Annotated in this window: 51 protein-coding genes and 1 rRNA gene; 25 read left to right on the top strand and 27 right to left on the bottom strand. The window is 35.3% G+C overall.

From position 1 onward, the window contains the following. From N2Z58_09030 to asnS, 4 genes are all read right to left on the bottom strand, one after another. Nucleotides 1-266 (bottom strand): 16S ribosomal RNA (locus N2Z58_09030); the annotation flags it as partial. 417 nt (nt 267-683) lie between these two features. After that, complete coding sequence (locus N2Z58_09025; protein ID MCX7654799.1) at nt 684-1,262, bottom strand: lysine exporter LysO family protein; 579 nt, start codon at nt 1,260-1,262, stop codon at nt 684-686. A gap of 6 nt (nt 1,263-1,268) precedes the next feature. Further along, a complete protein-coding gene (locus N2Z58_09020; GenBank protein MCX7654798.1) occupies nt 1,269-1,547 on the bottom strand; it encodes a LysO family transporter in 279 nt (92 codons plus the stop codon). Nucleotides 1,548-1,570: 23 nt separating this feature from the next. Beyond that, nucleotides 1,571-2,869: an asparagine--tRNA ligase gene (asnS, locus tag N2Z58_09015; GenBank protein MCX7654797.1), complete on the bottom strand. Its 1,299-nt coding sequence runs from the start codon at nt 2,867-2,869 to the stop codon at nt 1,571-1,573. A 169-nt stretch (nt 2,870-3,038) separates the two neighbouring features. Between asnS and N2Z58_09010 the strand changes: the two genes are divergently transcribed. The 5 genes from N2Z58_09010 to N2Z58_08990 all read left to right on the top strand — a co-directional run bounded on the left by N2Z58_09010 (nt 3,039) and on the right by N2Z58_08990 (nt 7,913). Then, complete coding sequence (locus tag N2Z58_09010; GenBank protein ID MCX7654796.1) at nt 3,039-3,599, top strand: NlpC/P60 family protein; 561 nt, start codon at nt 3,039-3,041, stop codon at nt 3,597-3,599. Nucleotides 3,600-3,611: 12 nt separating this feature from the next. Further along, on the top strand, nt 3,612-4,178 hold the full coding sequence (locus tag N2Z58_09005; GenBank protein ID MCX7654795.1) for a hypothetical protein: 567 nt from the start codon (nt 3,612-3,614) through the stop codon (nt 4,176-4,178). 407 nt (nt 4,179-4,585) lie between these two features. Further along, entirely contained in the window at nt 4,586-5,593 is a 1,008-nt protein-coding gene (gene glpX / locus N2Z58_09000; protein MCX7654794.1) for a class II fructose-bisphosphatase, read from the top strand. A gap of 181 nt (nt 5,594-5,774) precedes the next feature. Continuing rightward, on the top strand, nt 5,775-6,392 hold the full coding sequence (locus tag N2Z58_08995) for a YigZ family protein (GenBank protein ID MCX7654793.1): 618 nt from the start codon (nt 5,775-5,777) through the stop codon (nt 6,390-6,392). Nucleotides 6,393-6,716: 324 nt separating this feature from the next. Further along, nucleotides 6,717-7,913: a pyridoxal phosphate-dependent aminotransferase gene (locus tag N2Z58_08990; GenBank protein ID MCX7654792.1), complete on the top strand. Its 1,197-nt coding sequence runs from the start codon at nt 6,717-6,719 to the stop codon at nt 7,911-7,913. A gap of 40 nt (nt 7,914-7,953) precedes the next feature. On the opposite strand, the gene N2Z58_08985 is transcribed toward N2Z58_08990, so the two are convergent. From N2Z58_08985 to N2Z58_08925, 13 genes are all read right to left on the bottom strand, one after another. Beyond that, nucleotides 7,954-9,834 (bottom strand): HD-GYP domain-containing protein, encoded by a 1,881-nt coding sequence (locus N2Z58_08985; GenBank protein MCX7654791.1) that lies wholly within the window; start codon nt 9,832-9,834, stop codon nt 7,954-7,956. 39 nt (nt 9,835-9,873) lie between these two features. Continuing rightward, complete coding sequence (locus N2Z58_08980) at nt 9,874-10,749, bottom strand: hypothetical protein (GenBank protein ID MCX7654790.1); 876 nt, start codon at nt 10,747-10,749, stop codon at nt 9,874-9,876. 19 nt (nt 10,750-10,768) lie between these two features. Further along, nucleotides 10,769-11,152 (bottom strand): response regulator, encoded by a 384-nt coding sequence (locus N2Z58_08975; GenBank protein ID MCX7654789.1) that lies wholly within the window; start codon nt 11,150-11,152, stop codon nt 10,769-10,771. A 251-nt stretch (nt 11,153-11,403) separates the two neighbouring features. Then, complete coding sequence (locus N2Z58_08970) at nt 11,404-13,332, bottom strand: glycoside hydrolase family 13 (GenBank protein MCX7654788.1); 1,929 nt, start codon at nt 13,330-13,332, stop codon at nt 11,404-11,406. A 46-nt stretch (nt 13,333-13,378) separates the two neighbouring features. Beyond that, nucleotides 13,379-14,569, bottom strand: coding sequence for a hypothetical protein (locus N2Z58_08965; GenBank protein ID MCX7654787.1), 1,191 nt, complete (start codon nt 14,567-14,569; stop codon nt 13,379-13,381). Between the two features lie 11 nt (nt 14,570-14,580). After that, on the bottom strand, nt 14,581-15,312 hold the full coding sequence (locus tag N2Z58_08960; protein MCX7654786.1) for a hypothetical protein: 732 nt from the start codon (nt 15,310-15,312) through the stop codon (nt 14,581-14,583). Nucleotides 15,313-15,396: 84 nt separating this feature from the next. After that, nucleotides 15,397-16,071: a hypothetical protein gene (locus N2Z58_08955; GenBank protein MCX7654785.1), complete on the bottom strand. Its 675-nt coding sequence runs from the start codon at nt 16,069-16,071 to the stop codon at nt 15,397-15,399. Nucleotides 16,072-16,162: 91 nt separating this feature from the next. Further along, nucleotides 16,163-18,112 (bottom strand): alpha-amylase family glycosyl hydrolase, encoded by a 1,950-nt coding sequence (locus N2Z58_08950; protein MCX7654784.1) that lies wholly within the window; start codon nt 18,110-18,112, stop codon nt 16,163-16,165. Nucleotides 18,113-18,285: 173 nt separating this feature from the next. Further along, nucleotides 18,286-19,278, bottom strand: coding sequence for an ABC transporter ATP-binding protein (locus N2Z58_08945; GenBank protein MCX7654783.1), 993 nt, complete (start codon nt 19,276-19,278; stop codon nt 18,286-18,288). Beyond that, nucleotides 19,262-20,263 carry an ABC transporter ATP-binding protein gene (locus N2Z58_08940; protein MCX7654782.1) on the bottom strand — a complete coding sequence of 334 codons (1,002 nt, stop codon included), beginning with the start codon at nt 20,261-20,263 and terminating at the stop codon, nt 19,262-19,264. The genes N2Z58_08945 and N2Z58_08940 overlap by 17 nt, the downstream gene beginning before the upstream one ends. Nucleotides 20,264-20,268: 5 nt before the next feature. After that, the gene (locus N2Z58_08935; protein ID MCX7654781.1) at nt 20,269-22,740 is read right to left on the bottom strand and encodes an ABC transporter permease subunit; all 2,472 of its coding nucleotides are present in this window, start codon (nt 22,738-22,740) and stop codon (nt 20,269-20,271) included. Between the two features lie 25 nt (nt 22,741-22,765). Further along, nucleotides 22,766-24,148, bottom strand: a complete 1,383-nt coding sequence (locus N2Z58_08930) for an ABC transporter permease (GenBank protein MCX7654780.1) — start codon at nt 24,146-24,148, stop codon at nt 22,766-22,768. A 113-nt stretch (nt 24,149-24,261) separates the two neighbouring features. Continuing rightward, the gene (locus N2Z58_08925) at nt 24,262-26,082 is read right to left on the bottom strand and encodes an ABC transporter substrate-binding protein (GenBank protein ID MCX7654779.1); all 1,821 of its coding nucleotides are present in this window, start codon (nt 26,080-26,082) and stop codon (nt 24,262-24,264) included. 161 nt (nt 26,083-26,243) lie between these two features. Here N2Z58_08925 and N2Z58_08920 point away from each other — a divergent pair, with 161 nt between their 5' ends. The 19 genes from N2Z58_08920 (at nt 26,244) to N2Z58_08830 (ending at nt 44,378) form a co-directional block, all read left to right on the top strand. Then, nucleotides 26,244-27,740 (top strand): HD domain-containing protein, encoded by a 1,497-nt coding sequence (locus N2Z58_08920; GenBank protein ID MCX7654778.1) that lies wholly within the window; start codon nt 26,244-26,246, stop codon nt 27,738-27,740. Nucleotides 27,741-27,774: 34 nt separating this feature from the next. After that, a complete protein-coding gene (locus N2Z58_08915; protein MCX7654777.1) occupies nt 27,775-28,533 on the top strand; it encodes a type III pantothenate kinase in 759 nt (252 codons plus the stop codon). Further along, entirely contained in the window at nt 28,505-29,878 is a 1,374-nt protein-coding gene (locus N2Z58_08910) for a radical SAM protein (GenBank protein ID MCX7654776.1), read from the top strand. Before N2Z58_08915 ends, N2Z58_08910 begins: the two co-directional genes overlap by 29 nt. A gap of 79 nt (nt 29,879-29,957) precedes the next feature. Then, nucleotides 29,958-30,575: a site-2 protease family protein gene (locus tag N2Z58_08905; GenBank protein MCX7654775.1), complete on the top strand. Its 618-nt coding sequence runs from the start codon at nt 29,958-29,960 to the stop codon at nt 30,573-30,575. Between the two features lie 30 nt (nt 30,576-30,605). Then, entirely contained in the window at nt 30,606-30,857 is a 252-nt protein-coding gene (locus N2Z58_08900) for a hypothetical protein (protein ID MCX7654774.1), read from the top strand. Further along, nucleotides 30,844-31,098: a cell division protein ZapA gene (zapA, locus tag N2Z58_08895; GenBank protein MCX7654773.1), complete on the top strand. Its 255-nt coding sequence runs from the start codon at nt 30,844-30,846 to the stop codon at nt 31,096-31,098. The genes N2Z58_08900 and zapA overlap by 14 nt, the downstream gene beginning before the upstream one ends. Nucleotides 31,099-31,132: 34 nt before the next feature. Beyond that, complete coding sequence (murI, locus tag N2Z58_08890) at nt 31,133-31,963, top strand: glutamate racemase (GenBank protein ID MCX7654772.1); 831 nt, start codon at nt 31,133-31,135, stop codon at nt 31,961-31,963. After that, the gene (gene rapZ / locus N2Z58_08885; GenBank protein ID MCX7654771.1) at nt 31,896-32,744 is read left to right on the top strand and encodes an RNase adapter RapZ; all 849 of its coding nucleotides are present in this window, start codon (nt 31,896-31,898) and stop codon (nt 32,742-32,744) included. The genes murI and rapZ overlap by 68 nt, the downstream gene beginning before the upstream one ends. Then, on the top strand, nt 32,741-33,694 hold the full coding sequence (locus tag N2Z58_08880) for a YvcK family protein (GenBank protein MCX7654770.1): 954 nt from the start codon (nt 32,741-32,743) through the stop codon (nt 33,692-33,694). Before rapZ ends, N2Z58_08880 begins: the two co-directional genes overlap by 4 nt. Before the next feature lie 25 nt (nt 33,695-33,719). Next, nucleotides 33,720-34,709: a DNA-binding protein WhiA gene (whiA, locus tag N2Z58_08875; protein MCX7654769.1), complete on the top strand. Its 990-nt coding sequence runs from the start codon at nt 33,720-33,722 to the stop codon at nt 34,707-34,709. Between the two features lie 5 nt (nt 34,710-34,714). After that, nucleotides 34,715-35,176, top strand: coding sequence for a transcriptional regulator NrdR (gene nrdR, locus N2Z58_08870; GenBank protein MCX7654768.1), 462 nt, complete (start codon nt 34,715-34,717; stop codon nt 35,174-35,176). Between the two features lie 42 nt (nt 35,177-35,218). After that, a complete protein-coding gene (greA, locus tag N2Z58_08865) occupies nt 35,219-35,689 on the top strand; it encodes a transcription elongation factor GreA (protein MCX7654767.1) in 471 nt (156 codons plus the stop codon). Nucleotides 35,690-35,722: 33 nt separating this feature from the next. Further along, on the top strand, nt 35,723-37,258 hold the full coding sequence (gene lysS, locus N2Z58_08860) for a lysine--tRNA ligase (protein MCX7654766.1): 1,536 nt from the start codon (nt 35,723-35,725) through the stop codon (nt 37,256-37,258). Further along, nucleotides 37,255-38,994 carry a peptidyl-prolyl cis-trans isomerase gene (locus tag N2Z58_08855; GenBank protein MCX7654765.1) on the top strand — a complete coding sequence of 580 codons (1,740 nt, stop codon included), beginning with the start codon at nt 37,255-37,257 and terminating at the stop codon, nt 38,992-38,994. The genes lysS and N2Z58_08855 overlap by 4 nt, the downstream gene beginning before the upstream one ends. A 63-nt stretch (nt 38,995-39,057) precedes the next feature. Continuing rightward, nucleotides 39,058-40,353: a peptidylprolyl isomerase gene (locus N2Z58_08850; GenBank protein ID MCX7654764.1), complete on the top strand. Its 1,296-nt coding sequence runs from the start codon at nt 39,058-39,060 to the stop codon at nt 40,351-40,353. A 21-nt stretch (nt 40,354-40,374) separates the two neighbouring features. After that, nucleotides 40,375-41,019, top strand: coding sequence for an SDR family oxidoreductase (locus N2Z58_08845; protein MCX7654763.1), 645 nt, complete (start codon nt 40,375-40,377; stop codon nt 41,017-41,019). Nucleotides 41,020-41,061: 42 nt separating this feature from the next. Continuing rightward, the gene (locus N2Z58_08840; protein ID MCX7654762.1) at nt 41,062-42,369 is read left to right on the top strand and encodes an IMP cyclohydrolase; all 1,308 of its coding nucleotides are present in this window, start codon (nt 41,062-41,064) and stop codon (nt 42,367-42,369) included. Nucleotides 42,370-42,402: 33 nt separating this feature from the next. Continuing rightward, nucleotides 42,403-43,149, top strand: coding sequence for a class I SAM-dependent methyltransferase (locus N2Z58_08835; protein ID MCX7654761.1), 747 nt, complete (start codon nt 42,403-42,405; stop codon nt 43,147-43,149). Continuing rightward, nucleotides 43,146-44,378: a M48 family metallopeptidase gene (locus tag N2Z58_08830; protein MCX7654760.1), complete on the top strand. Its 1,233-nt coding sequence runs from the start codon at nt 43,146-43,148 to the stop codon at nt 44,376-44,378. The genes N2Z58_08835 and N2Z58_08830 overlap by 4 nt, the downstream gene beginning before the upstream one ends. 29 nt (nt 44,379-44,407) lie before the next feature. On the opposite strand, the gene N2Z58_08825 is transcribed toward N2Z58_08830, so the two are convergent. Further along, a complete protein-coding gene (locus N2Z58_08825; GenBank protein MCX7654759.1) occupies nt 44,408-45,415 on the bottom strand; it encodes an extracellular solute-binding protein in 1,008 nt (335 codons plus the stop codon). A 51-nt stretch (nt 45,416-45,466) separates the two neighbouring features. After that, nucleotides 45,467-46,393: an aldo/keto reductase gene (locus tag N2Z58_08820; GenBank protein MCX7654758.1), complete on the bottom strand. Its 927-nt coding sequence runs from the start codon at nt 46,391-46,393 to the stop codon at nt 45,467-45,469. 201 nt (nt 46,394-46,594) lie between these two features. Between N2Z58_08820 and N2Z58_08815 the strand changes: the two genes are divergently transcribed. Continuing rightward, on the top strand, nt 46,595-47,122 hold the full coding sequence (locus tag N2Z58_08815; protein MCX7654757.1) for an NUDIX domain-containing protein: 528 nt from the start codon (nt 46,595-46,597) through the stop codon (nt 47,120-47,122). Nucleotides 47,123-47,278: 156 nt separating this feature from the next. Here N2Z58_08815 and N2Z58_08810 read toward each other — a convergent pair whose 3' ends face one another. The 8 genes from N2Z58_08810 to N2Z58_08775 form a co-directional block, all read right to left on the bottom strand. After that, entirely contained in the window at nt 47,279-47,767 is a 489-nt protein-coding gene (locus tag N2Z58_08810) for a ferritin (protein MCX7654756.1), read from the bottom strand. A gap of 23 nt (nt 47,768-47,790) precedes the next feature. Continuing rightward, nucleotides 47,791-48,246, bottom strand: coding sequence for a peroxiredoxin (locus N2Z58_08805; GenBank protein MCX7654755.1), 456 nt, complete (start codon nt 48,244-48,246; stop codon nt 47,791-47,793). Between the two features lie 90 nt (nt 48,247-48,336). Beyond that, complete coding sequence (nadC, locus tag N2Z58_08800) at nt 48,337-49,176, bottom strand: carboxylating nicotinate-nucleotide diphosphorylase (GenBank protein ID MCX7654754.1); 840 nt, start codon at nt 49,174-49,176, stop codon at nt 48,337-48,339. Further along, nucleotides 49,169-50,101 (bottom strand): quinolinate synthase NadA, encoded by a 933-nt coding sequence (gene nadA / locus N2Z58_08795; protein MCX7654753.1) that lies wholly within the window; start codon nt 50,099-50,101, stop codon nt 49,169-49,171. The genes nadC and nadA overlap by 8 nt, the downstream gene beginning before the upstream one ends. Nucleotides 50,102-50,120: 19 nt before the next feature. After that, entirely contained in the window at nt 50,121-50,849 is a 729-nt protein-coding gene (nadX, locus tag N2Z58_08790) for an aspartate dehydrogenase (protein MCX7654752.1), read from the bottom strand. Between the two features lie 135 nt (nt 50,850-50,984). Then, entirely contained in the window at nt 50,985-52,583 is a 1,599-nt protein-coding gene (locus N2Z58_08785) for a tetratricopeptide repeat protein (protein ID MCX7654751.1), read from the bottom strand. Between the two features lie 46 nt (nt 52,584-52,629). After that, nucleotides 52,630-52,965, bottom strand: coding sequence for an HIT domain-containing protein (locus N2Z58_08780; protein MCX7654750.1), 336 nt, complete (start codon nt 52,963-52,965; stop codon nt 52,630-52,632). 570 nt (nt 52,966-53,535) lie between these two features. After that, a partial coding sequence (locus tag N2Z58_08775; GenBank protein ID MCX7654749.1) for a PD-(D/E)XK nuclease domain-containing protein occupies nt 53,536-54,017 on the bottom strand: 482 nt, incomplete at its 5' end.

Below are 54,017 nucleotides of genomic sequence, written 5' to 3'. Positions count from 1 at the left end.
GGCTTGGTGAGCCTTTACCTCACCAACTACCTGATGGGTCGCAGGCCGCTCCCTTGGCGTCTTTCGACCTTTACTCTCCCGAGTCTATGGCGGTTTACCCGCAGTTTCCCACGGCTATCCGCCTCCAAGGGGCACGTTCCTACGTGTTACGCACCCGTCCGCCGCTGTGCAACCTTCCGCAAAAGCTTCCAGTTGCACCGCTCGACTTGCATGTGTTAGGCACGCCGCCAGCGTTCACCCTGAGCCAGGATCAAACCCTCCAAGCTAATCTCTGAAGGTTTAACCCTGTCTTTTCATCGGTGGCTGCTATTCTTATTTCAATGACCAGGCTCCCTTCTCCTCGCAGCGTTTCTTAATTTACCATGGCTTTCGATTTTTGTCAACTATCTTTTTTACTACACTATCGAAATACATTATAAACTTTGAGCACCCCTAAAATTCTCTACATTAGTGCGTATATTAATTTATCATATTATCTTTTCTTTGTCAAGCACTTTTTCGTTGATATCTCTACTTTTGTTTATTTTCGATTCTTTGTCACACGGCGAAACTAATTCTACAATAACATATGTTAACTGTAAAGTCTATTACAGTTACGTGTTTGTTCCTATTTGTGTTACGATTAAGTATTCGACTCCTCCGCCTCAGGCGTTCAATTTCATAAAATAAGTGGTTATACACCATTATTTTATAAAGCTGAGAAAGAAATTAACCGAAAATGGTACCATTATTGAGATAAAGAAGCCATGCCCAAAAGAGACAAGTGCAGTTTCCCTATCACTGTAGATTGTTATTAATCCAAGAAGAGTATCCATAGAAGTCGCACCCGCTACAGATATTGTACCGTATCTTGATTTTTTTATTCCAAATGGAGCAATTATTATTGCAATGAGTTCTCTAATAACGTTCGAAAAGAAAGATATGCTTCCCAGATAGGCATTATACGAAGTAGAGATTATAACTGACGAAAGGCTGTACCATCCAAAGCCAGATGCAGCTGCTAATACTTCTAGTTTTTTTAAAGGTAAGAAAAAAGATAAAAGAAGTACGAAAAATATAGTACCGGAGATAGTTGAAATTATTACGAGTGAAATATCTTTTATAAAGCGTTTTTCTATTTTTTCTTTGCTTAGATCAAGACCTACAAGAAATACCAACAAGTAAAGAACTACAGATACGGATCCGTCAGGTAAATGAAATTTTAATGTTCTTCCAGAAATCAATCCTAAAATCACTGAAGAAAGCAACAATATCACTGACATTTGTCTTTAGCCCTCCATCTTTTTTTTACTTAGGGCAAGCCTTTCTAAAAGGTACCCTGTGACAAAGCTACCAAGACTTCCAAATGATGCAATTAAAAATCCATACAATATAATTTCGTCTATTTTCTTAAAGAGTTCTTCGTTAGATCCTATCTCTAAACCAAGTGTAAATAGTAAGAGAAAGGTAAGCACAAGTACAAGCTTGTACTTACCAATCCATTGAGTTTTCACAAATTTTCCAAGAAAGAATCCAGCAAAAAATACGATTAGTACATACCAAAGCATATTCTCTCTCCAAATCAATCAGTTTATGGATGAACTCTATAAAGAGTCCTTGCAAATGGTATGGCTTCTCTTATGTGCTCTAATCCAGCAATCCAGGCAATTGTTCTTTCAACTCCCAAGCCAAAGCCACTGTGTGGAACACTTCCAAATTTTCTCAAATCGAGATACCAGTCATATTTTTCAACTGGCAAGTTATGTTCTTTGAGACGTTCAACCAATAAATCGTAATCATGTATACGTTGCGAAGCACCAATTATTTCGCCGTATCCTTCTGGTGCAAGAAGATCGTCACATAATACCACAGCGGGATTTGTCGGATCTGGTTGCATGTAAAATGCTTTTGCTTGTCTTGGATAATGTGTCACAAAAAGTGGACTATCGAATTGGTTAGCAAGAGCTGTTTCTTCATCCCCTCCAAAGTCATCGCCCCATTTAATATCAAAGCCATGCTTTTGCAGGAAATTAATTGCTTCTGTATAAGTCATCCTCGGAAATGGTTTTTGTACTTTTTCAAGTTTCGAAACATCTCTGCCAATAGCTAAGAGATCTTCGTATGCGTTGTTTAAAACGTATTGCACTATGTAATACACTAAGTCCTCCTGAAGTTTCACGTTATCTTCGTGTTCATAATAGGCAACTTCTGCTTCGTTCATCCAAAATTCTATAAGATGTCTCCTTGTTTTTGATTTTTCAGCTCTGAATGTTGGTCCAAGATTAAAAACTTTTCCAAGTGCCATACAAGCTGCCTCGAGGTATAGTTGTCCAGTTTGAGTTAAATAAACTTTTCCATAATCAAAATAGTCAACCTCAAATAAATTACCTGCTGTTTCACCAATGGCACCTGTAAATATAGGCGTATCTACTTGTACAAAATCTCTCTCCCAATAGAATTTTCTTATGGCTTTTATGACGGCATCTCTTATTTTCAGTATATGAAATTGTCTTTTCGCCCTTAACCAAAGGTGCCTGTTTTCCATTAAGTATTCTATGCTATGATCAGGCTTTTGAATAGGAAAATCTTCCTGTGGTGTTTGAACAGGTATGACTTTAGTAGCGAGTACTTCGACACCCCCAGGTGCCCTTTCATCACTTCTGACTTTTCCATGAATAATTACGGAAGATTCTAATCTGAGTTTGTCAGCCTTTTCAAAGTCCTCATCACCAACTGTTGATTTTTCGACTACAACTTGGACAAATCCAGTGCCGTCTCTCATTTCTATAAATCCAATTTTACCACTCGATCTTTTCCTTCTTACCCAACCTCTTAACTCTATTTCTTTTTCAATAAACTTTTTTAAATCCTTTATATACACCCACTCCATCTACTTGACCTCCTTTGAAAAATTGCGCTAATGATTTGGAATCAGACTACCAAGATTATACCATAGGTAAGTAAAAAAAGAAAAGTATTAAGAATTCAGCTGGAGTAAGTAAGGAATCTTTGGTATAATATATGATGATTTCAATTTCATCAGAAAGGAGTTTTGATTTATGAAATCTTTTATCAAAATACTGATCATACTCAGTATAATGTTGTCTGTTGGTGTTTTTTCGTTTACAACAAGAGAGCTCACAGCTTCTGAAATAGAACGCATGTTTCAATTCTTAACAAGCTTAAAAAATACACCATACGTTTGGGGAGGAACAAATGAATTTGGTATTGATTGCAGTGGACTAGTAGTATACATACTCAACAAACTTGGTTTTAAAAAATTCGTCTACAAAGGTTCGTTGGTTTTAGATGTTACAGCTGATAATCTTTATAAATACAATACGAAACCACTCAAAGACGTGAAAGATTTGAAAAAAGGCGACTTGATTTTTTTAGATATGAATGAAGATGGAACTTTTGACCATGTTACCGTGTTTGAGACAATTGATGAATACGGTAATATTTGGGTTTGGGACGCAGCAGAAATGTCTGATGGACTTCTTCAAAATAAGGTAGATAGAAAACCAATCTTTTTGCTATCAGCGAGAAAATACGCTCTTGGCAGGATTTTGGTAGTTGTAGAGCAACCGAATACACAGTCAAAAAATAAGACTAAGTGAGAAAATATAAATATGTCTAAATTCAGTGAACTTATTAATCTGTTTAAAATCCTGATAAAGAAGTTTGCACTGAAGAATAGGGAATACAAAAGAGTCGTTACTTTGGCTGTTGTTCATTTTGATGGAAATGATATCAAAAGGTTAGCGGTAGAATTCAACCTTGAACTTAAGTCAGCGGATGTAATCGTTGGGAAAAATATCAACGAGCGTGATTTGGTAAATGCTGGCATAAATCCGAGAAAAAAGCACATTTTGTTAATAAATGATAAAATTCAGCGTCAAGGACAATTGGTTGACTATATAGCTGATTTTGATTTAAAAAGGCTTCGAGCATTTGAAAAAAAAGGTGTAAAGATTATCGTAACAGATGATAAGAAGAAGGCTTGGATGATAAGTCAAATGTTCCCTTTCTATTGTGTTATTCCTGCAGAACCGTTTCAAGAATGCGCCATTACAGCTCCTATCCCGATAACCCGTAATTCTGATGGATACTATTTTACAAAGACAAGTTATCGGAACCAAGTAACACTTATTGATTTAAACATAGAAATAATCAACGATTTTCGAAATAATAAGTGAAATTATGCGTATTGGAAATTTATTTTGTATCCGAGACATAACTCTCCAATACGAGCTTACCTAAAGGTATTATTTTTTGCTAAACCTCCTTACATTAGCATAATTATTATCCGCTGATACTTTGCTAGCAGCTACAATTTGGTTATCTAACCCCAAACCAGGTCAATTTCAATATCTTTATAACATTAGTTTTGTAAGTCTGAAAATGTTTCTTGACTAATTCTCTTCAAGAGAGCAAGAATAGAAAATTTTAGGTTTTAACGTGTAAATTCTTTTCAAAAATTTTCCATTATCAACTATACTTTTTCTTCTTTAATCATGCAATAGTATCCTATGATTTGTAACAATTCTATTAAAATTATCTAAGTGGTAAAATGATTGTGAAAGCATGAGAAGGGGGTGGCACGATGGAAAAAGAGATTACGTTAGAGCTTGTGAGAGTTACGGAAGCAGCTGCACTGATGGCAAGTAGGTATCTCGGAAGGGGTGATAAGGAGATTGTTGATAAAGCAGCATCTGATGCAATGAGAGGTATGCTTGATTATATCGAGATGAAAGGGACCGTGGTGCTTGGCGAGGGTGAGAAGGATAAAGCACCCATGCTTTATATAGGTGAACAAGTCGGAAGATGGGCAGAAGATGATCCAGAATTAGATATTGCTGTTGACCCTATAGATGGAACAAGACTTGTAGCATATGGGCTTCCAAACGCTATAAGTGTAATTGCAGCAACTGAGAAAGGTGCAATTGAGTATCTGCCGACTTACTATTCTTACAAGCTTGCAGTAGGACCTGAATTAGCAGGGAAATTAGATATAAATGCATCTATAAGGGAAAACTTACGAGTAGCGGCAGCGATTCTTGGAATGGAAATTTCCGAACTGACCTGTGTTGTACTTAACAGAGATAGACATAGAGAAATAATTGATGAAATAAGAAAGGTCGGCGCCAGAATCAAGCTGATAAGTGATGGAGACATAGCAGCCGCAATTGCGACTGCCCTTCCAGAAAGCAACGTAGATATATACATCGGTATCGGTGGTTCTCCTGAAGCCTTGTTGGCAGCTGCTGCTTTAAAATCGCTTGGTGGTGAAATTCAAGTTAAACTGTGGCCACTCGACGAAACTGAGAAGATTAAATTGACAGAGCAAGGATACAACTTAGAGAAAGTATATAAAACAGATGACTTGATAAAGTCAGATAATGTTATTTTTTCGGCAACTGGCGTAACCGACGGAGATATGCTTAAAGGAGTAAAATTTTACAAGAATACAGCTATAACAGAATCAATTGTCATGAGATCAAAAACGAGAACAATAAGACGTATAATAGCACAACACAATATGACATACAAAACGATACCATTGAAGAGTACTGGTGAAATAAAATATCTGAATGGGTTAAAAAAACTGTGAGCTGAAAAGGTGCCCTGTTGGGCACTTTTTAATTTTGTACGAAAATTTAAGACATACTTTATAAGGACATTAATGGTATAATATTCAAGAACAATGGAATAGATCGAAAAAGCTCTATCCAGTTGTTTAACTCCTTAAGTTTAGTTAATTGTCACCAAAGTTAAGGAGGATTATTTCAATAATGCCAACGGAGATGTTCAAAACAATTAAAGGCATCATTGAAGAGAAGATAAATGTAGAGAGATCTGTTTTTATTGCAACTATCTCTTTTGCTGAAAATGAAACAGATGCAAGGGAATTCATCTCAAAGATATCTAAAAAATACCAAGATGCAACTCACAATTGTACAGCTTATAGAATATTAAATATTAGCTCAGATAACGTTGTTGAGTATTATTCTGATGGAAAAGAACCACCTGGGACAGCTGGATTGCCAATACTTAACACACTCCGCAAGAATAATTTGCTTAACGTTGCAGCCGTTGTCTCAAGGTATTTCGGCGGTGTAAAGCTTGGTGTTCGTGGACTGATAGATGCTTATTCAAAAGCCGTTCAAGTGACTATAGATAAAGCGGTTGAAACAAAAAGTATACAACTGAAAAAGAGAGCATACAAGCAAAAATTGAAGATAGATTTTCATTCGTATGGTAAAAAAATGCAATCGCTGAGCTATATGGGAGTTAATATACTTGATATTTCTTACACAGAAGAATATGCTTATCTTGAGATAATTTGCCAAAAACCAGTTGAACTTGAGGAAGTCGAGAGTACACAGGTAGTTTATGTGGAATATCTTTAAAATGAAATGTGTATTTTGCTTTTGAATTTGCTAAGAAAATCAAAAAGAAGCAATTGGTAAAATTAAGATATTAATTCAGAATTATGGTTGAGCATCACCATTGTTTAAGAATGCTAATTACGGTAAATGAACACAAAACAGCTGTCAGTAGTTAATGCACATTTGAATATTTTAGCTGGTTATTTATGTATCTAGAATTTATTATGCGTTTTTCAGATGGTTGCGTCTCAATTTTTATTGAGAGATTAGTGGATTTCCGATTGAGTGGTATTTTAGTGGTATTTTCATAGATGATGTGTATCAATCAAAAGAGGAGGAATTAAAATGGTATCGAAAAGAGCGATAGAAACTCCCGCAAGCCCGATAAGAAGACTTGTACCATACGCAGATGAAGCCAAGAAAAGGGGGATACATATTTATTATCTTAACATTGGACAACCTGATATTAAGACTCCAAATGTCTGGTACGAATACATTGAGAAATACAAACCTGAAGTTGTTGCTTACACACATTCCCAAGGACTGCCCGAGTTGAGGGAGGCATTTTCTAAATATTACCAAAGACACAACATACACGTTACCCCAGATGATATCATAGTCACAAATGGTGGAAGTGAGGCAATTATGTTTGCACTCGGTGTTGTATGTGACCCGGGTGATGAGGTAATAACAATAGAACCTTTCTACGCAAATTATCTTGGTTTTGCATCTTATCTTAATGTTAAGTTAGTTCCTGTAACAGCACATCCAGAGGACGGTTACAGACTCCCATCAGTTGATAAATTTGAATCTGTGTTAACTCCAAAAACAAAGGCTATACTATTTTCAAATCCATCTAATCCTACCGGTACCGTTTATACTTACGAAGAAATGAGACAGATAATCGATTTTGCTAAAAAGCACAATATTGTGATAATTTCAGATGAAGTTTATAGAGAGTTTACTTTCGATGGAAGAAAACATATATCTGCCTTTCATTTTGATGGTATAGAGGATCAATTGATAATGGTTGACAGTGTTTCGAAAAGATACAGCGCCTGTGGGGCAAGAATTGGTACATTTGTTACGAAAAATAAGGAATTTTACAAAAACGCGCTTAAATTTGCTCAAGCAAGACTTTGCCCAGCTGAAACGACACAATTTGGTGCAATTGGTTTACTGACACTTGGAGAAGAATATACAAACCAAGTTCGAGAAGAATACCAAAAAAGAAGAGATGCTACTTATGAAGCAATGAAAGAAATCCCGGGAGTTGTGGTTCACAAACCTGAGGGAGCTTTTTATTTGTCAGCAAAGTTACCAGTCGGAAACGCTGAGGACTTCATCATCTGGATGTTAAAGGAATTTAACGTGGATGGTAAAACAACTATGGTGTCACCTCTCAGCGGGTTTTATGCCACACCCGGTGCGGGTATGAGTGAGATAAGGATAGCTTACGTACTCGAAGCAGAAAAATTGGCAGATGCAGTGAAAATCCTTGGAGAAGGAATTAAAAAGTATAATAACGAACTCAAAAGGTAATTTTCATGAAATCTGCGACGATTTTTTAACTTAATTTTCATTAGTTTATTTTTCCTTCGCTTATTTTGTTCCATAACTCATTAATGTACTTTTCGTTTTCTATGAATATCTTCAGTACTTCTGGATCAAAGTGTTCGGGTTTTGTTCTTCCATCACCATGCAAAAGTATTTTTATACTTTCTTCATGAGTAAAGGCTCTTTTGTACGGTCTGTTAGACCTGAGAGCGTCGTATACATCAACCAAAGCAACTATTCTGGCTTCTATAGGTATTCTTTCTCCTGACAAACCGAACGGATAACCGGTTCCGTCGTATTTTTCATGATGATGGAGTGCTATATTTTTGGCAATCTCCAAGTTTGGATTGTCACCTATTAGTTTTGCGCCGTTTATCGTATGGAGTTTCATTATCTCAAATTCTTGAGTTGTAAGTGGCCCGTTTTTTAATAAAATTTCTTTTGGACAAAGTACTTTTCCTATATCATGGAGAGGAGAGAACTTTTCAACTTTATCACAGAAATCTTCGGGATAACCAAGTTTTCTTGCAATGAAACTCGTCAGCTTGCTTACTCTTAGAATATGGGCACCGGTATTTTCGTCATAACTTTCAGCAATTATTGCCAGCTGTCTTGCGAATTCAAGATAGGACTTTTCAAGCTCCTTATGGGCGTATTCAATCTCTTTGTAAGATGCTTCAAGTTGTTGTGTAAGCGCCGTTTGTTCTTGATATGCTGCTGTCAATTCTTGTGCCAACTTTGTGTATTCCTCTAAGATTTCTTGAACCTCCAAAACACTACTTTCAAAGTCAAGGGTGTCAAGCGTAAATATCTTTTCATAGCTAAAGGTTTTTATATTTTGAATCAACTTGGAAAATGTTGTGCTAAGTTCTTTAACAAATGCCTTTGTCTTCTTTGTTGTAACTAACAAAGTAAATATGGATAAGATCATGAGAATAGTAAAAGTTATGGAAAATGTAGTAGTAATCTGCGAAAAGTTGAGAACCACCCTGCCAATAACTGTGTCACCAATCTCTCTACCAGTTAACAAATTCAAAAATACATATGCATAAACTTTATCAGCCTTTTTTACGGTGTAAAAATCGCTTATTGAACTGTTGGTACCTTGTACTTGCCGCATAGGAATGTTGTTTTCTTTCTTAAAATGGGATATGAATTTATTCGCAATTTTCGTACTAAATTTCCTGTAACTTTCATAAATGTCTTTTTGAATCTTTTTAACCTCATTCTCGCCAACTTTATACGTCTGCTTGCTTTGATGTATTACGCTGATCTGATTTCTTGAAATTGTGAACAAGTTTATTCTCTCTATAAACTTATTGTAACTTTTCAAATTCAGAAATGTCTCGAAAATCCTTAGGTAATAAGGTGTGTTGATTTTCACAGTTATTATTTTATCGTTCAACTTAACCAAAAAAATCTTTGTATAATAATCATCAAAGTATATGTTGTATATTAAGTAATCAACTTTATTTGGATTTTCCACAAGATAGCTCTCTAGAACGGAACCGTACATAGTTTCTTCTAAATCTTTTTTATCAATCTTTTCAAATGATTGGAGCATAGGGTATGTTCTTTGAATAATATCTTTCACTTTTGCAAAAATCTCTTCGGCAGTATATTCTTGCCTTTCTATCTCGATATTTAGACCTTTAAACTCTTCTAAAAGCCTTTCATATCCTTTTGAGAACTCTATTTTATACTGATTTTCAAGACTGTGAAGTAGGGCTAAATAATTTGATGTAAGCGAGTTAATCTGACTTTCGTAAAAATAGTTTAAAACAAATGCAAAAAACAAAACTAATACGACCAAAAAGGTTATCGTATATCCAATCATACTTCGCAAAAATGTACGGTCCAATACCGTTTCTAATTTTAGTAACTTACTTCTCCGTTCCTCTCTCAATGAAAACTCCTCCCAACTTTGAAGAGGACCAGTGAATTACTAAATCACCATTTGAGATATATAAAAACAGCCGAAATCAGTTTCAATTTTTGAAGTTATTTGCTTTTCAGGATATTCGGTTCGATCTAACAACACAGGAGGTTCTAACTCACAGTTTAAACCTTTTTCAGAATAATTCACAACTGCTAAACCGTTCACGAGATTAAGATATTCCGCTATACTGTCATCTAATATTTCGGAGATTAATTCGTCGGCTACCTGACTGTATTTTTTAACAAATGTTTCAGTACTTTCTTTTTCTGGGAAAATTATGTATGTATTAATATTGATGTCGCCCTTTATTCTTTGATGTACAATTCTAAAAGGTTCGAAGTTGTTTATATCATCGGCGCTGTAAATCATGAGATTTCTTGTGAGAAATCTTATGCAACTGTTAAGAAAAACCACCAAGTATTCTTTAATTTCATCCGGTAATTTTTTGTCTTTCTCTATGAACGATTCCACTATCATCTTTGAATCATTATTTTTTAAATAATCAAGTACATTATCTGAAAGTTGATTTTGTTCTTTAAACTCGTTCATAATTCTTTCCAATTCTTGGTATGAAAAGATTCCTTGATCTATTAAAACTTGTGAAAGCGCAAGAAATTCTCCTGGTTGTTGGGATAAGATTTCTTCAAGTTGTTGTTGTGTTAGTAATCCGAGTTCTATGGCGATTTCTCCAAACTTTTTATTTTGCCTGTGTTGTTCACGAGTAATCCTTTCTATATCCTCAGACTTAAGATATCCCAAGTGCAGCGCAATAACACCTATGCGCGGTCTACTTGTTTCGACGGCTTTAATTACTTCTTTGAATTTTTCCCTCGAAATGTATCCTTTGTTTAAAAGATAATTTCCGAAATACATTAAAAACATTTGAACTCCCTCCCATGCTTCAGTGCAGGTTTAAAATTTTTTTTACAATACCTAAAACCTTTTCTTCTTCCAGTGGTTTTTGAATGAAATCTACAGCCCCAAGGTCTATAGCCCTTTTTAAATGCTCTTTTGTTCCAACAGAAGATGCCATTATAATTTTCGCATCTTTGTCAAATGAAACCATTTCTTCAAGTGCTTCAAGTCCACTTTTAGCAGGCATTGTTATATCTAAGAAAACCACATCCGGCTTTATTTCTTTGAAAAGATTCACTGCAGTTACGCCATCAGATGCTTCATGCAGCTCAACTGTCTGCTCTTCGTTTTCCAACTTTTTCAGAATTTCCGAAAGTTTCATTCTTATAAGTTTTGAGTCGTCACATATAAGAAATTTCAAAGTTTTCATCATTTTTCCCTCCCCATTTATGTCTATGGTGTTCGGTATATTAGTTTTTGTTTTATTATATCATAACTCAGAACAGTAAGTCAGCAATGTTACTGAAAATTTCCATGATGCTTTTTTGCTTTTTGGAAAATCAAAATCCTACTAGCCAAGGCCTTGCTAACCTATTGTTGTTGTACAAAAATACAAACAGCCCCCTGAAAATGTTTGAAAGGGAGCTGTTTGTATCTTTGTACTCAGTAAATTATGGATGTTTAGAACCTAATGTTTCCAAATATTGTCAGGTTTGTCTTATTTATAGGATCAGATAATTCTGTTTTTACGCCCAAACCAATGTCCCTATCTTTACCAAGAGCTGTAATCTTAAATTCAACATTAGAAAGATTAGAACCAATGTAATATTCAATTTGTTGTGTCAAGTAAGCAGCGTACATTTCTGAATCGCCGTAATACAAATCGTAAGCCCCTCCAAGTTTGAATTTATCTTGTCCTAATTTTGTATATATTTCGGAACTTAACTTTGAGTTGTAAATGGACAAATACAATCCAAACTGCTCTGCTGAAAAGTTAATACTTGCAAAGAAGGTATTATTTAAGCTGTACATTCCACATATTGAGAGATTAAACGGGCTACTTAAAATAATTTCACCTAAGAATTCTAACTCATCTGTAAAATAGCTGTTCGCCATAAATAACTTAAAGGTTTCACCATCTATTCCTACAATCCAAGGTAACTGATTATTCTTATGAACCAAGCCACCAACGAGGTAGTATTTATTCAAGAATTTCAACTTTCCTAAAATCCCTGTGTTCCTTTCAGCGAAAGTCATGTCAGATAGAAAATTCAAAGGTAATTTATAGTACATGACTATAGAGTAATTTTCTTGAGAAAAATTGATTAACGCTTCTGATATATCCGCCCCATCGTATTTCAGTGCTATGGCAAAGTCAGCTGTTGGTTCAAAACGTAGCGCCAATGAGTTTGTAAAGCCAGAAGAAACAAAGTATTTTGCACTATCTGTTTTGAACTTGTACTCGAACTCATACTTACCTTTTACAGATAATCCACCAGCCTTTTGTTCAATTCCCTCGATCGATAATAGACCATCCTTTTCAACAAGTTTAAAAACACCGTTTTTTCCACCATACCCGTCTGGTTCATATGATGGAGCATTCGGATCTTCTTCCCACACATCTGAACCACCAATCACAAAAACATATTTGTATTTATGCGTTCCTGGTTGTAATGGCAGATTTGCAATCCAATAACCTTCTACAAGTTGCATTTTCATAGCTCTTGGATTCCAATTATTGAAGGATCCTGCCAAATAGGCTTCTTGAGCATTTTCTTTCTTAACCGCAAAGACAACGTTCTTTCCATCCACAGAGAGTCCAGGTTTGACTTTTTGGGTAGTTACCGTCTGGTAAGTTTTCTCGGTGGATGGTTTGTCCGCGCTAACAGGTGCTCTTACTATCAACTTTCCACCTTCTCTAACAAGTTCAAAGACACCATTCTTTCCGCCGAATCCATCGTCAGCATAAGCAAAGGCATTTGGATCTAGAACCCATTTACCATCCACAACAAATTTGTACTCATAAACACCAGGTTGTATTTCTAATACGGCTTCCCACCAACCATTTTCAATATAATAACACTCAGTAGCATTATCTTTCCAGTTATTGAATGAACCTGCTATGAAAACGTATTTGGCATCTTTATTGTAGAACCTTAGCACAACATAACCCTCTGGATCAACAAATATCGTATTTTCTCTTTTCGTATTTAGCTCATACTTTTTAGTTTGACTTATCTTTCCACTTCCAAGTATTTTTCCATCAGCCGTTAGTGTGAAAGCACCATTCTTTCCGCCGAACCCATCATCAACAAACGATGGAGCTTCTGGATCCTCTTTCCAGTTTTTTCCATCTATAACATACTTATATTCATAGCTTCCAGGCTTGAGTTCTACCTCATATGTCCAGACTCCGTTGAGGAGTTTCATTGCCCATAAACTGGGATTCCAGTTGTTGAAATTTCCAGCAAGGTAAACTACGTCTGCTTTAATATCCGTCTTGAACGTAAACACAACTTTCCCATCTTTATAAGCCACTCCACCTAAAACAACTAAAGAAACCATTAGCCCGAACATTGTTATTATCCTGAGAAAACTTAAAACACGCATTCGAAAGTACACCTCCCTAAGTTTAATTTATATTTATAGCTTTAAATTACCACCAAAGGTTAAAGTAAATACCTCCAACGGGTTTGAAAGGATTGTCTTTATCAAAATCGCCGTTACCTACTCTTACAACGACATCACCATTGGAAAAGCCAGTAAACTTTATCTCAGAATAGAAGAAATCCTTTTCTTCATAATAACCAACTATTTTTTGGTATTTAGAAAATAAAGAAATATTTCCAAAATTTCTACTTGCCTCAATGTAAAATAACTCGCCAATTGTACTTATAGAATTATGGATCGGCTTTCCAAAGCCATAGCCTAACTTTGTTGAAAAATCAAAGATTGAAAATTGCGTTCCCGCTGCTATATAAAATTTGCCCCAGTTGTTAGGTAGTAAACCAGATATGCTCGAAAAACCAGTTTTTTTGAGGTTTAAGTACATTTGCCCTAAGGTAATATCCAAACCAACTACAGAATTATCAATTAGATCTCGAGTTGGATTTTCGAAACCAAAATATGTAGTCAAATAAGTATTGAATGATGGCGAATTACCAAACTTGTACCACAATACCAAGTTATTTTGCTCGTTGATTTCCTGAGGACTGTAAGACAATTTTGTATCCTTGCCTCCAGCAAAAACATATCTAACACCCCAATTTTGTTTTTGATCATATAATAAAGCAAGACCAACAAAATTTTTGGGATCAAATGACGTAATGTTCTGAATAATACATTCTGTTTTTAAATTTGCGCTGGATAATCTTATATTATAAGATGCAGCAGTATCAATTAAGTTTCCTCTTTTGCCAACGATGAATACTATTTCATTTATATTACCAGACAAATACATTAGGTCTAAACTATTAAACAAAACTAATTTATAATTACCATAACCGATCTCTACTCCGTTTTGTCCGGTTGTTATTTGATATAACACAATTGGATCATTTGTTGTACCGAATATTTGATTATCATAAAGTGATAACTTTAGCTCTTCAAATTTAAGCGTAAGCTTAGCGGATTCAAGATTACTACCTTTTAGGCTAAAAGATAAATCATAACCCGTTCCAAGAGAACTCCCCATTATTCTAAATTCGCTTCCAAAGTTTGTCGAAAAAGGTTGTTGTGAAAAATCAACTGTAAACGAAAAATTTGCTGAATAATTGGTTTGCAATGCAAAGGCAGTGATGGAGAAGACGGTGAAAACAATAAATAAGGCTGTAAGTTTTAAGTTCATGTTATTTCACCTCACTTGTAGTTGACAATCGTTCCTATCTTAGAAGTCTTGGGATCAAATGTGATTATTATGTCCACCAGCCCTGCTCTTTCAAGTCGCAAAACGGCGTTATCAAACCCAGCATCATATTTTTTTCCATCATAATTGAATTCCCACGGTTTCCAATCTCCGACATTTCTTGTCACTTTGAACAGATAAGTCTGCTTTGATGCGTTGAAATTGGTCAATGTATACTTAAATACTTTCTCTGTGTTATCCCAAATCATCTCTCCATTTGAAAGGTTCCAGTTGTTGAATTCTCCACCAACGTACCATTTACTCAGTGTTGTTTTGAATTTTTCGCTGTCACCTACTCCTGTTGGTTGTCCGTTGGTCATTTCACTTGGTTTCGCATAGATAATTAATTTCTCTGAGTTTAGATTTTCTTTCCACACTGGTATCCCTGACGATACCTTGGTAACTCCTTGACTTTTATATATTACTTTGTACCATCCTATAGAGTATTCATTCCCAGAACGACTCGGTTTAAATACCATAGATGTTATCGGAAGCTCGAAGATATAGCAACCTTCATCTTCTGAATAAACCATTTTGTCACCTGACGTAGGTATCCATTCATTCCATTCTCCAACAACGTATATGCCATCTTCGATTTGTAAGTTTAATATTTTCATACAACCAAACAATACGAAAAGTAGGACTAAAAAGGTAGGCAACACAAGTTTATATTTTGAATGTTTCAAGGTAAGTCACCTCCAGATTTTTGTACTTGTAAAAAGGGGGCTTAAGCCCCCTGTAAGCTATTCGGAAAATTACGAATTATAGAGCTATTTTGTTGGATTGGAAATTGTCTTTTTGATTACCACAGGTGCTGTGTAACCTCCTTCTCCTGTCTCAAAACCTTGGTCTGGATAGAAATCTCCTGCCCATTGTTTGCCACCATACTTACCACCAGTTAGAACGAATACCGCCTTAGCTGAGAGTTTACTTGAATTACTTACCCCAAGTTTTGATAGTGGAATAGAAAATTCTATTCTCTTTTTGCCATCAACTTCTGTTGATTTAAGTGTTCCAGTTACTTCGGTTGCTTCTTGACTTGTAAATCTCCAAGCTTTGTATCCATCTCCCCAAGTTTCAATTATGAAATCAACATCACCTTTCTCGAATTTATAACTTCTTCCCCATTCATGCTTTGAGGTATCTGGAGCACCGGTAACACCAGAAAGATCGACCATAACCATGAAGTTGTTATATCCTGCTTTTGTGAATTCTCCAGCTATGTAAAGATTAGTCGCATCAAAGAGTATACCAGCTTTGTGAATTTCGTTGTCAGTTCCCCATTTAGAGTCATTAGGAGCATCCTCATATAGATAACTTGCCCAGTCTGTCAACGTTGCATCCACAGTTACTGTTTTAAGTAGAGGTGGTTTTTCAAATAAAGCACAACTTACCACAAATAAAGAAACCATTACCGCGAGAGTTATAAACAGCAACTTTTTCATACCATCTACCTCCCTTTTAAAAAATATGCGTTTAATATTATACAACTTCTCGATCTCAGATTTTTGATACATTGGAAATGTTCCATAACGTTCAGTTCTTTACAAAGACGTATACTTGCCTTGGATTGATTGTCCAATTCGTATTTTGGCTAAGCTGGGGCATAAGCTTACTTCCAAATTCAAAATTATTCCCGTTAAAGAAAGCGTACCATACCCATCGGTATCCAGATGGTATTGTGTATGTGTTTGAATATGTAGGATCAAGGTTTACAAGAACTAGTACCTCTTGATTCTGGTGAGTTCTTTTAATGACATACAAGTTCTTCCAGTCTCTTTCTATTGCAATGGTTCCACGGCTCAGCGCAAAATAAGTTTTCCTTAGAGTTATGAATTGTTTGAAGAAGTTCAATATTGTATAACCACTTTGTTGTTCTTCGACAGAGATACCATCGCTTGGATTATCATATATTGCACCATCTACATTTGCGTTACCAAAAGTTATGTTTTTTGATTGGTAAATTGGCTTTGTCCAAGTTGTTTGACCAATGCCTTGTTGGTTTTTGTACCATTGCATAGGCTCACGTACGGGAATATCCCACGGTTCAGAAGACCATTTCCAACCACGCAATCCTATTTCGTTTCCGTAGTATATTGCAGGCATTCCATTAAGTGAAAGCAATAAAGCATTTAAAATAAGGTATTGTTTCGTACCATTAATAACATTCCCAGAATATTTCTGGTCTACAAGTACAGATACCATTCTATTAAGATCGTGATTATCTATAAAAGGAAAATGATAAGTACTTAAAAAGTATTGAGAGGAAATGGAATTCACCCAGTTAATGGAATCTCTAAGTAAATTATCTCTGCCCTCGAAATTGGACGTTAGTTCGTACATCAACTTGAAATTGAACACGGGCATTGGTGCAAATTGCAAGAGCACATGAGGATTTCCATCGTATACTTCACTTACTATAATACAATTGTTGCCAAGTTTACTTCTTATATAGCTTTCCAATTGTTTTGCAACGTTTGCTGACTTTTGTATTCCATCATCCCAATCCCAACCATAGTAATGTTTTGCTGCATCCAATCTAAAACCATCAACTCCCATTATTATCCAAAAGTCTATAATCTTCTTTACTTCTTCTAAAACTTTAGGATTATCATAATTCAAATCAGGCATTGAACTGTCGAACAGACCAAAATACCAAACTTTCTGACCTTTTGAATTGATTTTCCAATGCCAATGATTTGTATTTACCGGTTGGGTTAGACTCATGATGTAGTAATTCCAGTATGCAGAAGAGGTTGTTTTCTCAATAGCATCTAAGAACCAAGGATGTGTATCTGCTGTATGGTTTACAACTAAATCCATAATTACCTTAATACCATTTCCGTTTAGTACTTTTATCATATTATCTATGTCTCTTAATGTTCCGTAATCTGGTTCAACATTATAGTAATCTTCTACATCATAACAATGATAGGATTTTCCCCTGTTGAAAGGCAAGAACCAAATAGTGTCTATTCCAAGTTCTTTCAGATAGCTAACTTTGTGTACAACACCGTTGAAGTCTCCAATTCCATCCCCTGTACTGTCATAAAAGGATCTTATAAACAATTTGTACATAGTATTTGAAGTTGAGGGAATAGTCAATGATAATTTTTTTATATTTTCCTTTGTTATTCTTAACGTTTTGTAGATCTGGTTGTTTCTTAAGATATCAATTCTCAGACTTTCTAAATTCCAAAACTCTTCCCCAGAAAACTCACAAGTGAATATTCCACCAACGAAATGTCCTAATAGTTGTTCTTGAGTTTTATCCTTGAACACTTTGAAAACGCTCAGGTTGTCTTCTTTAATATCAACTACAAGCTCGTTGGTATCTAGGTTGTAGGTAACAATTCCTTGGTTTGCTGGGAGCTCTTCTACGGGAAGTTGTTCCAATTCTTGGTCAACGGGTTTATATGAGCAACCAAAAAGTAGAAAAGCTGTGATGAAAAAAATAATAATAAAGATACTAAAACTTTTTTTCATATATACTACCTCCTTTTCAATTATATTTTAGCTCACTTTATGAATTATAATCAATGCAAATACTTGAAAAAGTCTCATTTGGAACATTTCCAAAATCAAGAAATGTAGCAATAACAAAAAATCAAACCGCCTGCAAATTGCAAGCGGTTTGGTTTAAAATACAATCATGTTTTTTATTTGATTTTTCCTTCCTGCACGGGATAACACGCTACAAAGTGTCCAGAACTAACTTCTTTAAGTTCTGGGTGTGGATTTATTTTACACTTTTCTTCCTTGAAGGGGCATCTGTCGTAAAATCTACATATAGGTGGTGGGTCGATTGGTACACTTATGTTTCCGATTATGTTTGGTTCTGAACGTTTGTAGTCTGGATCTGGGACAGGTACGGCATCCATCAAAGCTCTTGTGTATGGATGCATTGGATGATGTAATAATTCTTCTGTTTCCGCCAATTCCACAATTTTTCCAAGATACATGACAGCAATTCTATTTACCATATACCTTGCTACTGCTAAGTCATGAGTTATGTACAAATAACTCATCCCGTGGTTTTTTTGCAATTCCATCATCAAGTGCATAACACCTGTTCTAACAGAAACATCTAGCATTGAAGTAGGTTCGTCTGCAACTATTAATTTCGGGTTAAGTATAAGTGCTCTTGCAATTGCTACTCTCTGTCTCTGTCCACCGGACAGTTCATGTGGGTATCTCCAAAGAAAGCTATCAGGAGGTGTTAATCCAACTTCTTGTAATAACTGTGCAACTTTTTCTTCCCTTTCTTCAAGTGTTCCAACATTGTGTATGTTCAAAGGTTCTGCAATTATATCAAATATAGTCATTCTTGGATTCAATGACTCATACGGATCTTGGAATATCATTTGTACCATAGAATGATACTCCATCCTGTCGTAATCTTCCACCGATTTTCCCAAAACTTCTATAGTCCCGTCTGTGGGTGACTCAAGTCTCACTACCATCCTACCAGTTGTTGTCTTGCCACATCCTGATTCACCAACCAAGCCAAGTGATTCACCTTGTTTTATTTCAAATGACACGTCATCTACCGCATGAACAAAGTGCTTTGCCCTTGAGAATAAAGCACGTTCTGCTGGAAAAAATTTTTTCAGATTTTTTACCACAAGTAACACTTTATTTTCTGAACTCATTTTGCCTCACCTCTTCCGTCAATGGATGCCAGCAAGCAAGAAAATGTCCTTTTTCTATTTCTTTGTATTCTGGTTCATCTGTTCTGCATTTATCGGTTGCCCAAGGGCAACGTGGTGCAAATCTACAACCAGTTGGTGGGTTGAGTAGATCAGGTGGTTCTCCTGGTATCGTAAAGAGTTTTTTCTTCTCACCAACATGACTTGGGAATGCATTCATAAGTAAGAACGTGTATGGATGCATGGGACGCTTGAAAACCGTTGTAGCATCAGCCTGTTCAACAAACTTTCCAGCGTACATAACAGCTATTTTATCACTAACTTCCGCTATGACAGCTATATCATGTGATATATATATCATTGCCATATTTAATTCTTTTTGTATTTTTTTCATTTCACGTAATATTTTGTCTTGCACAATAACATCAAGTGCTGTGGTTGGTTCATCAGCTATTATGACTTTTGGATCACAGGCAAGCGATAACGCAATTACTGCACGCTGTTTCATCCCACCACTATACTGGTGCGGATATTGATCCATGCGTTTTGGATCGAGTGTTACAAGCTCAAAAAGCTTTGCAACCTTTGATTTTGCTTCATCAATAGGGGTCTCAGGATAATGATTAAGTATAGCTTCAACTATCTGATCTCCTACCCTGTAGACAGGGTTGAGTGAATTCATGGCAGCCTGAAATACCATGGATATTCCTTTCCAACGATAGTGCCGCATTTGTTCTTCTGACAAAGAAACTAAATCTATCATATTACCATCATCGTTAAACCAGACATGTCCACCCATAAAGCGAGCATTTTCCGGAAGAATTCTCAGTAAAGTCATAGACACAGATGTCTTACCGCAACCAGATTCACCAACTATTCCAAGGCTTTCCCCAGCTTCTAACTCAAACGATATACCATCAACTGCTTTAACATAACCTTTTTTTGTTTTATAATGCATTTTCAAATTCTCGACTTTTAAAATTGCCATATTTATCACCTCTTTCTGAGTCTTGGGTTAACGATTTCTTCAAGACCACGTCCAAGGAAATAGAAGGCAGCACACAGCAATGTTATAGCACCACCTGCTGGTACCCACATCCACCAGTAAGAACCTATATTTCCAGAGCCAAGATAACCGGAACTCCATACTGTGTTTATCATCAATCCCCAAGACATCCTAACTTTCATCAAGCCAAAAAAGCTCAATACAGCCTCTGAAAAAACGGCTCCAGTTACATTAAACATCATGTAAAGGAACGAAAGGGGCATTACATTTGGAATGATATGATTGAATATTATGTATCCATGGCTACCACCTGAAACCCTTGCTGCATCGATGTAAGGCTTCACCTTAATTGTTAACGCTTGTGCTTTTAAAACAAGTGTTATGCCACCGAAACCACCAAGTAACCCAAGAATTAAAGCCAATTTGAAAAGGTTCATCGTCATAAAACCTGAAAGAACAATGAGAAATGCTATGGATGGAAATAGCATCATAAGATCGGCTATACGCATGAATATTACATCAACTAATCCGCCGTAATAAGCAGCCGCTGTACCTATTATAGTACCTATTACAACTGTAATAAGTGCTGCAAGCACACCGAGTACAAATTCACTAGGAGTACTAACCATAAGCTGGATAAGTATATCTCTACCAACAGGATCTGTACCAAGCCAATGCCATCTACTTGGTGGTAGTGGATGACCAACACCAATTTTGTTAGTAAGAGAAAGCACGTTGAATATCTCTACAAGCTTTTTCTCGGCAAAATCCTTTGACCAAGCAGTTTTTTGTGGTTTTTCAATTTTTCTTATATTTTCCATATTTGACCATTCTGAAGGATCTTCAAGATATTGCTTGTGCTCATTAACCATTCTGAGATATATGTTTTCATTCATTTCAGCTTCGTTGATTAAAAATCTAACCGCTTCTACAGGTTCTTTGGCGGATTTCAATTTTTCAACTATATCAATACGTTTAAAGTCATCAAGCTGTGAATTTTCTATATTTGAAATTACTTTATCAAGTTTATTAGTACCCTGAAAAGCATAGGCAATAAGTGATGCTATAGGTTCTGATAAAACCTTTATAACTTGGCTGCCAAGGGACTCATAACTTTCCGGTATGTTTTCATTATTAAGTAATGAAGCCATAAATGATCTTGCAGTAGCGATTTTGATGAATATATTGTTCAATTCGTAAATATATCCTTGCCTGACTGTTTTGGAGTATCTGGATATCTGATTTTCCAGTTTGGCTCTAAGTTCTGGACGAATGTCAACAGAAACTTTTGCTAATTCCATACCAGCGTACAACTCTAAGAAACGCTCGGTATCTGTATGTAACACTGATAATCCTAAATCTTGCATTTCTTTTTCCAGATTACTTACCGTCTTTTTAGCTTTTGTCAAGGCAGGTTCGTAAATTTCTTTTTTCGACAAATCAGAAAGCTTCGATTTTGCGATTTCAAATAGCGGAGCAAATTTCCCTTTTTTTATTTCTTGCTCAATTGAATTGTTTTCTTTTGATAAAACAATCAAGTCAGGTATAATACTGTATGCGGCAGCAAAGACTAGTGATTCTATAGCTACAGTATCATTTTGAATAACTTCGGACAACTGTGCGTCTGATTGAACATAGAGTTGTCCTGTGGTACTTACATCGGCAACACTTTTTGCAACTTCCAATACCTTTTCCTGAGCAGATTTAATTTGATCTTCGGAGTGCGTTTGAGTAATCAATGAGTTAAATTCTTCCACAACTTCTTGCTTTTCTCTATTCAAACTTCTAAACCAAAGCATTGCGCGAGAAACTTCATCTGAATCTGCGTAAGGTGAAAGTGCAATAGCCAGTGTTTTGTGGTCAACCTTCTGAAGTAACTCGGAGAAATCTTGGAATGAAAATTTGTCCCTATTTCCAATATCTTTTACCGAAGATATAGCGGAAAACTTTATAATCCCTTTATCAACAAGTTCAGAAATGCTCGTTTGGAAATATAGTCTTTCTTTTGCAGGTATATAACTATCTGCTATAGTATCAAGAAAGTGTCTAAAGCTATCTGGTGCATACGTTGTCATTATCTCATACTGTGAATTTCTCACTAAGTTTTCCATCGATGATTTGAATGTTTCACCCTTGTCCATAAATGAGTAAACCCATTGTTGTGCCGCAGGGATTTCAATACCTTTTACAAGGTTTTGTGTAGAAAGATAATCTGTTATGTATTTTGAAGACAATATTCGTGAATCTAAACCAACTACTGGATCATATATACTTGGATCAAGAAAGCTTAGTACAATAGGTGAAAGGGCACCAAAAATTCCAAATGCAATTATCACCCACAATCCAAACATTCCCATTTTACTTTCTTTGAAAAGCGCCCAGTTCTTTTTGAAATTCTTAATGAAAAGTTTGAATTTTATTTTAGCAATTGATTCTCTTTTCCTAATTTCGTTTGCCATTTCACATTCACCTCTTTTGACACACTTAATATCTAATTCTCGGATCTAATAATGCGTAAAGTATGTCTGCAACCAAGTGTGCAAACAATACAAGTACACCGGTAAACACAAGACATCCAATGGCAAGAGGCGTATCTTGCGCTGTTGTTGCTTCAAGTAATGTAAGCCCCATACCTTTCCAAGAAAACATTGTCTCCGTTATAACCCCACCACTTACTGTTGAAGCTAACCCAATAACAAAACTTGTCATAAGTGGTAAGAGGGCTGTTCTTGCTGCATGTTTATCACGGATTACCTTATCTGGTAATCCTTTGGCACGTGCTGTTGTAATGTAATCTTCTTTTATAACTTCAAGCATTGTATCTCTCATAACGAGCATGTCACCGGCAAAATGTAGTGTAACAAGTGCTATAACTGGGAGCGCAAGATGATAAATTATGTCTAAAGCATATGTTCCCATTCCGTTCGTCATCCAATATATCATAGTCATGATAAATCCTACTATTACTGAGAACCAAATTGCCAACTTTTTTGAACTTATAGTCCTTAATCTTGAGGCAATAAATATTCCAACGATCCAAGCTACAAGCAAAAATAACTCAGTCCAAAGAAGTCTTATGAATACATCCTGAGCGCTGAATGGTGCGTTAAACCACTTGGCAGGAGTTACAAATCCAGAGAGTGGGAACCAACGTAATGTAACTGCGAATAACCATATTATTATAAGCATGTAAAACGGGGTAAATATTGTCCAAAAAACGATACCAACGAATGTTGCTGCTTTGTCTGTTATTCCTCCACGTTTCCATGCAATTCTTTTCCCAAGATCGAATCCAAGTAGAAAAGACAAAACTGAGCTTGCGAGAAACAAAAATAAAGTCCTTGGTAGTCGCTCTGCGATTATTTCTTCAACTCTCTTTGGATATTCACTAAATGATATACCCATCTCAAGATTGAAAAAGTTTTTCATATGCTTATAATACTTAACATACCACGGGTCTTCCACTCCGAAAAGTTGCTTAATCCTTTCATACATTTCTGGATTTCTCATCAATTTTGGGTCCAAAAACTTTGTTGTATAATCACCTGGCATCGCAAGAAAGATGAAAAACACAACCGTCACATATATAACGAGTAAAAGCACAATTTGGGCAATACGATTCCTGATAAATTTTGCCAAGCCTGGTAAATCGAAACCGTAAAAATATACAATTGGTGCAACGATAAAATTGAATCTGGGACTAAATAAGTACAGATATTTTATGTTGAATAATGCGCCGTAATACAATGCAAGTGAAATTCCAAGGAATATGTAGTTGATGGGTTTTTTACCCTTTTTAAGCGAATAAAACACACCTATCAATGGCAGGATTATTCCAAAAATAACTAATAGTACTTGTTTTGTCATCTTCACCTCTCCCTTGTTAAAGTTGCAAGTTGCACCACAAAAGAATTCCGTAAGCTGAGTATATACAATCCCCCCTTGCGGGGGGATTCGGATTATAAATTTAGTGTAAATTATTATTGAACCTTTCTTACACCTTCTGGGAATCCGTAGTAACCTTGTATACCATCCAGCATGTTATCAAATGGGAATCTAATAGATGTTCTGTAAGCTTCTATCATTGGGTTTGTGTAAAGAATTATGTATGGCAAATCCTCCGCAAGGATTTTTTGAGCTTCAAATATTGCCTTTCTTGCTTGCTCAAATGTGTCTGCATATTCAAATTCTTCAACAAGAGCATCAAATTCTGGGTTCTTGTAACCAGGTGTGTTGAAACCATCTGGAGCCATCTGCGAGCTGTGCCAGAACGATTTAAAGTATGTTGGTACTCTTCCAATACCCCAACCGAGTATGTACATATCAAAGTCTACGTCGTCAAATGCTTTTGTAACAATTTCATTGAAATCAGTAAGTTTCAGATTGAGTGGTATACCAATATTCTTCGCCCATTGTTCTATGTACATAGCTGTTTGCGCTCTCATTGGATCGTAATCCATGCCCGGTGAAAGAAGTGTTACCGTAGGAACTGGCTTACCATCTGGTCCTCTTAAGCCCCTACCAGGTGTTTTAACTGGGTTCTTTGCATCTTTTGGATCTATAACAGGTTCCGTATCCCACTTGAAACCAGCTTTTTTGAGCAAGCTAACTGCAAGTTGATATCTTTCACCCATGCCGAGTCCTTCACCAATTGTTTTAACTGCAGAGTTAAACCAAAATGTATTAGCGGGCGGTACAGGTGTAGCAAGAGGAATAGCTCTACCTTGTAACACTTGGTTACATATGAAATCTCTATCGATTAGTGCCGCAAGTGCTTGTCTGAACTCTTTAACGTTCATTGGGAATTTTCTCATATTAAACGCAAGATATCTGAAACCGAGCTGTGGATTCGAAACTATCTTTATGTCTTTTTGTCCTCTAAGTTGTTCTGCTTCACCCGCTGTAATTCCAACTGGGTTGTAAATGTAGTCAATATCACCGGCAATGAGTGCCTGAATAGCAACTTGTTTGTTTCCATAAACTTTGTAAACAATCGTATCTACATAAGGTCCTGTTGTAACTTCAAGTGCGACTTCACCAGCTGGCTTTGGATTGTCTGTTGACCATTTAAAGCCTGTTTTTGGATTGATTATTGAGAAACCACCATTTTTGTAGTACAAGTTCTTCTCACCGTAAGACCAGTATTTGTCGTCAGATATTTGTTTAACTACCTGAACAAACGCACCTTTTTCAACCTTTCCAATATTGAGAGCTGCTATACCAGGATCAATAACTTCCTGAGAAAGCAACCATTTCACAGGATCTTTTTGCTTCTTTGCTTTTTCAACTATTGGTTTCCAATAGTTACTGCACACAATTGCTGTCATAAGAGTATCGTAATAAATTGTCATCGTTTTCTTTTCTTTGAAATAAAACTTTACTGTCCATGTGTCAATCTTTTCGACTTTCTCTGGTTCGTAAGCCCCACCCCAGTTACCACCGGGAATTTGCATCTCTTTGACTGTGCTATACGTAAAGACAACATCGTCAGCTGTAAATGGCGCACCGTTTGACCAGCGCATGTCTTTTCTTAGTTTCACTGTTACCGTATACATGTTACCTTCCTTAACTATTTTTGGTATTTCTGCAGCTGCTGATGGTATTAGTTGTCCTTCTTTGTTCATTCCAAGTAGTGAAGGATATTTCCAAAGTTGGACCACAAAGTTCCAAGCAGATGACCCTGATCCAAGTAAGTTCCAAATGTTTGTTGTTGTAAGATCAGAGAATATACCGTAGTTGACTTGGACAGCAAAAAGTGAAAACGAAAGAAGAACCGCAAAAAGCACCAAAACCCTTTTCACAACCGACCCCTCCTTTTCGTAGAGTAGATGTACATCGTTTAATTTATATTATACAACATTTTGGTATCAGATTGCAAATTTAATTTTGAAGTTGTCTTAAATATTATATCTTTGCAAAAATTAAGAATGTTGTGATAAAATAAAAAAGGAGGTGATTTTGATTGTATTACAAAGTTTCCAGAGATCCGATTTATTCCGAAATAATGCTTTATCCACTTGAGATTTTAGCCATCGATACTAAGGCAATACAGAGATTGAGATATTTGACTCAGTTAGCTGGTGCCGAATATGTATATCCTGGAGCAACACACACAAGATTTGCCCATTCACTTGGTGTTATGCACCTTTCCGGAATATATGCAGAACAACTTTACGATGCTCCAGACAAAGTTAGAATACTTAGGCTCGCTGGCTTGTTGCATGATATAGGCCACGGACCATTCAGTCACCAATTTGATGATGTTGTTTACAAAAAACTTGGATTTAACGATGGACATGATGAATATAGACTTACATTGTTGAGAAATTATCTTCCAAAGGAACTTCTAAAAGGATACGAAGAAGCCCCGTCAAAGTTAAAAAAAGCAGTTGTAGAAGACCTTGAGATAACGCTTGGTCAAATATCTGAGAATATGGAAGAAAATTTTCAACAGCTAATTGAAGAAATAATTAAAGTTTACGAAGGTGAAAAATTTGGAACTATCGATTTTGCAATTGTACAAGGTCCACTTGGCGCCGACAGATTAGATTTTGTACTTAGAGATTCTTATTACGCAGGAACAAGGGGTTTTGGAACAGGAGCTATCGATAGACTTATCCGAAATGCAACGATTGTAAGGAAGGATGCAAGAGAACTTTTAGCGTACGATTCAAAAGTTGTAGATGAGATTTACACCATACTTTTTGGTAGGTTTATGATGTACAAAAACGTTTATTTCCACAAAACGTCACGAGCAGCAGATATGATGATTCAAGAACTATTGGAACTTTCATACAAAGCCTTGAGACTTGATGAAAGAGTAATGAATATTGAGACGTTCCTTGATTTAACCGATCAAACTGTAATCAACGAAGTGATCCGCGAATTTTATGAAATTGTCGAGCGATATGGTGGGGGCGAAGATGTCAAAGAGAGCCTTTTAAAATATGAAGTTGATTTACAACCACTTGAACTTGATATTGTAATGGCATACGAGATTGTTGAAAGACTTAAAAGAAGAAATCTTTGGAAGGTAGTGCTTGAGACGCCATTTTCAATAGAAGGTGTTGATCCTTCGTTGGTTAGCCAAGGAATAGCAAGTGATTTATTGCAAAAGATCAGACTCAAACTTGAAAGAGCATTTGAAGTAGCGGATGAAGAGGATAAAAAGATTATCATGCATCTTATGAATAACTTTGACGAAATATTTAGAATCGATACTCCGTACAAATTAACTATAGTACATCCTGAGGAATTTTTAAAAAGTAACATATACATTCTCAGAAAAAATCAGTTGATGACATTTGAAGAATACGTAAAGCTCTTTCCAGCTTACAATTTTATGAAGAGTAATCTCATCCAAATCATTCGAATTTACGTTACAAAAGATGTAAGAGAAATACTGGATAAATATAAAATTTTACCGGAAACAAGTACAGAAATTACAACAAGATGGTGAAAATTTTGTATTTAACGTAATGTGAGGTGGTATCTTGGTTCTTTTGTTTGACGTTGGAAATACACATACAACAGTAGCCGTAACAGATAATGGGAAGGAATTTAAAAGTTATAGAATAGCGACAAAAAAATATGAAACAGAAGACGAATTGTATGTCTTTTTAAGAAATTTGTTTGGAGGAGAAAACATAATTAATTTACCAATAGTTGTATCTTCTGTTGTTCCATCAGTTAACGTTGTGTTTGAATATTTTGCCAACAAATATAGCAATGGGCAGATATACTTTGTCAGTTCACAAAACTACAGCAAAATAGAGTGGAACGTTTATTACCCAAAAGAGATAGGTGCGGATAGAGTGTGTGATGTGATAGCTGCTTTTGAAGATTACGGTAAAAACTGCATAATTATAGACTACGGAACAGCAATCACTATAGAAGTGCTTAAAGAAGGGACATACGAAGGTGGAGTTATAATGCCTGGTTTTGCAATGATGATAGACGCTCTTTTCAGAGGTACTGCCAAACTACCTCTTGTTGAGCTTAAGCCTTATGAAGGTTTTATTGGAAAGGACACGGAATCGAATATTAGAATAGGAGCCATAAACGCTATGGTTGGAGCAATAAAATACGTTGTTGAGAAAATACAAGAAGAATACAAAGAGAGACCTGTTATAATACATACAGGCGGACAAGCAATGTATGTTCAAAACGAAGTTGAAGGAATAATAGATAAAGACTTGACATTGAGAGGGATGTATTACTTTTATGAAGAAAATAAAAATATTACTCATTAATCCATGGATAGAAGATTTTGCAGCTTACGATTTTTGGCTTAAACCTGTTGGATTACTATACGTCGGCTCTTTTCTTAAATCTCTTGGTGTCGAAGTTGAATTGATTGATTTAACAAATAGATATGATCCAGACTTGCAAAACTACGTAAAGGTTCCAAGAGATAAATTCTACGGTACAGGTAAGTTTCCACATACTGAAATAGAAAAACCTAATATATTAAAATTCATCCCAAGAAAATATAAAAGATATGGAATGCCAGAAGAATTATTTAGGATTAAGTTGAGAAAAGTCAAAGAAAACGGAGACGTTGATGCGGTGTTTGTTACCTCAACGCTAACTTACTGGTACCCAGGCTATTTTGATACAATAAATATAATTAAGCAAGAGTTAAATTGCCCAATTGTTTTCGGAGGATTCTTTGTTAGAAATCAGCCACATGTAGCAATAAGAAGCGGTGCTTATTTGTTTACACAAACTGACTTGAGATATTTGCCAAGATTCTTAAACAAAACATTTGGATGGGACTTACCGGAAAATGAAAAAGATTGGTTTTTGGATTTTTCACCAGCTTATGAACTTTATGAGAGGGTTGGTTATGTTGTTTTGTTAACTACTCTTGGTTGTCCGTACAAATGTACGTATTGTGTTGCACATAGGAATTGGGAAAGGATGAAATTTAAAGATCCGATCAAGATCATTGAAGAAATAGAAAAATACTCTGATCTTTTAAAAGTTAATGACGTAGTTTTTTTTGACGATGCCATACTTATTAATTGGAAAAAACATTTAAAAATTATCTTGCTTGAGATAATAAGAAGAGGGCTAAATAAAAGACTAAGATTTCACCTTCCTAATGGTATTCATGCTCGGCTTTTGAATCAAGAGATATCCGATTTGTTGTTTGAATCTAATTTCAAAACCATTAAACTTGGGTATGAAACATCTGGCAAATTGCAAGAACAAACTGGTGGAAAAGTATATGATGAGGATGTTATAAGAGCAGCTGAGATATTACATAAATCAGGTTTCACTCATGAAGAAGTGAGCGCTTATATAATGATAAACTTACCGGAACAAACTGAAGAGGATATAAGAAATGCAGTTGATGTATGTGCTTCTGTTGGAATAGATTATTCATTAAATGAATTCACACCAATAGTTGGTACGGATATATGGATAGATCTCGTAAACAAAGGAAGACTCAAAGGAACAGAAGATCCACTATTACTTAACAACACTGTTCTACCATATTGGTGGGGTAATATGTCTTATGAGCAAATACAAAAACTAAAAGAATATGCTAAAATAAAAAAATTGGAGATGAAAACTTGTGTAAAACTCTAGTATTTTCGCTGACGATGAGCCACAGAAACAGAATATGTATGACTTCAAGTTTCTAAGGTTTAGCTCAGGGGGGAAGTGTTTGAACAGCATTTTAATATCGTTGATTAGAAAAGTCATATTTGGCTTCATTGCATACTTTTTGATAAGTTGGCCACGAGAAGTATTTAGAAACACTTTATACAAACTCTTCACCATGAGTAATTCTGATGAAATTAAGCTTTCAAAGAAACAAAGCAAACTAAAAGATTTAGTAAACTTCTTAGATCCTATAGGACTTTTCACTTTTATTTTTTTTGATTTCGGCTGGACTCATAGTCCAGCAATAGATTATTCAAAGTCAAGAGGTAAAAAATTGTTTGTCTATTCTTTATCCGGAATCTTGTCAAGCTTCATACTTTTCTTTTTATATGGATTATTGTGTAAAATTTTTTATTCAAATATACTATTTAATGTCCTTTATACAGCTTCAAAATGGAGTCTAACACTTGGGATCGTTTCAATTTTTCCGATCCCGCCCCTGGATGGATCAAGGATGATACTATCTTTTCTGCCAAGTAAATATTACGAATGGTATCTGAAGTTTAATTTTTATGGGATCATATTTATGTTAGGACTACTGATCCTTTGGATTTTGCCCATGATAATGCAACCTTTGATTAATTTTATCTCAAATGTAACAAACTTTATCATATTTTGAAACTGGTAAAACGCAAGGGGGCGTGTTATAATGAATGATAAAGTGCAAGAGTTAGAAAGATTGGTGGAAGGAATAATAACAAGTTATACGGAGTTAAAAAAGGAAAACGAAAAACTTTGGAATGAACTAAATCAGGCAATTGAAAAAATCGGAATTTTAGAAAGGGAAAAGCAACATTTGGAAAACATATTAAGAAACAATGAAGAGATAATAAATAAGCTTGTCATCAGGGTGAGAGACCTGATGAAGATATTGGATGTGAGCGAGCATGAAGAGAGTTAAGATAACTCTTTTTGGTAAGGATTATGAATTTTCAACAGATAGCTCGGATGAATTAATAGATTACGTCGCTAAAAGAATAAAAGAACTACAAGCTAACTACAAAAAGCTTTATGAAGAAGTTCCATTCGATGAACTATTAGTATTAATTTTGTGTGATTTATTAGAAAACGAATACAATTCACGTAAAAAAATTGAAAACTTGGTGAATAAGTTAAAGGAGAGAGTTTCCACATTAAGATAGGTACGTAAACAATTGGAGGGTGAAACCTTAGAATATGGTCATTGGCTTATTTGACTCAGGAATTGGAGGGTTATCAGTTTTAAAAAAACTAATAGAAACGCTTCCAGCACGTTATGTCTACGTTGCAGATACTATGCGCGCGCCATATGGTACTAAGTCTCGCGAAACCATAGAGACTTTCAGTAGAGAAATCATAGGGTTTCTTATGGAAAGAAGAGTTGAGCGAATCTTCGCTGCCTGTAATACTTCAGATTCTACTCTTGCAAGGTACCGAAGTTATTTCAAAATACCATATCACAGCATAATACAAGCAGGTGTAAACGCATCAAAGTATGAACGTGTTGCCGTTATAGGCACTCATACAACGGTACAAAGTGGAATATACAAACACGCATTGGAAGATAAAGGCAAGAAAGTATCACAAAGACCTGCTCAACTTTTTGTCTCGCTAGTTGAAGAGGGAATTTTTTATGGAAATATGGTCGAAGCTGTCGTTAAATTTTATCTTGAACCGTTTAGAAGGTTTAAGCCCCAGGAGTTAATACTTGGCTGCACTCATTTTCCTTTTTTAAGAGATATAATTGCGAGAGTTATGGAGAACGTGAGAATAATAGATCCTGCGGATGAACTTGTTCGCGAAGTATCGCATTTAGTAGTTAATGGGAGACCCTTTGTAGAATTTTACGTAACAGGTAATCCTGACGAGTTTGAGAAAAAATTGAAGAAAATAGGATTCAAACACCCGTATCAAATCAAACATCTTGAAATTACCGAGCTTGAACAGAAGGTGATATATTTTGAAAGAGCTTGTGATATTGACAGGGCATTCGGGAGCGGGCAAATCGACAGCAGCAGGTCTTCTTGAAGACCTGGGATTTTTTTGTATAGATAATTTACCTCCCGAAGTAGTTTACCAAGTAGCAAGTATACTGTCAAACACTGTAGATAAACTTGCACTTGTGCTTGATGTTAGAAGTTTTCTGTTTGGCGACATAATTAAAGCAATAAACGATGTGAAAGATAGATATCCTTTCACAAAGGTTGTTTTTCTCACCGCGGCGAAGGATACCATTATACAAAGATTTGCGCATACCCGTCGTTCCCACCCTCTCTCAAAACAAACAACTTCTATCGGTGAGGCAATTGATAAGGAAATGAATATGATGAGGGATGTGATGGAAATAGCCGATCTGGTTATTGACACAACAATGTTGAATCCTCATCAACTAAGAGAAAAACTAACAGATATTCTCGAAGAAAAATCTGAAAAAAATTTTGTTGTTCATATAATAAGCTTTGGCTTCAAATACGGAATCCCGTTGGATGCCGATTTTGTGTTCGATGTAAGATTTTTCCCTAATCCTTTTTATATAACCTCCCTTCGAACCAAGACAGGTAAAGATGAAGAAGTAAAAGAATTTTTGAAAAACATAGATGGTGTAACCGATTACACGCAGAAAATAATTGATCTACTCAAAATAGCTATGGCAAGGTATGAAATAGAAGGACGGAAGGAATTAACAACTGCCATAGGCTGCACTGGAGGTCGTCACAGATCTGTTTATTTTGCCGAAGAATTAGCAAGCTTTTTCAAAAACCAAGGCTACAAAGTTACTTTAAGTCACAGGGATGTTGAACTTGGATGAAGGTAGTTGTCGTTGGTGGAGGAACAGGCCTTTCAACGCTTTTAAAAGGACTAAAACACTATCCATGTGATATAACTGCTGTTGTTACCATCACCGATGAAGGTGGTAGTTCTGGTATTTTACGCGAAGAACTGAACGTTCCACCACCTGGTGATATAAGGAACAATTTAGTTGCAATGGCAAATGATGAAAATATACTCGGTGAATTATTCAATTATAGGTTTAAAAATGGTTCGTTGAACGGTCACACGGTCGGTAATATAATATTGGCGGCATTGACTAAAATAACTGGAAGTTTTACAGAAGCGATATCAAAAGTGGCAGATATACTGGCAATAAAAGGACGAGTGTTACCTGTCTCAACGGAGATGGCACGACTTGTTGCAGTATTCGACGATGGTAAAGAAGTTTTTGGTGAAACAAAAATTGTAGAATACGGTAAGGTTCATAAAAGAAGGATTAAGAAACTAAGCTTAGATAAGATTATTAATCTGAATCCAGCTGTTTACGGAGCTTTATTAGACTGTGATATTATTATATTAGGGCCTGGCAGTTTGTACACCAGTGTTATTGCAAATCTCATAGTTCCAGATTTCAGTGATGCTGTTAAACAATCAAGAGCCGTAAAGATCTACATATCGAATATCATGACCCAACCAGGTGAAACAAACGATTATAAACTAAGCGATCACGTAGCTGAAATTGAAAAATATCTTGGCACAAAGATCGATTTTGTAATTCATTCGCTTCCTCCACACAATCAAGATGTTCTTGAAAGGTATGAAACTAAGGATTCAATACCTGTCGAAATCGATCTTCAAGATGAAAGGTTAATAGTCGGGCGTTTCTCGAAAGTTGTATTTGAAGAAGAAGAAGCACGCATCAGACATGACCATTTTATTATCGCAAAAGTGGTGTATGATCTGATAGCTGAAAAGGTAGGTTTGTGAAATTAAAATTTATTGAGGTGAAGTTGTGAGATATACTTTTTCCGAAGAAGTAAAAGGTGAATTATGTCAAGTTGAAGTATTGAGTTCGGATGAAGCACGTGCCGAGCTTGCGGGTTATTTAAAAGGAAAGGGAATCATCGTCAAAAGTGCAGTAGATGTTTATATTTCCTTAGAAGTTGGTTTTATTCCAGCAGCACGAAGAATAATGAATCTAATGCACTTACTTGGTGTTGATAAGAAACGACTTACGTTACTAAAAAATCGATTGCAAAAGAAGAGAGTACAGATATTTATACCCTTGGACATACTCGAAAAGATAGATGTTTCCATACTTGAAATCCCCAGTATAATAAATGATGATATAGGATTTTTTGGTGCTTTTGTTCGTGGACTCTTTGTGTCAGTAGGTTCAATAACAGATCCGTCAAAACATTATCATTTAGAATTTGTTTCCTATAACCAAGCTTTATTGGAATACGTTGACTCGCTATTGACCGAAGCTCTTGGAATCTCCGGAAAAATTTCAAAGATGAATTACAATTACAGATATTATATAAAAAGAGGGCGGGATATTCAGGAAATACTCGAACTTATGGGTGCTGGACGTGCCGCCCTACACTTTGAAAAAATACTTACATCGAGGGAAATAAAGGGCGATATAAATCGCTCTCTAAATTTTTTAACTGCAAACGCTAAAAGAACTGGTGAAAGTAACGCTAAGCAAATAGAATGTATTAATTTAATCAAAGATAAGCTGGGACTCGACAATCTTCCAGAAGAACTCAAACAAATTGCTCAGTTAAGATTGGAGAACGAAGAACTCTCTTTATCAGAAATTGGCGAATTGTTTAATCCACCACTTACAAAGAGTATGGTTTACAACAGAATAAAAAAACTTATGAATATTGCCGAAGAATTAAGGAATTTGGAACAGGTGCAGTTAGAAGAAATACAACAAGACTGTAAAAACGAAGAAAACACTTTTGTTATAGATAAAGATTTAGAGAGTAGGTGATTGTAGTGAAATGCCCGTTTTGTGGATACGAAGATACACGAGTGCTTGATTCAAGAGAACTGAGTGAAGGACGTGCCATCAGGAGAAGGAGAGAATGTCCTCAGTGTCATGCAAGATTTACAACATATGAAAGATACGAAACAGGCCCAATAACAGTTGTAAAAAAAGATGGCAGGAGGGAAAAGTTTGACAGAAAGAAGATCCTTAACGGTTTGCTCAAAGCCTTTGAAAAACGACCAGTCACTACCGATGATATAGAAAGAATTGTTGATAATATTGTATCAAAGCTTCAAAAAAGTGGTACACTCGAGGTATCAACAGAGCTTATAGGAAAACTCGTAATGGAGGAGCTAAAGAAGGTCGATCAAGTTGCGTACGTAAGGTTCGCCTCAGTTTATAAGGACTTTAGAGAGATTGATCAATTTATAGAAGTTATTAGAGAATTAAGAAATGAAGGACAGATATAGTTTTAGAAAGTTTTGTAAAACAACGTTCAGGAGGGATCGCATATGGAAAAGGTAAAGCTAACAAAAGAGGGTTATGAAAAGCTTAAGATGGAGCTTGACGAATTAAAACGCCAGCTCATGTTCGAAATTCCTGAAAGGATAAAAGCTGCACGCGAACTTGGTGATCTTTCAGAAAATTCAGAATACCAAGAGGCAAAGAATGAACAGGGAAGAATTGCTTCAAGAATAAATGAGCTTGAACAAATGTTGATGAATGCAGAGATAATATCAGAAAATTTTGATTCATCAACTGTTAATTTGGGTGACTGGGTTTTGTTGAAAAACATTGATACGGGCGAAGAATTAAAGGTCCAACTCGTCAATCCTCAAGAGGCAGACATATTTGCTAACAAAATAAGTGTTGACTCACCACTCGGAAGGGGGATAAATGGAGCGAAGAAAGGACAAACTGTTAAGATAAAAGCTCCCAAAGGGATAGTTAAATATCAGGTTATAGAGATAAGCGCGAGATAATTCTTATAGAAACCAACTTAGGAGGGATTTGTTTTGCTTAGAGAATTTAGAGAATCAAGATTGAAAGAGATTGAGAAAATACGTCAACTTGGAGTAAATCCTTATCCTTATTCTTACAATAAGACTCACACAACCGAAGACATAAAAAAACATTTCGAATACTTGACAAACGGGGAAGTCACGGAGCATAAAGTCTCGACAGCTGGAAGAGTAATGTCAATCAGAGAACATGGTAAAAGCGCATTTTTTCATATAAAGGACACCTTTGGTAGGATACAAGCGTACGTGAAAAAAGATAAGACAGAAAACTTTGAATTTTTCAAACAGCACATTACAGTTGGTGATATTGTAGGTGTAGAAGGTATAGTTTTCAAAAGTAACACAGGTGAGATAACAATTCTTGTAGAAAAGTTTCAGCTTTTGAATAAACCACTAAGACCTATGCCAGAGAAATGGCATGGAATTAAAGACAAAGAAATACTTTACAGACAACGATACGTTGATATGATAGCAAACGATGAAACGATCAAAAGATTTAGAATAAGATCTGACGTAATAAAGATGATAAGAGAATTTCTTAATTCCAAAGGATTTTACGAAGTTGAAACACCTGTATTGCAATATTTAATTGGTGGAGCCTCCGCAAGACCTTTTGTAACCCATTTAAACGTACTCGATATAGATATGTATTTGAGAATAGCAACAGAGCTTCATCTTAAGAGATTTATTGTCGGTGGTTTTGATAAGGTATACGAAATAGGAAAAATCTTTAGAAATGAAGGAATTTCTTACAAGCATCATCCTGAATTTACATCGATAGAACTTTACCAAGCTTATGCTGACTACGAAGATATGATGAATTTAACTGAAGAACTTATAACATACTTAGTTGAAAAACTTTTTGGAACAACAAAGATAGTTTACCAAGGTCAAGAGATTGATTTTAAACGACCTTGGAAAAGAATAAAAATGAGAGATTTCATAAAAGAGAATCTTGGTGTAGACATTCTCGAAGATAGCGATGAGACATTGGTAAAAGTTTTGAGAAAACATAACATCGAAATTGACATAAATGACAGAGGACACATGATAGAAAAACTTTGGGATCTTGTCGAAGATAAAGTTATCCAACCAACATTTTTAATTGATCACCCTGTTGAAATATCACCTTTAGCAAAAAAACATAGAAAAGATCCAAGACTTACAGAAAGATTTGAATTGATTATCTACGGAAGAGAGATGGCAAATGCTTTTAGTGAGCTGAACGACCCAATTGATCAGCTTGAGAGGTTTATGAACCAGCTCAGGTTAAGAGACCTTGGTGATGAAGAAGCACAGATGCTTGATAGAGATTTCATAAGGGCACTGGAATACGGAATGCCTCCCACAGGAGGGCTTGGCATAGGTATTGACAGACTTGTGATGTTACTCACCGACAGTGCGAACATTAGAGATGTTATAGCATTCCCTCTTGTAAGACCAGAAGGAGACATTGATATCGAGGAAATTGAAATTCAAGATGATAAAAAAATTGAAAACTTAGAATTAGAAAGGGGAGATCGTACATGAGTAAAGAAAGTAAAGATATCAAAATAAGAAGGACCATAAGTAAGTGGCAACAAGTCTTCATATGGATTATTGCTGTTGCATTTGTTGCAGGTATTGCTCTCTGGGCATTTGCAGTCAACTATACTCCAGGTGCAAAGAAAATCAAAAGGACGATAGAGGAAACAGCTGGATATTTAACGATCAACAACGAGCCTATGAAAGACGAAAACTATTGGTTATTCTCAGAAGAGATTGAGGAAAAGTACGGTGAATTGCTTGCAATGTATGGAAATCCACAACTTGATCCATATATCGAAACACCGTACATTAAAACCCTTATAGCTGTTGATTTCTTAAACAACAAAACAATGCTTTATTATGCAAAAATCAACAACATAAAATCAGATAAGAAGAAGCTCGACGAAGCTGTCAAAAGTGAAATGAATGAAGTAAAAAAGGACAACAACAAATCTAAACAAATAAAAACACAATATGGAAGTTTAACAAATTATGAAAAGGAATTCAGAAAACAAAAAGAACAAGAATTGCTGTTAGCAGCTGTTAGAGAAAAACTCGGTGGAGTTAGCGAAAATGAAGTCAAAAGCTATTACAACAAGAATAAAAACGATATAATAAACAAGTATACTAAAGCAGAAGTAGATTATGCCACCTTCAAAACAAAAGAAGAAATGAACAAATTTATTAAACTTGCTACTGAAAAAGGTATTACGCAAGCAGCCTCGGAATTGTCAGTGAATCTTACCCCACACACATTGACAAAAGGAACATTCCCAGAGGAAATTGAAAAAATGATCTTTGATGCCACTTCGACTATAGTCTCAATCCCGTACAACGAAAATTATTTTGTTTTCAACATAAAAAACGTTCAAAAAGTCGATAAATACGAATCTTTTGCAAAAAGCAGTGCTTATAAAGAAATACGAGACGAATTGTTAAACAAAAAATTCGCTGAGAACTTCAAAAAGTGGAAGGATGAGCAAAAGATTTCGTTCGAACTGAGAGATGCCGTCTACAAAGCTTGGTATACTGCACTTACTACTGAAAACAAAGATTTAATGAATGCATACAAAAAAATGTACGAGATGCTCTTTACTGATAAAGGTGAAGTTAGAACAGATATACCAGCTGAGCAAAAAACCGCATTTTTAGTGATTGCTGATAGAATAGCCGAAAGTACGGATACAGCTCTTGAAAAAATTAAGTCGGACGTGAAAGAATTTGAGAAAAAACTAGTAAATTCCGTTTACGAAACATCGAAGGGGAGTTCGAGAGAAATACTCAGAAGAATGAAAAATTATTATCCGGAGAAGAAAGACATAGCGTTTCAGTATTATTCAAAGTTGTACGATGAGGTAAAACCATATCTCTCTGTTGGCGGAGCGTACTATGTAATGAATCAGATCTTTGAAATCTATCAAGGCTTTGCAGAACTTGCTGAATCAACAAAAACTGATATAAAGATTAGAGCAGACTCTTACTACAAACTTTACGATATGAACAAGGCTTTGGACGATCCAAAAACGGCGAAAAGTTATCTTCAAAAACTAAAAGAATTGAAACCCGATTATAGTTTAGACTTTACCAAAGCAGAAAAAGAACTTGATGAAATGATAAAGAACAAAGAAGCGGCTGCAAAAGAAACTAAAAGTTCAACATCAACTTCTGTCGATGTAACTGAATCAACAAGCACCCAAACAAATTCTAAATCAACCACTACTAAAAACAACAAAAAGTAAACATTACGCCCCCGCGTTATAGCGGGGGATAATTTCATTCATAAAAAGTTGGAGGTGTTTTTTATGGTAAAGATATCGCGGCTATTATCCTTTGCCGTTCTCATGAGCTTAATTGCAGTAACAAGCCTTTTTGGAGAGTCAAAAACTGTTGCCTTTTTGGAAAAAAGTGGGAAATCCATCGAAGGTACCCAAGTTTACGAGGAAGAGGTAATGGAAGTATACGAACATTATTTGTCTTATTACGGAAGCTTTGATGAACTATTCGAAGAACCTTACGTCAAAGCCTACATACTAAACGATTTTTTGAGAGAGCGAGTTATAGGATATTTAGCTAGTGTTGAGAAGCTTGCCTCGGATGAATTTGTTAAGAAATACTCTTTTGTTACAGAAGATGATTTGAAAAAATATTATACTGATAACAGGGAACAACTAATGGAAGAAGAGTACGTGGATATTGATTATGCTATCTTTGAAACACAAGAAGAAGCACAAAAATTCTACGAAAAAGCTTTAAAAGAAGGATTCCAAAAAGCAATTGAGTCAACTGAAGATGTTCAAAGTGATTCATACGACGGATTGAAAAAATCAGAGACAAACGAATTATTTTTGGATGTGTTATTTGGAAAATATGAGAACAACATAAGGATACAATACACAGAAAGAGGTAACTATGTTTTCTTTGTGAGAAATCATAACGATTTATCGACTTTCGAAAAGTTCAAATCGTGGCCAAACTACTCAGAAGTTGCAGATAAAATTGGGAAAGAGAAACTCAAGTCTTACATAGATGCCAAAATCAAATCTGAAAACATCAAAGTTAACACTTCTGATGCCTACTTGATTTGGTTAGATTTCGTTAATGGAAAAGATCCAAAAAAGATTTTTAATGAATATTCTCCAAAAGTTTTTAGCGCGAATAAAGCAGTTATAACAAACAACAGTTGGCTTATCGCGGGTATAGTAACTGCTATAGAAGATTCAAAAAGCAATGAAGAGTTTAGGGCAGAGTATCAGTCTGCCGTCTCAAAGTTGTACAATATGGGTTATAAGACTTTCTCGGTACTTTCTCGTATGAGACAGTTTGATAATTCAGAAAGAGTAAAATTAGAATATAATGTTGAACTTTCTAAGATACTTCTCGAATACATCGAACAGGAAGAAATTATGAACGTGCTTCAATACATATACAACAACCTTAGTGAACTTGAGGAACTTTCAAACTCCTCTAATAAGGATATAAGACTGAAAGCTATGGAATATCTATATTACATGTATAAAGCTCTTGAAGACGACCATGCTGAAGAGTACTATAATAATATAATAAAGGAACAGCCGAATTACAAATTCGAAAGACATTAACACCATCACGGAGGTGAATTTATGCACTGGGTAGTTACTGGTGCAAATAGAGGTATTGGTTTAGCAATCGTGAAGGAACTGATTAAAGAGAATGAAGAGGTAACAGTGGGTATAAGAAGTTCAATGCCATTGCAACATCCTAAGTTGAGAGTTCTAAAGCTTGATACCTCTAATCCTGTGTCTATAGAAGAGTTCGTGCGAAATATCGATAAACCAGTCGATATTTTAATAAATAACGCTGGAATACTTATTGAAGAGCGTTTTCCAGATGTTACAGAAGAAGGACTTTTGCTATCTTTCAAAGTTAATACCTTAGGACCGTATATCATTGTGCAAGAACTTTATAAGGCTGGTAAAATCAAACAAGGAACAAAGATAATAAACGTATCAAGTATTCTCGGTAGTATCGCAAACACTGGAGGAACAACATCGATTCCATATTCAATATCAAAGGCGGCGTTAAATATGGTTACCAAGTTACTTGCCCATAGGTTGAAAGACATGTATGTTATATCTATCCATCCAGGATGGGTTAAGACAGACATGGGAGGTATGAATGCTCCAATATTGCCAGAAGAATCGGCGGAAGGTATAATTAAAATTGCAAAGACAGTAAACAAAACAGGTATATTTCTTGATTATACTGGCAAGATTATCGAATGGTAATAAATAAATAGACAAAAAAACGATGAGTGTGGGGGAATTAGAATGAACATTAAAAGGGCACTCATAAGCGTATCTGATAAGACTGGTATCGTTGAATTTGCAAAAGAGTTGGTTAACAGGGGTATAGAAATAATAACTACAGGTGGAACAGCCAAGCTTTTGGCAGAAAACAGTATCCCAGTTAAACAAGTTTCAGAAGTGACAAACTTTCCAGAAATACTTGGCGGTAGAGTGAAAACCCTACATCCAAAAATATTTGGTGGAATACTTGCTGACTTAGGTGATAAAACACATATCAAAGAACTTGAGACAAATCAAATTGACCCCATCGACATGGTAGTGGTTAATCTCTATCCATTTGATGAAGTACAGAAGAAAACGAGAGATGAAGATATACTTATAGAAAACATCGACATAGGTGGTGTCGCATTGTTAAGAGCTGCTGCTAAAAATCATAGAAATGTTGTTGTCATCTGTGATCCAGCCGATTACAATAAAGTTATAAAATCACTTGATTTGTGTGGTGATGTTCAACTACATGATAGACGAATGTTTGCACTCAAGGCATTTTACCATACCATGAAATACGACGCAACAATTCATAGGGTTTTGTCTGAACTTTTTGCTTCCGAAAAATTTGACCATATGACGTTTGAAAGATTCATAAGTCCACAGTTTGACTACGAAGTTTTAGACAAAGTGGGTGAAAGATTCGTAAAACTTTCTAAATACGCTCACAATTCCCTTGCAATAATAATTGGTGCCATAATTAACTACCTAAATCCAAACATAATTGTCGGATTATCGGGTAATCTTCCCACAAGCTTGGTAGATTTGAAAAAGTCTGGAAATAGAATATGTGAATTATCTGGGGAAATAGTTGCTCTTAGAAAACTTACAAACGACCTTGCAAGAAAACTAAAAGAAAGCACCTTTTCAACAGTGGCTTACAATGAGATAGAAGATGAAGAATTGATAAAAGAAATATTAAAAAATAAAGAACTTGTACGGTACAATTATTTAGAACCAAAAGAAAAGATAGCTTTGGCATTCTTTATCGAGAACATTATGTTAAGAAAACAAATAGACCTTTTAGAATTTCAAGAAGACGAAAAATTAATATTCTTCTTATTACAAATAATGCCCAAATATTCCGTAATTGCGATAACTGAAGACGGGTATTTTGTAATCAATGTTGATTTAAGAAAACCTATTGATGCTTTAGAAAAGACTTTAAACGAAAGTATAGCTAAACCTCTCGTAATTGGAACTAATGCAAAAGTAGACAGTTTGTTCAAAAAACTATGCGATGAAAAGGAAGTAGAAAAGATTATAGAATTTTCTACTTAAGCTAAAGCAAGTATAAGAGAGGCAACCTTGGATATGTCAAAGCTGTACAAGAATTCATATCATTATTACAACGACATAGCACACGATTATGACAGTATGTACAACGATGAATATTGGAAGTGTTCACAAGAGCATATTAAGACAATTATGGAAAAATACGTAAGCAACTTTGTGAATTTGAAAGTACTCGACATTGGGTCTGGTACAGGAAACTGGGCTAGATGGGTTGTAGAAAGAGGTGCACATGTAACTTTAGTTGAACCGGCACAAAACATGATGAAGATAGCAGAAGAAAAACTCAAAAGTGTTTCGCATAATTGTTTGTTCATAAACGATACTATAGAAAACGTCATCGAGATTGGAAAATATGATGTAATTCTTTTACTTGGCGATGTGCTTAGTTACGTAAAAGATTACGATATCGTCATGAGAAAGATATTACATTTTTCAAAATATGGTACATTAGTGTTTGGTACGGTGGACAATTACTATAGTTACCTAAAAGACGTCGTTACTTACGGTGAATGGAAGGATTTTATTTATTTAAAAAGTAATCAAAAATTACCAATAGGCTCCAAATACGGTTACTTCATATCAAGAGCATTCGATGAGGAAGATATAAGACAACTAGCTGAAAGATACAAAATGGAAGTTTTAGAACTTACTGGACTGGCAATTTTCAAAAATTCTCACCTAAATGAAAGATATGGAAAATACTTTCTCAAAGAAGCCGAACATTTACTTTTCACACTTAGAGTGAGAGTGGGGGAGTCTCTTTGAACAACAGTTTGTTAAATATCCTAATTGTACTTGTGTTGATAAAAAACCTTTGGACTATAGTACTGTCCATAGCTAACCTTGTTTATTCAACAAATCGCAAAGTAAAAATTCCTGAAGTTTTTTCAGATGTTATTGATCTGGAAATTTTTGAAAAAAATAAAAATTACACGAAAGATAAGATGCTAATGTCGATTTTATCGACAGCTGTAAATTTACTCGTACTACTATGGTTAATTTTAAAAGGCGTACCAGAACTTGAGAATATAGCAAAAAACATTTCAGAAAACATTTTTATCCAAAGCTTGCTCTTCTTTGGAGTGCTCGGTATTATCCAGTTTATCATAGACATGCCATTTGATATTTATTCAACATTCGTTTTAGAACAAAAATACGGCTTTAATACAACCACACCAAAAACATTCCTCATAGACATACTAAAATCTCTAGTTCTTACTGTAACATTTGGTACACCTATTATTTTAATTTTAATGTGGTTTTTGATAAAATTTGAAACATGGTGGTGGCAAGCATCTATATTTGGAATAGCAGTTACCTTTTTTTATTCATACATATCACCAGTTCTTATTGCGCCACTATTTAACAAGTTCAAGGAACTTGAAGATATTGAATTAAAAGACAAAATAAGAACTTTGTTGGAAAAAGCCAAAGTCAAAATACCTAAAATATACGTAGTGGATGCTTCAAAACGAACAAAAAAGCAAAATGCTTATGTAACAGGTTTTGGTACATCAAGAAGGCTCGTGCTTTTTGACAACTTGCTATCATATCCTAAGGAAGAGATTTTATCTGTGATTGCTCATGAATTGGGCCATCACGAGAAAAGACATATTCCAAAACTAATGTTTGTCTTTGCGTTGTATGAATTCTTCGTACTTTTCTTGATGAACCAGCTATACAAAATATTTTCTTCCACAAAACCTGGAATATCACAACCTTATGCGGTATTCTTCTACTGCTCGTTATTTGTTGTTTCTATAATTTTCTTTTTAACACCGCTTATGAACTACATGAATAGAAAATTAGAATACGAAGCAGATAAATACTCTGCTGAACTTATTGGAAGTTCAAAACCATTGATGAACGCTCTTAAAAGACTCATTAAAGAAAACCTTACAAGCCTTAGTCCGTTACCTTTATACAAAACTTGGTATTACAGTCATCCAGCACCTGAAGAAAGAATAAACAAATTATCGAAACTCGAAAAATAAAACAAACCTCGGAAAGTCCGAGGTTTGTTTTATTTAATTATTTCTTCCCACGCTTTGTTATACAAATCAATTTTTTCGCCTAAATAATCAATAATTTCGCAATTCTTGAGATCAGAAATCTGGTAGGATAACGTAGATTTTACGTACTTCGATGCCCCTATTACAGGTGAAGGTATCATTAGAAAATCGGAAATTTTTCCAGCTACCTCTGGTCTAAGGATGAAATCTATAAACTTATAAGCAAGTTCTTTGTTCTTTGAATCTTTCAATATCACCATACTATCTATCCAAAGAGTACTACCTTCTTTTGGTATAAAGAATTCAAAATTCTCTCTTTCTTCCTCAGGAATCAACTGAAAGACATTTTCTGGATAACCGTGAACCACGGCAAATTCACCATTTACAATACCTTGAGCATAAGTAGTTGCGTCAAATTTCAAGATATTCTTTTTCCAATTCAGAATAATTTGCTTTGCTTTTTCTATCTGCTCAGGATCAGTCGAATTAACTGAATAACCAAGGTATTTAAGAGCAGCACCAAAGACCTCTCTCATATCGTCCAACAACGTCATCTTATCTTTCAAGTCTGTTCTCTCATAAATACTCCAGGATTTTTCGTAATTCTTGACAAGCTTTTTATTAACTATAATCCCTGTCGTTCCCATCATATATGGTACAGAATACTTGTGCTCTGGGTCAAAAGTTGTCTTTTCCAAAACCATAGGATCTATGTTTTTGAAATTTGGTATTTTACTCAAGTCCAATTTCTCAAGTATACCGTCATTAATCATCATTTTAACGTGATCACCTGAAGGAAAAACTATGTCGTATCCAGAACCACCTTGTTTTATTTTTGAGTACATCTCTTCGTTAGAAGAGTAAGTGTCGTAAATAACTTTGCAATTATATTCCCTTTCAAATTCTTTAATAACTTCTTGCGGGATGTAATCTGCCCAATTGTAAATATGAAGTGTGTTTTGTTTGGCACAATCAAACAAGAAAAAAAGCAGAAAAATAACACTAAACAGACCACCCACATATATAAATTTCTTCTGAGTTTTCACGTATATTCCTCCTTTCCTATATTATCAAGGTATCATATTCCCAGCCGATATGTACAGTCCATACCACTCTTCTTTTGTTAAGTATACATTTGAAGCTTCCGAGATTTTTGTAAGTCTTTCTGAATCGGTTGTACCTACAATGACTTGAATATTCGCAGGGTGTCTGATTATCCAGGCTGTGGCTATAGCCTCTTTCGAAACTCCATATTTTTCAGATATTTCTTTCATTCTTTCGTTGAGTCGTTGAAAATTTGGATTATCTATAAATGTACCCTTTATATTTCCAGATTCATCCCCATATTGAAATGGCGACCAAGCTTGAATTGTTATATCATTCATTCTACAGTATTCTAACACGCTACCATCTCTATTTATCGACTGGGGAAACTTTGTATTTGTAAACAATCCAAAATCAATCATCCCAGAGTTAGTTAAACTCAATTGTAATTGATTAGCCAGTATCTTGTAACTAACACCACTTTTCAATAATTCTATCTGCATAGGATTAAAATTGCTTACACCAAAATATTTTACCATCCCTTTCGAATGAAGATAAGAAAAAGCCTCTCCAATCTCTTCAGGTTCCATAAGTGTATCTGGCCGATGCAGAAGCAGAATGTCTATGTAATCTGTTTCTAACCTTTTAAGACTATTTTCGACAGACTGTATAATGTGTTCTTTTGAAAGATCGTAAAATGCATTCCTTATACCACACTTTGTTTGAATAATTACCTTTTCCCGGGGAATGTCCAGTTGCTTGAGTGCCTGAGCAAATATCTTTTCTGACAGTCCTTCACCGTATATGTCAGCATGGTCATAGAAATTTATTCCAAGATCATAGGCTGTTTCCACAAGCTTTACAACATCTTTCAAGGTTTTATTCCATATTCTCATACACCCTAACCCTATCACAGGTACGTCAATTACACCACCGAGTTTTATGTATCTCATTTTGCCACCCCCTTAATATAAATTATATCATGAACAAAGTGAAAGACAGTTCATAATTTAATAAATCCTATGATCACGCCAATCCTAAATTTATTGCACTTTGCGTTAAAAAACTTTGAATTACGCAATCTAAATTCAGAAGCATGAACTTGGCTCTGGTGATATAATATCTTAAGCAATAAGACAGGAGGTGAAAGATTTGTGGACTACCAAACACTTATAAACAGAATCAAAAGAAGTGATAAACAAAAGCTGGCAGTTATATGCTATGCAAAATATAAAACAAATTTTTTATTTATGAAAAGAAAAAACGAACCATTTGCTGGGTTTCTTGTACCACCAGGTGGAAAAGTGGAAAGTCATGAAAGTGTACAAGATGCAATACAAAGAGAGTTCATTGAAGAGACAGGGCTTAAACCGAAAAATTTGCAATTAAGAATGATCACCTCTGAAATAGGACCTGATAAGTATAACTGGATACTTTTTATATTCTCAGCAGAATTAGATTCAATGAATGTAATTAACTGTGAAGAAGGAGAATTAGTTTGGATCAATGAGAAAAACTTATTTTCAGAAAACCTTTCACCAATCGATAAACTTTTGATTCCTCATATTTTTACTGGAGGTCTAAAAATTGCTTATATAGACTATTCAAACAATAAGGAGGTTTCAAACCTTAAGATTTTTGAAATAGAGCAATTTTTAAACGATCAAGAAAAAACTCATTAACTATGTTGATTGTAGCAGGACATGAATCCAACCTAAAGTTTCTGCAAAAAGTTATTCAAAAAGTTCATTATCAGCGATATGTACTTTCTAAAGAGAACAAATCAGAAATAAAAAACAGAGTGTCTTTAAGACACTCTGTTTTTTAGATTAACCAATTCACTCTCTCGATCCCAGTTCTTTATCAAGCATATACAAACCTGTTGGTGAGTCTTGAAGCTTTCTAAGCTTTCTAACTATTAACTCTGTTTGAGCTTCTTCTTCTACTTGTTCTTTTATAAACCAATGTAAAAATTGCTCCGTTGCGTAATCATTTTCTTCCTTAGCACATTCGTATATTTTGTTGATACTTTCAGTCACAAACCTTTCGTGGGTATATGCTGCTTCAAAGGCTTTAAGAGGACTTTCCCAAGAAGGTTGTGGCTTTTCAAGTGTAGGGAATTCGACTCTTTCACCTCGTTCGTATATGAACTCATATATTTTCATAGCATGCCCCACTTCCTCTTTTGCTTGGACTTTCATCCATTTTGCAAATCCAGGCAGATCTATTGCGTCAAAATATGCCGCCATGGACAAATAAAGATAAGCCGAATATAACTCCTTTCCAACTTGTTCATTTAACATTTTATAAACTTTTTCACCTATCATATCAGACCCCTCCTAAATTATATTTACTTGAGCACTTTCTCTATATCATCATATGGAGGCTCTACAGCCGGGTTGTCCGTCACCCACTTGTAAATAACTATTCCGTCGCCGACTACGAAAACCGAACGTTTTGAAACTGTATAATTAGGTATGTTTATAAAATTCTCATGTACTCCTCCATATTGCCTGGAAACTAACCCACCAAAATCGGATAGCAATCTAAAATTCAGCTTGTTTCTTTCAGCAAATGCTTTGTTTGAAAATGGAGTATCAACGCTTATGCCCACAACCGTTGCATTTAAGTTGTTCAGCTTGTAAAGCATGTCCCTAAAGCTGCAAAGCTCCTTTTCACAAACACTTGTGAATGCACCAGGATAAAAGGCGAGTACCACCTTGCCTTTGAGTTCTGAAAGTTTAAATGGTTTTAACTCATGATCTACAAGCTCAAAATCTGGAGCCTTTTGTCCAACCTCTAACATTCTTTCACCCTCTTTCTTCACAAAATAAACTACTGACTAATCTTGAAACACGGATTGTGTTTTATATTATACCAAATCTAATTTTGTTTGTCAAATTAGTTCGAGACTGAAATCGATATATTTTACTTCCGACGTGATTTTTCCTAAGGATATTATGTCTATATACTCGCACAGATAGCTTTCTATTGTATCAGGGTCTATACCTCCAGAAACCTCCACCAATATGCTATGATTAAATTTTTTTATTTTTTCAGCAACTTTACATGCTAACTCTGGAGGAAAATTATCGAGCATTATAATATCAGCTTTGCATTCACACGCTTCTAAAGCCATTTGTTCATTTTCAACTTCCACTTCTATTTTCTTGCTGAAACTCAAATTTTCTTTTACTCGTCTTATCGCATTTGCTACTGAGCCATAAAGCTTTATGTGATTATCTTTTATCATAGCACAATCTGACAAATTTAACCTATGTGTATCCCCCCCACCATGGATAATAGCAATTTTTTGTAGTTCGCCTGAAAATGGTATGGTTTTCCGGGTTGCCGCAATTTTCACATGTGGAGCTTTTTGCTTAGCTTTTTCTACAAGTTTTCTGACTTTTGTCGCCACTGATGACATAAAAGATAGAACATTTAAGACTGTACGCTCACATATGAGTACGTTGTACGCATCACCAGAAATTTTTGCTATGACATTATTCGCTCCACTATAAATTATATCACCGTCTGTATAATAAAATTCGCTATCTATTGAGAATTTCTTTAACACCTTAACAACAATTTCAGAACCAGAAAGCACAGCGTAGTTGCTCTTTAGGATAATGTTACCCGACACCATCTTCCCTCTTAGAGGATAAGATGCAAAATCTATGAAATTTTCGTCTTCAATTACAAGCTCAGCAATCTTCTCCGCCAGTTTTTCAAACATTTAAATTCACAACCTTTTCTGTAAGTTCTATCATGCGATTTATTGCTTTTCTTACCCTCTCAACCAGTTTTTCGTCAACCAATACCTCTTCTTTTTCTTTAACCAATGCTGTGTAGGTATTTCTTAGATTATTCTTTTTCATGTTGTAACATACCATCGAACTTACTGGTATAAACGTTCTATCGGGATAGACCTTTCTAAGCTTTTCTATCATTCCTATTTCTGTAACAACAATGAATTCTTTCGCAGCAGATTTTAATGGATATTTCTCCATCTGAGAAGTACTTCCAACAAAATGTGCAATTTGCCTCACACATTCTGGCACTTCTGGATGTGCCATTATTTCAGCCTGAGGATATCTTTCAGCAAGTTTTTTTACTTGCTCTTTGCTCACATAGTTATGTACATAGCAGTATCCACTTTCGCCGGGAACTGATATAACTTTTTTACCTGTTTTTTCTGCTACAAATGAGGCCAAATTCTTATCAGGACCCATTAAAACTATATCGCTATCGATGTTTCTTACCACATCAACTGCATTAGCCGACGTGCAAACTACGTCTGCAACAGCTTTAACTTCCGTTTTACTGTTCACATAAGCAACAAAAGGTGCGTTATAAACTTTCTTCGCGTTTACTACATCTTCAACGTTAAGAGAATTTGCCATTGGGCAAGTTGAGTATCTTACCGGCACTATTATCTTTTTCTCAGGATTCAAGACTTTTATCAATTCTGCCATAAAATCTACTCCAAGGAACAATATTTTGGACGCATCTATCTGTGTCGCAATTCTTGCAAGTTGCAGCGAATCTCCAACATAATCAGCTATTTCTTGAAGTTCTCTGATCTGGTAATTATGAGCGACTATTACATATCCTTTTTCTCTTGCGAGTGATTTAATATCATTTGGTGTTATGGTGTACATTCTTCCTTCCCTCCACAGTTCATATTTTTAACTTCTCAAATCTTTTCTTCAGTTCTGCAGCAAGTGATAACGGAGCTAAGTAACTTGTCTTTGGGTTTGGAGAGGGTTTGTTTTTGTGTATAATCGTGTACTCACCTACACTTGATGAAATATTTATCTCGTGTATGTTTTGTTCTATCTTTGGGTCAGCAACAATCTCTACAAAAACCTTTTCAAAATCTCCAACGGCAAGCGATAGTGTAATTGAAACATTTGCATTTTGCGGGAACTGCTTAATAGCGTCTACAACTTTACCATAAAATATCGTTCTTTGTGTGGATAGTTCCTCTAACCCAAATGCCTTTGGTGGTTTTCTTGTTGTAATCTTAACACTATTTATGTAATTACGAATAGCATAGATAATATCCAGCCCACCAATAGCACCTGAAGGTATATAAACATTCGATTTTGATGTACTTAACTTTTCTGAGAATCTCTTAAAGAACTCTTCATCGGCAAATGCACCAGAGCTCATAACATATAAGTCTTTCCCTGACTCAAGTACTTCCAATCCAAATTCTCTAACAGCTTCAGTAGATGCACACTCAACTACAACGTCACAATCCGATGGGATATAAAAGCTCGATAAATACTTGCATTCAAGACCAGTCTCTACCTTATCGTAATACCAACAACTGTCTATACAGCTACCAAGCTCCTTAAGAACTATTCTTGCGATGTTTCCTCCACCAACGAAAAATACCTTCACATTTCCCACCACCTCATACATTACAATGTTCAACTTTATTATACTGTAAATGTAATATGATGTCAAATAACGATAAATTAAAACGCCCAAAGACAACAAGCTTTGGGCGTAAATCCGTTTTAAGATATTCAGATGTTAAATAACGTTTTTCATTATACTGACCAAAAACGCAACTGTATTTCTTAGAATGCTGTCTTTTATGTTTTCTATCTCCTCCGCAGTTGGAAAGTATCCTACGGCTCTTATGATATTCAAAGCTAAATCTTCGTAATTTTCCGACGCAACGTCAAAGAAATTATCCAATGGTTGTTCTGTTAAACTTAGCAACTTTCTTGCAAAATCAAAATGTAGTTCTTCAATTTCCGGGTAAATCTCTTCAATAAAATGATCTATGTTGTGCAATCCTGAAAGTATATATTGATATAACCTAAGTATTGCTGTCGTACAAGCTATTGGTAAACCTGTACCAAGTGTGGCTACAGTCAGAATAGTTGCGTTCTTTTCCATCACAATAGGTTGCGTACCTGCTATGTACATGCCAGCGAATATATACGGAAAATGTTCACTTTTTGGTTGATTATTGTCTTGAGGAGCTATAACCAGACCTGTTAACTCGGCAAATTTGTCAATTAAAATGTTTCCATCATCGTCGGTTGATTCTATTATTAAATTTAATTGATCTTGGAAAGGGAATTCAATCCTTTCAAGCACATTTTCTGATCTTTTCAATTCATTTTCATACTCACTTTCAAAATTTTTTTCACCAACAAAATACTGTATTCGCTCAAAATTTTCTGGAAATTGTTCTTGTATCTCCTCAAATGTCTTATAGGCTTCTTCGTACAACCCAAGCCTTCGCTGAAGGATGCCCAACTCGTTCAATACCTCAGGTGATCTATATTCTTTTGCAAGATCAAACAATACTTTGTAAGCCTCCAGGTGCTTTCCAAGCCTTGTAAGTGTGTAAGCCAAGTTATAGGAAATTTCTGCCTTTTTGCCAACATTTAATCCCAATTTGAAAATCTCTTCAGCCTTGTCAAATTGTTGTCGTAAATTGTACACAACACCTAATCGTAAGTAAGCTTCAGGAATAGGTGCGATTTCAAGTCCTTCTCTTGTACTGTAGCGGTGAAGGGTATCTTTGGATATTATAGATTTATATACTATTTCAGCATCATCAAGTTGGTTTAACTCCATATATATATCGCCAATTTTTAATAACGGAAGTAGAAAAGTTGGTTCCATCTGATAAGCCTTTTTATAAGCCTCTATAGCATCTTCATAATCCTTTTGTATAAAAAGTATATTTCCAAGCTCGTAATAAGCAAGCGAGAAATCTGGATTTAAACCTAACGATTGCTTAAGTTCAATCTCGGCTATCTCATAATTACCAAGTCTTGACTGTAATAAAGCATTGTAAAAATGATATCTGTAATCATATTGAAGCTCTTTAGCTTTACTAAGCAGCTGGTGAGCTGCTGAAAAATCTTTCTCGTTTAAAGCTATTTTGAATTTCTCATAATAAAAATACACCAAGTATGATAACCAGTAATCGCTTTTTTCTATCTTACATTGTTCTTCAAGACCTCTTATTACCACGTCTATGGGGATATTATCCTGATCAGTTATCAACAACAAATCTTCAGCCAATACCGGTAATTTAACTGGCAAATTTAGCCTTTTAGCAACATCAACCTTCAATGGCAAGTATACGATAGCCTTTATGTAATTCACCTCCAAACGTTGAATACTTGTTCAACCTCTAAATTACCCCTCAAACTTATCCAAGTATTCCGAGCTTTCTACCACCGATTACGTGAAAATGTATGTGATGAACCTCTTGTCCAGCATCTTTTCCATTGTTCTGTACAATTCTATAGCTCTCAATACCTTGATTTTTTGTTACCACTTTTATAACTTCAAACAGTTTCCACATTCTTTTTGAATCTTCTTCTGAAAGCTCGTTTATTGTTGCAATATGATTCTTATATATGACAAGTAAATGCATAGGTGCAACAGGTCTAATATCTTTTATAACTATAAAATCTTCATCCTCGTATAATTTGTCAGATGAGATACTTCCTTCAACAATCTTGCAAAATACACAATCTGCCATTGAAAACACCTCCGTTTTCTAATTTTCAAGACGCTTCGTTTGAACTTTTGTCCTTATATCTATTATATAATCGACTTTCTAAAAATACTATCCTTTCTTATAGTTCCTGAGGTAATTTTCATATTTCCTTATTTACTTTTCTAACTATAAACAACCTCCCACAGCGCGGATTAATATTTGGACTGAAAGTAACAAACTAAAGATTGCTTTAGTAGAATTTCCACCTCTACGATTTCATTCAACTGCCTTGTCCGATAAATAACTGAACAAAATTTCTTATATTTGTTCATCAAACGATAACGTACAATCTCTAAGTGTTCCATCCATGCTCTTCTACTTACCGACTAACGTAAGTTTAACTTAAATTCTTTTCTTATTTATCACCCGTCGACGTGTGTTGGGAATGATTTGCTTTATTCTTTCGGCTATCCATTTTATAGACGAGTAAACTTGTAAAAATTTATAATTCAGCAATTAACACTGGTATATCTCGTTTGATATAGACTTATAATCTTTGCCAACCATTAACAACAAAAATATTAACGAGCTATTTGTTTTATTGTTGATATATCAGTTTACCACCTCATATTCCCATTCCGATATGTTCCTCTTACTACTGTCTATATTCACTCCTATCAAATAGCACTTCTTACCTGCAAAACCTTCATAATACCTTCTTTCTTTTATCTGCTCAAGTGCTTCTTTTGCACTTCTGTCTACCTTCAACTCTATTATGTACACCACTCCATTGTTCTCTATCAATATGTCTATTATCCCTCCTGATACTTCCCTTTCCGCTTGCGCTTTTATCTGCCCTCCTATCAATAACCCCATCATTATCGCTTCGTATGTCCTTTCTTTCTCTACCTGTACCCTGTAACTTATCTGCCCTATCCCTTCTTGTAAACTTCTCATCAACAAATCTACATCCTCTTTCATTATCCCTTTCCTCATATTCCTACTTATATCTCTCAACTGCTGTTGACTGTAGTCTATCCCATAGTTTATCTCCATCAACATCCTTGTTAACCCACTCCCTGCATCTATGTTTG

The organism is Fervidobacterium sp. (assembly GCA_026419195.1).
Classification (GTDB): domain Bacteria; phylum Thermotogota; class Thermotogae; order Thermotogales; family Fervidobacteriaceae; genus Fervidobacterium.
The sequence above is the reverse complement of the archived record's forward strand: the minus strand, read 5'-3'. Positions and strand labels throughout refer to the sequence as shown.

Excerpts from the sequence above, each read along its gene's own strand:
- N2Z58_09020 (MCX7654798.1), bottom strand. The coding sequence starts at position 1,547 with ATGCTTTGGTATGTACTAATCGTATTTTTTGCTGGATTCTTTCTTGGA.
- N2Z58_08810 (MCX7654756.1), bottom strand. The coding sequence starts at position 47,767 with ATGATAGGTGAAAAAGTTTATAAAATGTTAAATGAACAAGTTGGAAAG.
- greA (MCX7654767.1), top strand. The coding sequence starts at position 35,219 with ATGGAAAAGGTAAAGCTAACAAAAGAGGGTTATGAAAAGCTTAAGATG.
- N2Z58_08805 (MCX7654755.1), bottom strand. The coding sequence starts at position 48,246 with ATGTTAGAGGTTGGACAAAAGGCTCCAGATTTTGAGCTTGTAGATCAT.
- N2Z58_08990 (MCX7654792.1), top strand. The coding sequence starts at position 6,717 with ATGGTATCGAAAAGAGCGATAGAAACTCCCGCAAGCCCGATAAGAAGA.
- nadA (MCX7654753.1), bottom strand. The coding sequence starts at position 50,101 with ATGTACACCATAACACCAAATGATATTAAATCACTCGCAAGAGAAAAA.
- glpX (MCX7654794.1), top strand. The coding sequence starts at position 4,586 with ATGGAAAAAGAGATTACGTTAGAGCTTGTGAGAGTTACGGAAGCAGCT.
- nadC (MCX7654754.1), bottom strand. The coding sequence starts at position 49,176 with ATGTTTGAAAAACTGGCGGAGAAGATTGCTGAGCTTGTAATTGAAGAC.
- N2Z58_08970 (MCX7654788.1), bottom strand. The coding sequence starts at position 13,332 with ATGCGTGTTTTAAGTTTTCTCAGGATAATAACAATGTTCGGGCTAATG.
- N2Z58_08940 (MCX7654782.1), bottom strand. The coding sequence starts at position 20,263 with ATGGCAATTTTAAAAGTCGAGAATTTGAAAATGCATTATAAAACAAAA.
- N2Z58_08880 (MCX7654770.1), top strand. The coding sequence starts at position 32,741 with ATGAAGGTAGTTGTCGTTGGTGGAGGAACAGGCCTTTCAACGCTTTTA.
- N2Z58_08955 (MCX7654785.1), bottom strand. The coding sequence starts at position 16,071 with ATGAAAAAGTTGCTGTTTATAACTCTCGCGGTAATGGTTTCTTTATTT.
- N2Z58_08840 (MCX7654762.1), top strand. The coding sequence starts at position 41,062 with ATGAACATTAAAAGGGCACTCATAAGCGTATCTGATAAGACTGGTATC.
- N2Z58_08780 (MCX7654750.1), bottom strand. The coding sequence starts at position 52,965 with ATGGCAGATTGTGTATTTTGCAAGATTGTTGAAGGAAGTATCTCATCT.
- N2Z58_09025 (MCX7654799.1), bottom strand. The coding sequence starts at position 1,262 with ATGTCAGTGATATTGTTGCTTTCTTCAGTGATTTTAGGATTGATTTCT.
- murI (MCX7654772.1), top strand. The coding sequence starts at position 31,133 with ATGGTCATTGGCTTATTTGACTCAGGAATTGGAGGGTTATCAGTTTTA.
- N2Z58_09005 (MCX7654795.1), top strand. The coding sequence starts at position 3,612 with ATGTCTAAATTCAGTGAACTTATTAATCTGTTTAAAATCCTGATAAAG.
- N2Z58_08835 (MCX7654761.1), top strand. The coding sequence starts at position 42,403 with ATGTCAAAGCTGTACAAGAATTCATATCATTATTACAACGACATAGCA.
- N2Z58_08965 (MCX7654787.1), bottom strand. The coding sequence starts at position 14,569 with ATGAACTTAAAACTTACAGCCTTATTTATTGTTTTCACCGTCTTCTCC.
- N2Z58_08975 (MCX7654789.1), bottom strand. The coding sequence starts at position 11,152 with ATGAAAACTTTGAAATTTCTTATATGTGACGACTCAAAACTTATAAGA.
- N2Z58_08855 (MCX7654765.1), top strand. The coding sequence starts at position 37,255 with ATGAGTAAAGAAAGTAAAGATATCAAAATAAGAAGGACCATAAGTAAG.
- N2Z58_08980 (MCX7654790.1), bottom strand. The coding sequence starts at position 10,749 with ATGTTTTTAATGTATTTCGGAAATTATCTTTTAAACAAAGGATACATT.
- asnS (MCX7654797.1), bottom strand. The coding sequence starts at position 2,869 with ATGGAGTGGGTGTATATAAAGGATTTAAAAAAGTTTATTGAAAAAGAA.
- N2Z58_08930 (MCX7654780.1), bottom strand. The coding sequence starts at position 24,148 with ATGACAAAACAAGTACTATTAGTTATTTTTGGAATAATCCTGCCATTG.
- N2Z58_08995 (MCX7654793.1), top strand. The coding sequence starts at position 5,775 with ATGCCAACGGAGATGTTCAAAACAATTAAAGGCATCATTGAAGAGAAG.
- N2Z58_08945 (MCX7654783.1), bottom strand. The coding sequence starts at position 19,278 with ATGAGTTCAGAAAATAAAGTGTTACTTGTGGTAAAAAATCTGAAAAAA.
- N2Z58_08935 (MCX7654781.1), bottom strand. The coding sequence starts at position 22,740 with ATGGCAAACGAAATTAGGAAAAGAGAATCAATTGCTAAAATAAAATTC.
- N2Z58_08820 (MCX7654758.1), bottom strand. The coding sequence starts at position 46,393 with ATGAGATACATAAAACTCGGTGGTGTAATTGACGTACCTGTGATAGGG.
- N2Z58_08950 (MCX7654784.1), bottom strand. The coding sequence starts at position 18,112 with ATGAAAAAAAGTTTTAGTATCTTTATTATTATTTTTTTCATCACAGCT.
- N2Z58_08850 (MCX7654764.1), top strand. The coding sequence starts at position 39,058 with ATGGTAAAGATATCGCGGCTATTATCCTTTGCCGTTCTCATGAGCTTA.
- N2Z58_08910 (MCX7654776.1), top strand. The coding sequence starts at position 28,505 with ATGAAGAAAATAAAAATATTACTCATTAATCCATGGATAGAAGATTTT.
- N2Z58_08900 (MCX7654774.1), top strand. The coding sequence starts at position 30,606 with ATGAATGATAAAGTGCAAGAGTTAGAAAGATTGGTGGAAGGAATAATA.
- N2Z58_09010 (MCX7654796.1), top strand. The coding sequence starts at position 3,039 with ATGAAATCTTTTATCAAAATACTGATCATACTCAGTATAATGTTGTCT.
- N2Z58_08845 (MCX7654763.1), top strand. The coding sequence starts at position 40,375 with ATGCACTGGGTAGTTACTGGTGCAAATAGAGGTATTGGTTTAGCAATC.
- zapA (MCX7654773.1), top strand. The coding sequence starts at position 30,844 with ATGAAGAGAGTTAAGATAACTCTTTTTGGTAAGGATTATGAATTTTCA.